This window comes from Pseudomonas sp. Irchel s3h9, from assembly GCF_900187475.1.
Taxonomy (GTDB): Bacteria; Pseudomonadota; Gammaproteobacteria; order Pseudomonadales; family Pseudomonadaceae; genus Aquipseudomonas; species Aquipseudomonas neuropathica.
The window spans coordinates 284,409-326,850 of the sequence record NZ_FYDH01000006.1; the positions used below are offsets into that span (position 1 = coordinate 284,409).

Genomic DNA, 42,442 nt, shown 5'->3' on the forward strand with positions numbered 1-42,442 from the left:
ACCGTCTGCAGGCCAAGCAGCAGCAACGCGCGGCTGAACTCAGCGCTGCGGACGAACTGGCCGACGCTTCAACCGGCAACGATCTGGAACGCAAACTGCGCGACGCCGGCATCACGCCGAACGAAGGCAGCGCCAATGCGATTCTTGAGCGTCTGAAGCAAAAGTCCTCGCAGTAACGCAGGGCAAAAAACCTGTGGGAGCGAGCCTGCTCGCGAAAGCGTCGTATCAGTCGACATCAATATTGACTGGTATGCCCTCTTCGCGAGCAAGCTCGCTCCCACATGGTTTGCGGCGTAAAAATCCTTCTGCTCGTTCACCGGTTCGCCCGGTACACTAGCCACGTTTTTTCGCCGACGAACACCTCCACCCGCTTCAAGGAACGTACCCATGGGATGGTTTAAAGACTTGCTGGGCACCAGCAACTGGCAGACCGCTGCGCCAACACCGACCGTTGCCAGTGGCCCACTCGGCATGGCGCAAGGCAAGGCCGTCAGGTTCGATACAACCCTGGCGCTGTTGCTCGATGGCTCGACCACGGTGCGCGTGCCCTTCGATCAGGCGATCTGGAGCCATGGCTGGGTCGACCTCGGCCAGTCCAACAAACTGCACCGCTATTACATGAACGACGAGGATTTCTGGCTACAGATCCACGTCACCGGTGACGATCAGATCGAATCGGTCACCCTGTTCAATTACCTCAGTTACGTGACGGTCAACAGTGACGCCGAACTGCAGCGTCTGGCCGGCCCCAACAGCCAGATCGGCCTGCCCGCCTACAGCCACGACGGCGTCGAATACACCCGCGAGTGGGGCACCGAACAAGGCCAGACCGAACTCGTACCGATGACCGAACAAGTGGTCAATCCGGATGAGAGCTACACCATCGAACACCACTCCATGCTTTATGCGCGCGAGACCGGCCTGACCGATCGCCGCGAATTGCTGCTGTTCTCCGTCGAACAGGACGAAGAAGGCACCGTCAGCCTGAGCACCTCGCTCGGCATCTCGCTGTATACGACAGATCTGAGCACCATTTAAAAAAGGAAGTTTTTCATGCTGGAAGTGCTGGCCGTTTCCCTGAACAAAACCGCACTGGTCGGTTTCGTCGTCTACCTCATCGGCGCCGTGCTGCTGTTCATGCTGTTTCAATTTGTCTACACGCGCATCACGCCGCACAAGGAGTTCGAGCTGATTCGCTCCGGCAACGTTGCCGCCGCGATCGCCCTGTCCGGCGCGATCATCGGCTTCGCGATTCCGGCCAGTAACGTGATTGCGTTTTCGGTCAATGTCCTCGACTTCGTGCTCTGGGCAGTGATTGCCGCGGTGGTGCAACTGCTGGCATTCCTCGCCACGGGCCTGGTGCTCAAAGGCACATCCCAGCGCATCGCCAACGGCGAAGTGGCTTCCGGTATCTATGTCGCTGCGGTCGCGATCAGCGTCGGCATGCTCAACGCCGCGTGCATGACACCGTCCAACTGATCGGCAGGAAGCCTTAGATGAAACGCAGCAAATACGTTCAGTTGTCCCTCGCCGCCTCGGTGGCGATGGCCATTTCCGGCCAGGCGACAGCCGCAGATCAACCACGCAATTTCCAGAATGTGGAACAGTGTGTCGACGCCGAAGTGGCCGCCGATGTCTGCTCCAACGCCTACGTCGCCGCCCTGACCGAACACCGGCGCATCGCCCCGGCGTACGACAACAAGACCAAGTGCGACGCGGACTTTGCCGCTGACTGGTGCCAGAAGAATTCTGACGGCCGCTTCGTGCCGAGACTCGGCGGCTTCAAAGTGCCGCAGGAAGGTGAGCCGGCGCAGAACCTCGACGCCATCGCCGATGCCCAAATGCCCGCCGGTAATGCAACGGCGCAGAACGTGCAAAGCACTTCGCACGTCTCCAGCGGTGGCGGTGGCGGCAACGGCTGGCTGACCGGTTGGCTGATCGGCAACGCGATGAGCAACAACGCCGAGCGCACGGTTTACCGCGATCGCGAAACGCGCCAGCCGTACAACACCTCGACGCAGTACCGCAGAGCCGAAACCACGACGCGCAGCCAGACGGATTACGAAAGCAGCAAAAGCAAACCGGTCAACGTCGCCTCGTCGACGTCACGCGGCGGCTTCGGCAGCCAGTCCAGTGCCCGTAGCGGTTGGGGTGGCTGGAGCAGCAGTTCTGGTCGTTCGAGCAGCTGACGATGAAGAAGATCCTCTGCGCCGAGCGGCCTGACTGGAAACAGACTGCCGAAAGCCTCGGCTTCATGTTCCACACCATCGACGACGAGCCGTACTGGGACGAAAGCGCCTACTACCAGTTCACGCTCGCGCAGATCGAAAACGATCTTGAGGACCCGACCACCGAACTGCACGAGATGTGCATGGACCTGGTCGATCGCGTGGTACACAGCGAAGAATTGCTGGATCGCCTGAGCATCCCGGCGCCGTACTACGACATGATCCGCACTTCCTGGCTGGAAGGTCATCCGCATCTGTACGGACGCATGGACTTTTCCTACAGCGGCAACGGCCCGGCGAAACTGCTGGAGCTCAACTACGACACGCCGACCAGTCTTTATGAAGCGGCGGCGTTCCAGTGGGGCTGGCTGGAACAATGCATCGAGCGCGGCACGCTGCCGCGTCATGCCGACCAGTTCAACAGCATCGACACCCATCTGCATCAGGCCTTCGCCGAATTACAACTGAAGCGGCCGTTCTACTTTGCCTCGATGAAAGACTCGGTCGAGGACAAGGGCACAACGGATTATCTGCGGCTGATCGCCGAGAAAGTCGGCATCGAGTCGCGGCACATCGATATCGAAGACATTGGTTTGACGGCTGAAGGGCGCTTCGTCGACCTGGAAGATCGCTGGATCCCGCACCTGTTCAAGCTGCATGCCTGGGAGTTCATCTTCCACGAGCCGTTCGGTGCGGCGATTGCCGCGAGCGATACGCAGTTTTTCGAACCGGCGTGGAAGGCGATCCTGTCGAACAAGGGTGCACTGCCGTTGCTGTGGGAGATGCACAAGGGTCATCCAAATCTGCTGGCAGCGCATCTCGACCCGAATCCGGCCAGCACCGTGCCCAAGGGCTGGGTACGCAAGCCGTACTTTTCCCGCGAAGGCGCGAACATTGAGTTGCAAACGGCTGACGGTCTGATCGTCAAAGAGGACGGGCCCTACACCGATGCGCCATTTATCCTGCAGGAGTTTGCGCCGCTGCCGAAGTTTGGCGACAGCTACACGCTGATCGGTTCCTGGGTGATTGGCGATCAGGCTGCGGGGATTGGTGTGCGGGAAGACAACAGTTTGATCACCAAGGATTCGAGCCGGTTCTTGCCGCATCTGATTCTCGACTAAACCACAAATCCCCATGTGGGAGCTGGCCTGCCAGCGATGACGGATTGTGAGTCGACTCATTTGTTGACTGATCCACCGCGATCGCTGGCAAGCCAGCTCCCACAGGGATTTGGGATAACCGCAGACGAAACAAATCCCACAAAAAAGGCCCGTCGTTTAAGCGACGGGCCTTTTTATTTGCAGCGGTTACAGCAGCGAATCAGAACGGAATATCGTCATCAAAGCTGTCGAAATCCGGAGCCGGTTGCGGTGCGGCCTGCTGTGGAGCCGGGGCCGAACGCTGCTGTGGAGCCGACTGCTGCGGGCGCGGAGCCTGCTGGCGAGGAGCCGGAGCCGACTGCTGGTAGTTGTTGCCACCGCCTTGTTGGTCGCCCTGTTGTGGACGGCCGCCGAGCAGTTGCATGGTGCCTTGCATGTCGACCACGATTTCAGTGGTGTAACGCTTGATACCGTCTTTTTCCCACTCACGGGTCTGCAGCTTGCCTTCGATGTAAACCTGCGAACCCTTGCGCAGGTATTCGCCGGCGATTTCCGCAACCTTGCCGAACATCGAAACACGGTGCCACTCGGTCTTCTCGACCTTCTGACCGGTTTGCTTGTCGGTCCATTGTTCGCTGGTGGCCAGACTCAGGTTGGTCACGGCGTTACCGTTAGGCAGGTAGCGAACTTCGGGATCCTGGCCGCAAGTGCCGACCAATATGACTTTGTTAACCCCACGGGCCATAACGTTCTCCTAGGCTTCGCAAGCAGCCCCGGCCGGGTTGTTCACCAGGCGTTCGAGGGTGTCGCGATCCACTAATTCTTTGTCCAGTTTGATGTAAACAGCCGCTTCATCAGCAACTATCACTGCATCGGTTACCCCTACGAGGGCCTTGAGGCGCTCGACCAGACCCGCTTCGCGGATCGCCTCGGGCGACAACGGCAAGCGCAGGCTCGTCACGTAGGGAGGTTCACGCATGGTAACAGCAAAGGCCAACCAAAGTGCAGCCAGCCCCGCGCATCCAAGGAACACAACCGACAGACCGCCATGCTGAAACAGCCAGCCGCCGAGTATCCCGCCGAGTGCTGAACCGAGGAACTGGCTGGTGGAATACACGCCCATGGCCGTGCCCTTCCCGCCCGCCGGTGAAACCTTGCTGATCAGCGACGGCAATGAAGCCTCCAGCAGATTGAACGCGGTGAAGAACACCACCGTACCTATCACCAGAGCCCGCAGGCTGTCGCCGAACTGCCAGAAGAATAGCTCAGTCAGCATCAGCGTCAGGACGGCGCCGAGCAAAACTCGTTTCATTTTGCGTTTCTTCTCGCCGTAGATGATGAACGGGATCATGGCGAAGAACGAAATCAGCAGCGCGGTGAGGTAGACCCACCAGTGCTGCTCCTTGGGCAAACCGGCTTTTTCCACCAGCGCCAACGGCAACGCAACGAAGCTCGACATCAACATGGCATGTAACACAAAGATGCCCAGATCAAGGCGCAGCAGATCCGGATGCTTGAGCGTCGGCATCAAGGCCTGACGCGCCACCCCGGACTCCCGATGCTGCAATGGCCCGGTGGAGCGCGGCACCATGAACATGATGATGGCGATACCGACCAGTGCCATGGCACCGGTGGCGAGGAACAGTCCGGACAGACCGAAAGCGCGGGTCAGCAAAGGCCCGACGACCATGGCCACGGCAAATGACAAACCGATGGTCATGCCGATCATCGCCATTGCCTTGGTGCGGTGCTGTTCGCGGGTCAGGTCGGAGAGTAGCGCCATCACTGCCGCTGAAATCGCCCCGGCGCCCTGCAGGATCCGCCCGGCTATCACGCCCCAGATGGAGTCGGCCTGAGACGCCAGCACGCTGCCGAGGGCAAAAACGATCAGCCCGAGGTAAATCACCGGACGGCGGCCAATGCGGTCGGAAATGATCCCGAACGGAATCTGGAAAATCGCCTGGGTCAGACCGTAAGCGCCAATAGCCAGCCCGATCAGGGCCGGGGTCGCGCCTGCCAGGTCCATGCCGTAGGTCGCCAGTACCGGCAACACCATGAACATGCCAAGCATACGGAAGGCGAACACCAGGGCCAGACCGCTCGCTGCGCGAGTCTCGCTGCCACTCATGCGTTCGCTGTGGGGATCGTGCATGGAAAAACCTCGTGTGAACCGGCGGCGATTCTACCAGTCCCATCGAAAGACGGGGTATATCGCGACGCTATGACGCGTATAGATGAAACTCTCTTCATGTAAGGTAAAAACCCTTCGCTTGATAGTGTGCATCCATCCAGTATTTGCCCGTATACTCCTACGTTTTCGACGCCCGCCGAGCGAGGCCACTTTGGACAAGATCCTGATACGTGGGGCCCGTACCCACAACCTGAAGAACATCGACCTGACCCTGCCACGGGACAAGCTGATCGTCATCACCGGCCTGTCCGGATCCGGCAAGTCGTCCCTGGCCTTCGATACGCTTTACGCCGAAGGCCAGCGCCGCTATGTCGAATCGCTGTCGGCCTACGCCCGACAGTTTCTGTCGATGATGGAAAAACCCGACGTCGACACCATCGAAGGCCTGTCGCCGGCAATCTCCATCGAACAAAAGTCGACCTCGCACAACCCGCGCTCTACGGTCGGCACCATCACCGAAATCTACGACTACCTGCGTCTGCTTTATGCACGCGTCGGGACACCACGCTGCCCGGATCACGATATTCCACTGGAGGCGCAGACCGTCAGCCAGATGGTCGACCTGGTGTTGGCGCAACCGGAAGGCAGCAAACTGATGCTGCTGGCGCCGGTGATTCGCGAGCGTAAAGGTGAACACCTTTCGGTTTTCGAAGAGCTGCGCGCCCAAGGTTTCGTTCGCGCCCGGGTCAACGGCCGCATCTGCGAACTCGATGAACTGCCAAAACTGGATAAACAGAAAAAGCACTCGATCGATGTGATCGTCGACCGCTTCAAGGTTCGCGCCGATCTGCAGCAACGTCTGGCCGAATCTTTCGAGACCGCGTTGAAACTGGCGGATGGCATTGCCCTGGTCGCACCGATGGACGACGAGCCGGGCGAAGAGATGATTTTCTCCGCGCGCTTCGCCTGCCCGATCTGCGGCCACGCGATCAGCGAACTGGAACCGAAGCTGTTCTCCTTCAACAACCCGGCCGGCGCTTGCCCGACCTGTGATGGCCTGGGGGTGAAGCAGTTCTTCGATATCAAGCGGCTGGTCAATGGCGATCTGACCTTGGCCGAAGGTGCGATTCGCGGCTGGGACCGGCGTAACGTCTATTACTTCCAGATGCTCGGTTCACTCGCTTCACACTATGGTTTCAGCCTCGAAGTACCGTTCAACGAACTGCCGGCCGATCAGCAGAAATTCATCCTGCATGGCAGCGGCTCGCAGAACGTCGACTTCAAATACCTGAACGACCGTGGCGATATCGTCAAACGTTCGCACCCGTTCGAAGGCATCGTGCCGAACCTGGAGCGTCGCTACCGCGAGACCGAGTCGGCAAGCGTGCGCGAAGAGCTGGCCAAGTTTCTCAGCACCCAATCGTGCCCGGATTGCCGTGGTACCCGTCTGCGTCGCGAAGCGCGGCATGTGTGGGTTGGCGAGAAAACGCTGCCAGCGGTGACCAACCTGCCGATCGGCGAAGCTTGCGAGTACTTCGGCGAGCTGAAGATGACTGGCCGTCGCGGCGAAATCGCCGACAAGATCCTCAAGGAGATTCGCGAGCGTCTGCAGTTCCTCGTCAACGTCGGTCTCGACTACCTGTCGCTGGACCGCAGTGCCGACACGCTGTCCGGTGGCGAAGCACAACGTATTCGTCTGGCCAGCCAGATCGGCGCCGGTCTCGTCGGTGTTCTGTACATCCTTGACGAACCGTCCATTGGTTTGCACCAGCGTGATAACGACCGCTTGCTCGGCACGCTCAAGCACCTGCGTGATATTGGCAACACTGTGATCGTGGTCGAACACGACGAAGACGCGATTCGTCTGGCCGATTACGTTGTGGATATCGGCCCGGGGGCTGGTGTGCATGGTGGGCAGATCGTGGCTGAGGGCACGCCGGCGGAAGTCATGGCGCACCCGGATTCCCTGACCGGTAAATACCTCTCGGGCCGAGTGAAGATTGAAGTGCCGGCCAAACGCACGCCACGCAATAAAAAGCTCAATCTGTCTCTCAAAGGGGCGCGCGGCAACAACCTGCGCAATGTCGATCTGGACATCCCGATTGGTCTGCTGACGTGCGTGACCGGCGTGTCCGGCTCGGGCAAATCGACGCTGATCAACAATACGCTGTTCCCGCTGAGCGCCACGGCCCTCAACGGTGCAACCACCCTGGAAGCGGCAGCGCACGACAGTATCAAAGGCCTGGAGCATCTCGACAAAGTCGTCGATATCGACCAGAGCCCGATTGGCCGTACTCCGCGCTCCAACCCGGCGACGTATACCGGCCTGTTCACTCCGATACGCGAGCTGTTCGCCGGGGTACCCGAGTCACGCTCCCGTGGTTACGGCCCGGGGCGTTTCTCGTTCAACGTCAAGGGTGGCCGCTGCGAAGCGTGCCAGGGCGACGGCCTGATCAAAGTGGAAATGCACTTCCTGCCAGACATCTACGTGCCATGCGATGTGTGCAAGAGCAAGCGCTACAACCGCGAAACCCTTGAGATCAAATACAAGGGCAAGAGCATCCACGAAACCCTCGAGATGACCATCGAAGAGGCCCGGGAGTTCTTTGACGCGGTGCCGGCACTGGCGCGCAAGCTACAGACATTGATGGATGTCGGCCTGTCGTACATCAAGCTCGGGCAGTCGGCGACCACGTTGTCGGGTGGTGAGGCGCAGCGAGTGAAACTGTCTCGCGAGCTGTCCAAGCGTGACACCGGCAAAACACTGTACATCCTCGATGAGCCGACCACCGGTTTGCACTTCGCGGATATCCAGCAATTGCTCGACGTGCTGCATCGCCTGCGCGACCACGGCAACACGGTGGTAGTAATCGAACACAACCTCGACGTGATCAAGACGGCCGACTGGCTGGTCGATCTCGGGCCGGAGGGCGGCTCCAAAGGTGGGCAGATCATTGCCACCGGCACGCCTGAGGATGTGGCCGAAATGAAGCAATCTCACACCGGCCATTACCTCAAGCCATTGCTGATCCGTGATCGGGCTTAAACGCAGGGCATGAAAAAGCCCCTGTCACTTCATCAGTGACAGGGGCTTTTTTGTATCGTTTTGCAATCAGGAAGTGTGAGATTGCAGGTAATTCTCGAGACCGATCAGCTTGATCAGGCCCAACTGCTTTTCCAGCCAGTAGGTGTGATCTTCTTCGGTGTCGTTCAACTGCACGCGCAGGATCTCGCGGCTGACATAGTCTTTGTGCTGCTCGCACAGCTCAATGCCTTTGCACAGCGCAGCGCGGACTTTGTACTCAAGACGCAGATCGGCTTCGAGCATCTCCGGCACAGTGGTGCCGACATCCAGATCATCCGGACGCATACGCGGCGTGCCTTCGAGCATCAGAATCCGGCGCATCAACGCATCAGCGTGACCGGCTTCTTCTTCCATCTCATGGTTGATTCGCTCGTAGAGCTTGGTGAACCCCCAGTCCTCATACATCCGCGAATGAACGAAATATTGATCACGCGCGGCCAGTTCGCCGGTCAGCAACGTGTTGAGGTAATCGATTACGTCTGGGTGGCCTTGCATCGCCCTACATCTCCCTACTTGAAAGTCTGTAGTTTGAACCAAGCTGACCGGAAGGTCACCCGATTCGCGCAATAAAAGCGAAGATATTCTTAGAAAAGCAGCCTAAATAACGCAAAAACCGCCCGAATGAGGGCGGTTCTGCTTCTCGTTTAGACTTCGTTAAGCTGTACGTTGAGCAGCTTTGCGATTGCTTCTCCATACGCCGGATCGGCCTTGTAGAAGTGCTGCAACTGGCGGTCGACGATATCAGTGGAAACGCCCGCCATGGCACCGGCGATATTGCTGACCAGCAATGCTCTCTGATCGTCGCTCATCAGGCGGAACAGCGCACCTGCGTGGCTGTAGTAATCGGTATCTTCGCGGTGATCGTAGCGATCGGCAGAACCACTCAAGGCCAGCGCTGGTTCAGCGTAATGCGGAGCTTGTTTCGGCGCTTCGGTGTAGCTGTTCGGTTCGTAGTTAGGTGCTGCACCACCGTTGCTGCCGAACGCCATCGAGCCATCGCGCTGGTAAGTGTTCACCGGGCCGCGTGGCGCGTTTACCGGCAGTTGCTGGTGATTGGTACCCACGCGGTAGCGGTGAGCATCAGCGTACGCAAATACGCGCCCCTGCAGCATCCGATCTGGCGACAGACCAACTCCCGGCACCATGTTGCTTGGGCCGAAAGCAGCTTGCTCGACTTCAGCGAAGTAGTTCAGCGGGTTGCGGTTCAGTTCCAGTTCACCAACTTCGATCAGCGGGAATTCTTTTTGCGACCAGGTCTTGGTGACGTCGAACGGGTTTTCGTAATGCGCTGCGGCCTGGGCCTCAGTCATGATCTGGATGCATACGCGCCATTTTGGGAAGTCGCCGCGCTCAATGGCTTCGAACAGGTCGCGCTGGGCGTAATCCGGATCAGTTCCGGCCAGACGTGCTGCATCTGCGGGGGCGAGATTCTTGATGCCCTGTTTGGTTTTGTAGTGCCATTTCACCCAGTGACGCTCGCCTTGGGCGCTAATCAGACTGTAAGTGTGGCTGCCGAAGCCGTGCATGTGACGGTAGCCGTCAGGAATACCGCGATCAGAGAACAGAATGGTGACCTGGTGCAGCGCTTCAGGCGAATGCGACCAGAAGTCCCACATCATCTGCGCGCTTTTCAGGTTGCTTTGCGGCAGGCGTTTCTGGGTGTGGATAAAGTCTGGAAATTTCAGCGGATCACGAATGAAGAACACTGGCGTGTTGTTACCCACGATGTCCCAGTTACCTTCTTCGGTGTAGAACTTCAACGCGAAACCCCGTGGATCGCGCTCGGTGTCGGCAGAACCGCGCTCACCGCCTACCGTCGAGAAACGCAGGAACGTCGGGGTTTGCTTGCCAACAGATTCAAACAGCTTGGCGCTGGTGTATTCCGTGATATCGCGGGTAACGGTGAATGTGCCGTAAGCTCCCGAGCCTTTAGCATGAACGCGACGCTCAGGAATGTTTTCACGGTTGAAGTGGGCGAGCTTCTCGATCAGGTGAAAGTCGTCGAGCAGCAACGGGCCACGTGGGCCGGCGGAGCGAGAATTCTGGTTGTCAGCGACAGGTGCGCCACTGGCGGTCGTAAGCGTTTTGATCTGGCTCATACGGTCTTCTTCCTCTGTCAGTCTTCAAACTGCCGGCTAATCGGCTTGCTGGGAAGTATCGATCATCCATGTGACACCTACAAATTCATTAACTTGCAAGCATCGATAGATAATTACTAATTATGTTTCCCGGCACATAGTGACAACAGAGACATGTCAGAAGCTTGTATGAACAGCGCATTTTCTTGCGGACACAAAAAACCGGGCACTAGGCCCGGTTCTTTGTTTCAGACTGACGTCTTACTCGGCGGATACAGCTTCGCCAGCAGTAGCACGATCAACCAACTCGACGTACGCCATAGGCGCGTTGTCGCCAGCGCGGAAACCGCACTTGAGGATGCGCAGGTAGCCACCCTCACGGGTAGCGTAACGCTTGCCCAGGTCGTTGAAGAGCTTACCAACGATAGCTTTCGAACGAGTACGGTCGAAAGCCAGACGACGGTTAGCCAGGCTGTCTGTCTTGGCCAGAGTGATCAGCGGCTCAGCAACGCGACGCAGTTCTTTGGCTTTTGGCAGAGTAGTTTTGATCAGCTCGTGCTCGAACAGCGACACCGCCATGTTTTGGAACATGGCCTTGCGGTGCGAGCTGGTGCGGCTCAGGTGACGACCACTTTTACGATGACGCATGGTTCATTCCTTACCAAACACTACGTTCGGTGATTACGACGATCAGGCAGTCGCCTTGTCGTCCTTCTTAAGACTTGCAGGCGGCCAGTTGTCGAGGCGCATGCCGAGGGACAGACCGCGGGAGGCCAGAACGTCCTTGATTTCAGTCAAGGATTTCTTGCCCAGGTTCGGAGTCTTCAACAGCTCTACTTCGGTACGCTGAATCAGGTCACCGATGTAGTAGATGTTTTCCGCCTTAAGGCAGTTAGCCGAACGTACAGTCAGTTCCAGATCGTCAACCGGGCGAAGCAGGATCGGATCGATCTCGTCTTCCTGCTCGACAACCACTGGCTCACTGTCACCTTTGAGGTCGACGAACGCAGCCAACTGCTGTTGCAGGATGGTTGCAGCGCGGCGAATAGCCTCTTCAGGATCCAGAGTACCGTTGGTTTCCAGATCAATAACCAGCTTGTCCAGGTTGGTACGCTGCTCGACACGGGCGTTTTCCACCACGTATGCGATACGGCGAACCGGGCTGAACGAAGAGTCAAGCTGCAAGCGACCGATGCTGCGGCTTTCATCTTCATCGCTCTGACGCGAGTCGGCTGGTTCATAACCACGACCACGAGCTACGGTGAGCTTCATGTTCAGGGCGCCGTTAGACGCCAGGTTAGCGATTACGTGATCGGGATTAACGATCTCGACATCATGATCCAGCTGAATATCGGCAGCGGTAACCACCCCCGAACCCTTCTTCGACAAGGTCAGCGTAACTTCGTCACGACCGTGCAGCTTGATGGCCAGACCTTTAAGGTTCAACAGGATTTCAATTACGTCTTCCTGTACACCTTCGATGGCGCTGTACTCGTGGAGCACACCGTCAATCTCGGCCTCGACTACTGCGCAGCCGGGCATTGAGGACAACAGGATGCGTCGCAGCGCGTTGCCCAGGGTGTGGCCAAAACCACGCTCGAGAGGCTCGAGAGTGATCTTGGCGCGGGTTGGACTGACAACCTGCACATCAATGTGGCGGGGTGTCAGGAACTCATTTACCGAAATCTGCATGGATGCACCTATTTTCTAGCCCTTACTTGGAGTAGAGCTCGACAATCAGGCTTTCGTTGATGTCGGCGGACAGATCACTGCGAGCAGGAACGTTCTTGAAAACGCCCGACTTCTTCTCAGTGTCTACTTCTACCCATTCTACGCGGCCACGTTGGGCACACAGATCGAGAGCTTGGACAATGCGAAGTTGGTTTTTTGCTTTCTCGCGAACTGCAACAACGTCACCAGCACGAACCTGATACGACGGAACGTTTACGGTCTGACCGTTAACGCTGATCGACTTGTGCGATACCAGCTGACGGGATTCGGCACGAGTCGAACCAAAGCCCATACGGTATACAACGTTGTCCAGACGGCATTCGAGCAGTTGCAGCAGGTTTTCACCGGTTGCACCTTTCTTGCCAGCAGCTTCTTTGTAGTAGCCGCTGAACTGACGCTCGAGAACGCCGTAGATACGACGGACCTTCTGCTTTTCACGCAGTTGGGTGCCGTAATCGGACTGGCGACCGCGGCGTTGGCCGTGGATACCAGGTGCTGCTTCAATGTTGCACTTCGATTCGATCGCGCGCACGCCGCTCTTCAGGAAGAGATCGGTGCCTTCGCGACGAGCGAGTTTGCATTTTGGACCAATGTAACGAGCCATTCTTTACAATCTCCTGGATTACACGCGGCGCTTCTTCGGCGGACGGCACCCGTTGTGCGGGATTGGCGTCACGTCGGTGATGCTGGCGATCTTGTAGCCACAGCCGTTCAAAGCGCGGACTGCGGATTCACGACCTGGACCTGGGCCCTTGACGTTAACGTCGAGGTTTTTCAGGCCGTATTCCAGCGCAGCTTGACCAGCACGTTCAGCAGCTACTTGAGCAGCAAACGGGGTGGACTTGCGGGAACCGCGGAAACCCGAACCACCGGAGGTAGCCCAGGAAAGAGCGTTACCTTGACGGTCGGTAATGGTCACGATGGTGTTGTTAAAAGATGCATGGATGTGGGCGATGCCATCAACCACTGTCTTTTTAACTTTTTTACGAGGACGAGCAGCAGGTTTTGCCATGATTAAATTCCTGTCGATTCGCTGGGGCGATTACTTGCGGATCGGCTTACGCGGACCTTTACGGGTACGCGCGTTGGTCTTGGTACGCTGACCGCGTACTGGCAGACCACGACGATGACGCAGACCGCGATAGCAACCGAGGTCCATCAAGCGCTTGATTTTCATGTTGATTTCGCGACGCAGGTCACCTTCAGTGGTGAACTTCGCCACTTCGCCACGCAGCTGTTCAATTTGCTCGTCGCTCAGATCTTTGATCTTTGCTGCTGGGTTTACCCCAGTCACTGCACAGATCTTCTGCGCAGTAGTGCGACCAACACCATAGATGTAGGTCAGCGAGATAACAGTATGCTTGTTATCTGGAATGTTAACGCCTGCAATACGGGCCATTCAGTGGGACTCCAATTGACAGCTACCTACGCCCCGGAAGCCAAGAAATAGGGCGCGAGATAATATCGCTGTAATAACAAATAATCAACCCGGTAGCGCACTAGCTACCGGGCTTGAAGCACAATCACACTCAGCCTTGGCGCTGTTTGTGACGCGGTTCCGCGCTGCAAATTACTCGAACAACACCTTCGCGGCGAATAATCTTGCAGTTACGGCACAGCTTTTTCACCGATGCACGAACTTTCATCACCAACTCCTCGAACCTTATGGGTACTCAGCGCAACATGCCGCTGCCGTAACCCTTCAGGTTGGCTTTCTTCATCAGGGATTCGTACTGGTGCGAAACGAGGTGCGATTGTACTTGGGACATGAAGTCCATCACAACCACGACCACGATCAGCAACGAGGTCCCGCCAAGGTAGAACGGAACGTTTGCTGCAACCACCAGGAACTGGGGCAACAGGCACACGGCCGTCATGTAAAGAGCACCGAACATGGTCAAGCGGGTCAGAACGCCATCAATGTAGCGCGCAGACTGCTCACCTGGACGGATGCCCGGAATAAAGGCACCGGACTTCTTCAGGTTTTCCGCTACGTCTTTCGGATTGAACATCAACGCCGTATAGAAGAAGCAGAAGAAAATAATCCCTGCACTAAACAGCAGAATATTCAACGGCTGACCAGGAGCGATCGACTGCGAGATGTCCTGCAACCAGCCCATACCTTCAGACTGACCGAACCAGGCACCCAACGAAGCCGGGAACAGCAAAATGCTGCTCGCGAAAATAGCCGGAATAACACCGGCCATGTTCACCTTCAACGGCAGGTGGCTAGTCTGCGCAGCAAAAACCTTGCGGCCCTGCTGACGCTTGGCGTAGTGAACAGCGATACGACGCTGACCACGCTCAATGAACACCACGAAACCGATAATCGCTACTGCCAGCAAACCGATGGCAACCAAGGCGAAGATGTTGATATCGCCCTGACGCGCAGACTCGAAAGACTGCCCGATTGCTCTCGGAAGACCGGCGACGATACCCGAAAAAATCAACATCGAGATACCGTTACCTACACCACGCTCAGTAATCTGCTCACCCAGCCACATCATGAACATCGCACCAGCCACAAAAGTGGATACCGCGACGAAATGGAAGCCAAAGTCACCAGTGAACGCAACGCCCTGCCCTGCCAGACCAATGGACATGCCAATAGCCTGAACGAGAGCGAGGACGACGGTGCCGTAGCGGGTGTACTGGCTGATCTTGCGACGGCCAGCTTCACCTTCCTTCTTCAACTGCTCCAGCTGCGGACTGACGGCGGTCATCAGTTGCATGATGATCGATGCCGAAATGTACGGCATGATCCCCAATGCAAAGATGCTCATCCGTTCCAGCGCGCCGCCGGAGAACATGTTGAACAAGCTAAGAATGGTCCCCTCATTCTGTCGAAACAGGTCTGCGAGTCGGTCCGGGTTGATACCTGGAACCGGGATGTGTGCGCCTATTCGGTAGACGATAATCGCCAGGAACAGAAAACGCAGACGAGCCCAGAGTTCAGACATACCGCCTTTGCCGAGCGCAGAGAGAGCACCTTGCTTAGCCATTTATTCCTCGAACTTGCCGCCAGCTGCTTCGATAGCCGCACGCGCACCTTTGGTGGCGCCGATTCCCTTGCCGATAGTGACAGCGCGAGTCACTTCACCGGACAGCATGATTTTCACACGCTGTACGTTGACGTTGATCACGTTGGCATCTTTCAGGGACTGCACGGTGACGATGTCGCCTTCCACTTTAGCCAGCTCGGACAGACGCACTTCTGCGCGGTCCATGGCTTTCAGGGAAACGAAACCGAACTTCGGCAGGCGACGATGCAGCGGCTGTTGACCGCCTTCAAAGCCTGGAGCAATGGTGCCACCGGAGCGGGAGGTCTGACCTTTGTGACCACGGCCACCAGTCTTACCCAAACCGCTACCGATACCACGGCCCGGACGATGCTTTTCGCGACGGGAACCCGGCGCTGGACTCAGATCATTGAGTTTCATCGATTAACCCTCGACACGCAGCATGTAGTAAGCCTTGTTGATCATCCCGCGATTCTCGGGAGTATCCTGGACTTCTACAGTGTGACCGATGCGACGCAGACCCAGACCCTTAACGCACAGTTTGTGGTTAGGGATGCGGCCGGTCATGCTTTTGATCAGCGTTACTTTAACGGTAGCCATGATCAGAAGATCTCCTTGACGCTTTTGCCACGCTTGGCGGCAATGGATTCAGGAGACTGCATAGCTTTCAAACCTTTGAAAGTGGCGTGAACCACGTTTACCGGGTTAGTCGAGCCGTAGCACTTGGCCAGAACGTTCTGAACGCCAGCAACTTCGAGGACAGCGCGCATAGCGCCGCCAGCGATGATACCGGTACCTTCAGAAGCAGGCTGCATGTACACCTTCGAAGCGCCGTGAGCGGACTTCATTGCGTACTGCAGAGTGGTGCCGTTCAGATCAACTTGGATCATGTTGCGGCGAGCAGCTTCCATTGCCTTCTGGATCGCAGCAGGCACTTCACGCGACTTGCCACGGCCGAAGCCAACACGCCCTTTACCATCACCAACCACGGTCAACGCGGTGAAAGTGAAGATACGGCCGCCTTTAACGGTTTTGGCTACGCGGTTAACTTGAACCAGCTTCTCAATGTAGCCTTCGTCGCGCTTTTGGTCGTTATTTGACATAACTTAGAACTCCAGCCCAGCTTCACGAGCAGCATCAGCCAGCGCTTTAACGCGGCCGTGGTACTTGAAGCCAGAGCGGTCGAAAGCCACTTGCGAGACGCCAGCGGCCTTAGCACGCGTAGCGACCAGCTGGCCAACCTTTGTGGCCGCGTCGATGTTGCCAGTGGCGCCATCACGCAGTTCTTTATCCAAAGTCGAGGCACTTGCCAGGACTTTGTTGCCGTCGGCCGAGATGACCTGGGCGTAAATGTGCTGCGACGAGCGGAACACGCAGAGACGCACGACTTCGAGTTCGTGCATTTTCAGGCGTGCTTTGCGAGCGCGACGCAGTCGAGTAACTTTTTTGTCGGTCATTTGCTATGCCCTACTTCTTCTTGGCTTCTTTACGACGGACGACTTCGTCCGCGTAGCGCACACCTTTGCCTTTGTACGGCTCTGGTGGACGGAAGTCGCGGATCTCAGCGGCCACTTGACCTACCAGCTGCTTGTCGATGCCCTTGATCAGGATATCGGTCTGGCTAGGAGTCTCAGCGGTGATGCCTTCCGGCAGTTCGTAATCCACTGGGTGCGAGAAGCCAAGGGCCAGGTTCAAAACCGTGCCTTTTGCTTGCGCCTTGTAACCAACACCGACCAGCTGGAGCTTGCGCTCGAAGCCTTGGCTTACGCCTTGGACCATGTTGTTTACCAACGCACGCGTGGTACCGGCCATTGCGCGAGTTTGTTGATCGCCATTGCGAGCAGCGAAACGCAGCTCACCAGCTTCTTCAACGATCTCAACGGACGAATGGATGTTCAGTTCAAGAGTACCCTTGGCACCCTTCACCGAAAGCTGTTGGCCTGCGAATTTTACTTCGACACCGGCTGGCAGCTTAACGGGGTTCTTAGCGACGCGAGACATGCTTATCCCCCCTTAGAACACAGTGCAAAGAACTTCGCCGCCGACACCGGCAGCGCGCGCAGCACGATCCGTCATCACACCTTTGTTGGTGGAGACGATAGACACGCCAAGACCGCCACGAACTTTCGGCAGATCTTCAACGGACTTGTACTGACGCAGGCCTGGACGACTAACGCGCTTCACTTCTTCGATAACCGGACGGCCTTCGAAGTACTTCAGCTCGATGGACAACGACGGCTTAGCGTCGGTGGTGATCTGAAAATCCGCGATGTAACCTTCGTCCTTCAGGACTTTTGCTACAGCCACCTTCAGCGTGGAAGACGGCATGCTTACGACAGACTTTTCAGCCATCTGGGCATTACGGATTCGAGTTAGCATGTCCGCTAACGGGTCCTGCATACTCATGGGCTAGACGCTCCTAATACAGAAAAATTAGCCTTACGGCTACTACTTGTCGCCGAGAACTTCCGGGCATGAAAAACACGGGCTCAGGCGAGCCGGTCATTCTAGACACACCCCAGAAATGAATCAAGCCCCAAAAGGGGCTTGATTCAGATTCAAGGCCACCGATGGTCAGGTTCTTGGGAACCCGAACATCGAGACTTTGACAACAATTACCAGCTGGCTTTAACCAGACCTGGTACGTCACCACGCATTGCAGCTTCACGCAGCTTGTTACGGCCAAGGCCGAACTTGCGGTAAACGCCGTGCGGACGACCAGTCAGGCGGCAACGGTTACGCATGCGCGAAGCGCTTGCGTCACGTGGTTGCTTCTGCAGAGCTACGGTAGCTTCCCAACGCGCTTCTGGACTTGCGTTCAGATCAACGATGATAGCTTTCAGCGCTGCACGCTTGGTGGCGTACTTGGCAACGGTGAGCTGACGCTTCAGCTCACGGTTTTTCATGCTCTTCTTGGCCATTTTCCTACTCCAATCAGTTGCGGAACGGGAATTTGAAAGCACGCAGCAGAGCGCGGCCTTCATCATCGTTCTTGGCAGTGGTGGTCAGGGTAATGTCCAGACCGCGGAGAGCATCGATCTTGTCGTAGTCGATTTCCGGGAAAATGATCTGCTCTTTCACGCCCATGCTGTAGTTGCCACGACCATCGAAGGACTTGGCATTCAGGCCGCGGAAGTCGCGAACCCGAGGCAGGGAGATCGACAGCAGACGATCCAGGAACTCGTACATACGCTCACGGCGCAGAGTCACCTTGACGCCGATCGGCCATCCTTCACGGACTTTAAAGCCAGCGATGGATTTACGAGCGTAGGTCACAACGACTTTTTGGCCGGTGATCTTTTCCAGGTCAGCAACAGCATGCTCGATGACTTTTTTGTCACCAACAGCTTCGCCCAAACCCATGTTCAGGGTGATTTTTGTAACGCGTGGAACTTCCATCACGTTCGAAAGCTTAAGTTCTTCCTTAAGCTTCGGTGCGATTTCCTTCCAGTAAATCTCTTTTAGTCGTGCCATGGTCTTCTACCTAGCAGTGTTCAAGCATCAACCGCTTTTTGGGTCGACTTGAAGACACGAATTTTCTTGCCGTCTTCTACTTTGAAACCAACGCGGTCAGCCTTGTTGGTTTCGCCGTTGAAAATGGCGACGTTAGAAGCGTCCAGTGGAGCTTCTTTTTCGACGATACCGCCTTGCACGCCCGACATCGGGTTAGGCTTGGTATGACGCTTTACCAGGTTCAGACCGCTGATAACCAGACGGTTATTAGCAAGAACCTTGAGCACCTTACCGCGCTTACCTTTGTCTTTGCCGGCGATCACGATGATCTCGTCGTCACGACGAATCTTTTGCATGTCGGATCTCCTTACAGCACTTCTGGGGCGAGCGAGACGATCTTCATGAACTTCTCAGTACGAAGTTCACGGGTCACTGGCCCAAAGATACGGGTGCCGATCGGCTCTTGCTTGTTGTTCAGAAGAACAGCAGCGTTGCCATCAAAGCGGATAATGGAGCCATCAGCACGACGTACGCCGTGACGAGTGCGGACTACAACAGCAGTCATCACTTGGCCTTTTTTCACTTTACCGCGAGGAATTGCTTCCTTCACGGTAACTTTGATGATGTCACCGATACCAGCGTAACGACGATGGGAGCCACCCAGCACCTTGATGCACATAACACGGCGAGCGCCGCTGTTATCGGCCACATCGAGCATGGATTGAGTCTGAATCATATAATTTCTCCGACCCCTAGTCCTTAGACTTCCACAGCGCGTTCGAGAACATCAACCAGCGCCCAAGACTTGGTCTTGGCCATAGGACGAGTTTCACGAATAGTGACTTTGTCGCCGATGTGGCACTGGTTGGTTTCGTCGTGCGCGTGCAGCTTAGTCGAACGCTTAACGTATTTACCGTAGATCGGGTGCTTTACGCGACGCTCGATCAGTACGGTGATGGTTTTGTCCATCTTGTCGCTGACAACACGGCCAGTCAGCGTACGGACAGTTTTTTCGGCTTCAGCCATGATCACTTACCTGCCTGCTGGTTGAGCACAGTCTTCACGCGAGCGATGTCACGTTTAACTTGCGAGAGCAGATGAGACTGCCCCAACTGGCCAGTTGCTTTCTGCATACGCAGATTGAACTGGTCGCGCAGCAAGCCGAGCAGTTGCTCGTTCAGCTGCTGTGCGGATTTTTCACGAAGTTCATTCGCTTTCATCACATCACCGTCCGTTTAACAAAGGCGGTGGCGAGCGGCAGCTTTGCAGCAGCCAGGGCAAAAGCCTCACGCGCCAGCTCTTCAGAAACACCCTCGATTTCATACAGGACTTTGCCTGGCTGAATCTGGGCAACCCAGTACTCCACACTACCCTTACCTTTACCCATACGAACTTCGAGGGGCTTTTTGGAAATAGGCTTGTCCGGGAATACACGGATCCAGATCTTGCCGCCACGTTTAACGTGACGGGTCAGAGCACGACGCGCTGACTCGATCTGACGAGCGGTGAGACGACCACGAGCTACAGACTTCAGCGCGAACTCGCCGAAGCTGACTTTGCTACCGCGCTGAGCCAGACCACGGTTGTGGCCTGTCATCTGCTTGCGGAACTTCGTACGCTTAGGTTGCAACATTTGGCGTACCCCTTACTTAGCAGCTTTTTTACGAGGCGCTGGTGCTTGTGGTTTCAGCTCTTCTTGGCGACCACCAATAACTTCGCCTTTGAAGATCCAAACCTTTACACCGATCACACCGTAAGTGGTGTGAGCTTCGTAGTTGGCATAGTCGATGTCGGCACGCAGGGTGTGCAATGGCACACGACCTTCGCGATACCATTCAGTACGTGCGATTTCAGCACCGCCGAGACGACCGCTCACTTGGATTTTGATGCCCTTGGCACCAATGCGCATGGCGTTCTGTACTGCGCGCTTCATAGCGCGACGGAACATTACACGACGCTCCAGCTGCTGAGCTACGCTCTGCGCAACCAGCATACCGTCGAGCTCCGGCTTGCGGATCTCTTCGATATTGATGTGCACAGGCACACCCATTTGCTTGGTCAGGTCCTGACGCAGTTTCTCAACATCTTCACCTTTCTTCCCGATAACGATACCTGGACGAGCGGTGTGGATGGTGATACGTGCAGTTTGGGCCGGACGATGGATATCGATACGGCTTACGGACGCGCTTTTTAGTTTGTCTTGGAGATACTCACGCACTTTCAGATCTGCGAACAAGTAGTCCGCATAAGTCCGACCGTCTGCGTACCAGACGGAGGTGTGCTCCTTGACGATTCCCAGGCGAATGCCAATGGGATGTACTTTCTGACCCATCTCTTCGACTCCGTTACTTGTCAGCAACCTTGACAGTGATATGGCAAGACCGCTTGACGATGCGATCAGCACGGCCTTTGGCACGTGGCATGATGCGCTTCAGCGAACGCCCTTCGTTGACGAAAACGGTGCTGACCTTCAGGTCATCAACGTCTGCGCCTTCGTTATGCTCGGCGTTGGCTACGGCCGACTCCAGCACTTTCTTCATGATCTCGGCGGCTTTCTTACTGCTGAAAGCCAACAAGTTGAGCGCTTCGCCCACCTTCTTCCCGCGGATCTGGTCGGCGACCAAGCGGGCTTTCTGGGCGGAGATTCGAGCGCCCGACAACTTAGCGGCTACTTCCATTTCCTAACCCCTTAACGCTTGGCTTTCTTGTCAGCCACGTGCCCGCGATAGTTGCGGGTACCGGCGAACTCGCCCAGTTTGTGGCCGACCATGTCTTCGTTAACGAGAACTGGGACGTGCTGACGACCGTTGTGTACTGCGATGGTCAGACCGACCATTTGTGGCAGGATCATCGAACGACGCGACCAAGTCTTAATTGGTTTGCGATCGTTCTTTTCCGCCGCCACTTCGATCTTCTTCAGTAGGTGAAGATCAATAAAAGGACCTTTTTTCAGAGAACGTGGCACTGTCGTATCCCTCTATTTACTTGCGACGACGGACGATCATTTTGTCGGTACGCTTATTACCACGAGTCTTCGCGCCCTTAGTCGGGAAGCCCCATGGCGATACCGGATGACGACCACCAGAGGTACGACCTTCACCACCACCATGTGGGTGGTCAACCGGGTTCATGGCAACACCACGAACGGTTGGGCGAACGCCACGCCAGCGCTTGGCACCAGCTTTACCCAGCGAACGCAGGCTGTGCTCGGAGTTCGAGACTTCGCCCAGGGTCGCACGGCATTCAGCCAGTACTTTACGCATTTCACCGGAACGCAGACGCAGGGTAACGTAAACGCCTTCACGAGCGATCAGCTGAGCCGAAGCACCAGCGGAACGAGCGATCTGTGCGCCTTTACCTGGCTTCAGTTCGATGCCGTGTACGGTAGAACCCACTGGAATGTTGCGCAGTTGCAGAGCGTTGCCTGGCTTGATTGGAGCCAGAGCGCCTGCTATCAGCTGGTCGCCAGCACTCACGCCTTTAGGGGCGATGATGTAGCGGCGCTCGCCGTCTGCGTAGCAGAGCAGTGCGATGTGAGCAGTACGGTTTGGATCGTATTCGATACGCTCGACAGTGGCGACGATGCCATCTTTGTCGTTGCGACGGAAATCGACCATACGATAATGCTGCTTATGACCACCACCGATGTGACGCGTGGTAATACGGCCATTGTTGTTACGACCACCAGTCTTCGATTTTTTCTCGAGCAGCGGTGCGTGAGGAGCGCCTTTATGCAGCTCCTGGTTGACCACCTTGACCACAAAACGGCGGCCAGGGGAAGTCGGTTTGCATTTAACGATTGCCATGATGCACCCCTTCCTTACTCAGCACTGCTGCTGAAATCGAGATCTTGGCCTGGCTGAAGGGAGATAACTGCCTTCTTCCAGTCATTACGCTTGCCCAGACCGCGAGCAGTGCGCTTGCTCTTACCCAGAACATTCAGGGTAGTGACGCGCTCTACTTTCACGCTGAACAGGCTTTCGACGGCCTTCTTGATTTCCAGCTTGGTTGCGTCAGTAGCAACCTTGAAAACGAACTGGCCTTTCTTGTCTGCCAGAACCGTAGCCTTCTCGGAAACGTGCGGGCCAAGCAGAACTTTAAATACGCGTTCCTGGTTCATCCCAGCAGCTCCTCGAATTTCTTCACGGCCGACACGGTGATCAACACCTTGTCGTATGCGATCAGACTAACTGGATCGGAACCTTGAACATCACGTACATCTACGTGCGGCAGGTTGCGAGCAGCCAGGTACAGGTTCTGATCAACAGCGTCCGACACGATCAAAACGTCGGTCAGGCTCATGTTGTTCAGCTTGCCCAGCAGATCTTTGGTTTTCGGAGTTTCAACAGCGAAATCCTGAACCACGACCAGGCGATCAGTACGCACCAGCTCAGCAAGGATGGAACGCATTGCTGCGCGGTACATCTTCTTGTTCAGCTTCTGGGAGTGATCCTGTGGACGTGCTGCAAAAGTGGTACCGCCGCCACGCCAGATTGGGCTACGGATAGTACCGGCACGAGCACGGCCAGTACCTTTCTGACGCCATGGGCGCTTACCGCCACCACGAACGTCGGAACGGGTCTTTTGCTGCTTGGTACCTTGACGGCCGCCGGCCATGTAGGCCACGACTGCTTGGTGAACCAGCGTCTCGTTGAATTCGCCGCCAAATGTCAGTTCGGAAACTTCGATCGCTTGAGCGTCATTTACATTTAATTGCATGTCAGCTTCCCCTTAACCGCGAGCCTTGGCTGCTGGACGTACAACCAGGTTGCCGCCAGTAGCGCCAGGAACAGCACCCTTGACCAACAACAGATTGCGTTCAGCGTCCACGCGCACTACTTCCAGGGACTGCACGGTCACGCGCTCAGCGCCCATATGACCGGACATTTTTTTGCCCTTGAATACACGACCAGGAGTCTGGCACTGGCCGATAGAGCCTGGGACGCGGTGGGATACGGAGTTACCGTGGGTGTTATCTTGCCCGCGGAAATTCCAACGCTTGATCGTACCCTGGAAGCCTTTACCCTTGGACTGACCGGTTACATCAACCAGTTGACCAGCGGCGAAGATTTCAGCGTTGATCAGATCGCCAGCCTGGTACTCGCCTTCTTCAAGACGGAATTCCATGGTAGTGCGACCAGCGGCAACGTTCGCTTTAGCGAAGTGGCCAGCCTGAGCTGCTGTTACACGCGAAGCACGACGCTCGCCGACAGTGACTTGCACTGCACGATAGCCATCGGTCTCTTCAGTTTTGAACTGGGTGACGCGATTCGGCTCGATCTCAATGACCGTGACCGGAATGGAGACACCTTCTTCGGTGAAAATACGGGTCATACCGCATTTACGACCGACTACACCAATAGTCATGTTGTAAACCTCATGAGTGTACGGGGCTTTCACCCGCTATGGCCGCCCATTTCAGAGCGTTACACGACTAAGACCGAGTCTTAGCCGAGGCTGATCTGCACTTCCACACCGGCCGCAAGATCAAGCTTCATAAGAGCATCAACGGTTTTATCCGTTGGCTGGACGATGTCCAGAACGCGCTTATGAGTGCGGATTTCGTACTGGTCGCGCGCGTCTTTGTTGACGTGCGGAGAAACCAGAACGGTGAACCGCTCTTTACGGGTAGGCAGTGGAATTGGACCACGCACTTGAGCACCAGTACGTTTCGCGGTTTCCACGATTTCCTGGGTTGATTGGTCGATCAGGCGATGGTCGAAAGCCTTCAACCTGATACGGATTTGCTGATTTTGCATTGGATTTCAGACTCCGGCTGCTATTCCCACCGAGCGCAATACGCCCGTTAAAAGGAGGCGCAATTCTATAGACGCCCCAGATAGGTGTCAACCCAATAAAAAAGCCCCCGCTGAGCGGGGGCTTTTTCAAAGCATCAAGCAAACTCTAAAAAGAGAATTACTCGATGATTTTAGCTACGACGCCAGCGCCGACGGTACGACCGCCTTCACGGATAGCGAAACGCAGACCATCTTCCATCGCGATGGTTTTGATCAGGGTAACAGTCATCTGAATGTTGTCACCTGGCATTACCATTTCAACGCCTTCTGGCAGCTCGCAGTTACCAGTCACGTCAGTAGTACGGAAGTAGAACTGTGGACGGTAGCCTTTGAAGAACGGAGTGTGACGACCGCCTTCTTCCTTGCTCAGAACGTAAACTTCTGCAGTGAACTTGGTGTGCGGCTTAACCGAACCCGGCTTAACCAGAACCTGACCACGCTCAACGTCGTCACGCTTGGTACCACGCAGCAGAACGCCGCAGTTCTCGCCAGCACGACCTTCGTCGAGCAGCTTGCGGAACATTTCAACACCGGTGCAAGTAGTAACGGTGGTGTCACGCAGACCAACGATTTCCAGCGGATCCTGAACGCGAACGATACCGCGCTCGATACGACCAGTCACAACAGTACCGCGACCCGAGATCGAGAATACGTCTTCGATTGGCATCAGGAATGGCTTGTCGATCATACGAACTGGTTCTGGGATGTAAGCATCCAGAGTCTCAACCAGTTTCTTGACGGCAGTGGTGCCCATCTCGTTGTCGTCTTTGCCTTCCAGAGCCATACGAGCCGAACCGATGATGATTGGAGTGTCATCGCCCGGGAAGTCGTAGGTGGACAGCAGGTCGCGAACTTCCATCTCAACCAGTTCCAGCAGCTCAGCGTCGTCTACCAGGTCAGCCTTGTTCAGGAAAACCACGATGTACGGAACGCCTACCTGACGGGACAGCAGGATGTGCTCACGGGTTTGTGGCATCGGACCATCAGCGGCCGAGCAAACCAGAATAGCGCCGTCCATTTGAGCAGCACCGGTGATCATGTTCTTCACATAGTCAGCGTGACCCGGGCAGTCGACGTGAGCGTAGTGACGGATCTTCGAGTTGTACTCAACGTGTGCGGTGTTGATGGTGATACCGCGAGCTTTTTCTTCTGGTGCGCTGTCGATCTTGTCGAAGTCAACGATTGCGGAACCGAAAACTTCGGAGCAAACGCGAGTCAGAGCAGCAGTCAGAGTGGTTTTACCGTGGTCAACGTGACCGATGGTGCCAACGTTGACGTGCGGTAGGGAACGATCAAATTTTTCTTTAGCCACGACAATTAACTCCTAGCCTAAAGGGGCTGAATCAGCCTTGTTTTTTGGTTACGGATTCGACGATGTGCGACGGAGCCGTATCGTATTTTTTGAATTCCATAGAGTAGCTTGCGCGACCCTGGGACATGGAACGAACGTCGGTCGCATAACCGAACATCTCACCCAGTGGAACCTCGGCACGGATAACCTTGCCGGACACTGTGTCTTCCATACCCTGGATCATGCCACGACGACGGTTAAGGTCGCCCATCACATCACCCATATAGTCTTCAGGCGTAACAACCTCTACAGCCATGATCGGCTCAAGCAACTCACCACCGCCCTTCTGGGCCAGCTGCTTGGTCGCCATGGAGGCAGCCACTTTAAACGCCATCTCGTTGGAGTCGACGTCGTGGTAAGAACCATCGAACACGGTAGCCTTCAGGCCGATCAGCGGATAGCCGGCAACAACGCCGTTCTTCATCTGCTCTTCGATACCCTTCTGGATAGCCGGGATGTATTCCTTAGGAACCACACCACCTACAACTTCGTTCACGAACTGCAGACCTTCCTGACCTTCGTCAGCAGGAGCAAAACGGATCCAGCAATGGCCGAACTGACCACGACCGCCGGACTGACGAACGAACTTGCCTTCGATTTCACAGTTCTTCGTGATGCGCTCACGATACGAAACCTGAGGCTTGCCGATGTTGGCTTCGACGTTGAACTCACGGCGCATCCGGTCAACCAGGATGTCCAGGTGCAGCTCGCCCATGCCGGAGATGATCGTCTGACCAGTCTCTTCATCAGTTTTAACGCGGAAAGACGGGTCTTCCTGAGCAAGCTTGCCCAGAGCGATACCCATTTTTTCCTGGTCATCCTTGGTCTTAGGCTCTACGGCAACCGAAATAACCGGCTCCGGGAAGTCCATGCGAACCAGGATGATTGGCTTGTCAGCGTTGCAGAGGGTTTCACCAGTGGTGACGTCCTTCATGCCGATCAGGGCCGCGATGTCACCAGCGCGTACTTCCTTGATCTCTTCACGGGCGTTTGCGTGCATTTGCACCATACGACCCACGCGCTCTTTTTTACCTTTAACCGAGTTGATCACGCCGTCACCGGAGTTCAACACGCCCGAGTAAACACGGACGAAGGTCAAGGTACCCACGAATGGGTCGGTAGCGATCTTGAACGCCAGAGCCGAGAACGGCTCCGCATCGTCTGCATGACGCTCCAGCTCGATTTCCTCGTTATCAGGGTCAGTACCCTTGATCGCAGGAATGTCGGTCGGTGCAGGCAGGAAGTCGATAACGGCGTCGAGAACCAGGGGAACCCCCTTGTTCTTGAACGAAGAACCGCAAACAGCCAGAACGATTTCGCCGGCGATAGTACGCTGACGCAAAGCAGCTTTGATCTCTTCGATCGACAGCTCTTCGCCTTCCAGGTACTTGTTCATCAGCTCTTCGTTGGCTTCAGCAGCAGCTTCAACCATGTTGTTGCGCCACTCTTCAGCCAGCTCTTGGAGCTCAGCAGGAATGTCCTTGCGAACAGGGACCATACCTTTGTCAGAGTCATTCCAGTAGACAGCTTGCATGTTGATCAGATCGATCTGACCCTGGAAGTTGTCTTCGGAACCGATGGCCAACTGGATCGGCACCGGAGTGTGACCCAGACGCTGCTTGATCTGACCGATCACGCGCAGGAAGTTGGCACCAGCACGGTCCATCTTGTTTACGTAAACAAGACGTGGAACACCGTATTTGTTGGCTTGACGCCATACGGTTTCCGACTGAGGCTCAACACCCGAAGTACCGCAGAACACAACGACAGCGCCGTCGAGTACGCGCAGGGAACGCTCAACTTCAATAGTGAAGTCAACGTGGCCCGGGGTATCGATCACGTTGAAGCGGTGCTCGTCCTTGTACTGCTTCTCGGAACCTTTCCAGAAAGCGGTGATGGCAGCAGAAGTAATGGTAATACCACGCTCCTGCTCCTGCACCATCCAGTCTGTGGTCGCGGCGCCATCATGCACCTCGCCCATTTTGTGACTTTTGCCGGTGTAAAAAAGGACGCGCTCGGTGGTGGTGGTTTTACCAGCATCCACGTGAGCGACGATACCGATGTTACGGTAGCGGCTAATCGGAGTAGTACGAGCCATAAAGCCCTCGCAAAATTAGTGAAGCTAAAATTAGAAGCGGTAGTGCGAGAAAGCTTTGTTGGCTTCAGCCATACGGTGCACGTCTTCACGCTTCTTAACAGCAGCACCTTTACCTTCAGCAGCATCCAGCAGTTCGCCAGCCAAACGCAGAGCCATAGACTTCTCGCCACGCTTACGGGCGAAGTCTACCAACCAGCGCATTGCCAGAGCGTTACGACGGGAAGGACGAACCTCGACCGGAACCTGGTAAGTAGCACCACCAACGCGGCGCGACTTCACTTCGACCAGCGGAGCGATGGCGTCGAGTGCTTTTTCGAAGAGTTCCAGGGGATCGGTGCCAGCCTTACGGGTCGCAACGGTTTCCAGGGCACCATAAACGATACGCTCGGCAACGGCTTTCTTGCCGCTTTCCATAACGTGGTTCATGAATTTGGCGAGGATCTGGCTTCCGTATTTCGGATCGTCCAGAATCTCACGCTTTGCTGCTACGCGACGTCTTGGCATGATAAGCCCTCAAGCGGTCTTCAGGTTAGCTCGGGACAGATCCAATGGATGCGTGCCCGACCTTACTCTTATCGACTCAATAAAATGAAAATCTGCAAAACGGCCGATTACTTCGGACGCTTGGTACCGTACTTCGAACGACCCTGGTTACGGCCTTTAACGCCGGAAGTATCCAAGGAACCGCGAACGGTGTGGTAACGAACACCTGGCAAGTCTTTTACACGACCGCCGCGGATCAGTACCACGCTGTGCTCTTGCAGGTTGTGACCTTCACCACCGATGTACGAGGAAACCTCGAAACCGTTGGTCAGGCGCACACGGCATACTTTACGGAGTGCCGAGTTAGGTTTTTTCGGCGTGGTGGTGTACACACGGGTGCACACGCCACGACGTTGCGGGCAGTTCTGCAGCGCAGGTACGTCGGATTTCTCGACGATACGCTTACGCGGCTGACGTACCAGCTGGTTGATAGTTGCCATCTACTAGCTCCACTGTTGTCTTGCGACGCTATTGTCTTGCAAGAAAAGCAAAATGGCAGGAACGAATTCCCGCCAAATTTAGGGGATCAAGAGTCTAAAGAGGATCTTGTCCCCAGTCAAGGCAAGGCCCCGACCTCCCCGCCCTTCGAACCTCGACAAAATGTCTCGATTCGATGAACGGAGCGATCAGGGCCTTACGCTCATTTACCGCAGAACTCAGTTACCGCTCGAGTTCAGCGCTTCAGTCAGTGCAGCTTCCACTTCACTGGCGCTTACGCGCAACGGCTTGTCAGCATCACGGCGACGCTTGCGCTCGCTGTGATATGCCAGACCGGTACCGGCCGGGATCAGACGACCCACGACTACGTTTTCTTTCAGGCCGCGCAGGTAATCGCGCTTGCCGGTGACTGCCGCTTCGGTCAGTACGCGGGTAGTTTCCTGGAAGGAAGCTGCCGAGATGAACGATTCGGTGGACAACGACGCCTTGGTGATACCCAACAGAACGCGAGTGTACTTGGAGACGAACTTGTCTTCGCCGCCCAAACGCTCGTTTTCTACCAGTACGTGAGTCAGTTCCATCTGGTCGCCCTTGATGAAACTCGAATCGCCGGATTCAGCGATTTCAACTTTACGCAGCATCTGACGCAGGATGGTCTCGATGTGCTTATCGTTGATCTTCACGCCTTGCAGACGGTAAACGTCCTGGATCTCGTTAACGATGTACTTGGCCAGCGCACTCACACCCAGCAGACGCAGGATGTCGTGCGGATCGCTTGGACCGTCGGAGATAACTTCGCCGCGGTTTACCTGTTCGCCTTCGAACACGTTCAGGTGACGCCACTTCGGAATCAGCTCCTCGTACGGATCGCTACCGTCGTTCGGGGTAATAACCAGACGGCGCTTGCCTTTGGTTTCTTTACCGAACGCGATGGTGCCGCTGACCTCAGCCAGAATCGACGCTTCTTTCGGACGACGAGCTTCGAACAAGTCGGCAACACGCGGCAGACCACCGGTGATGTCACGGGTCTTCGAAGTTTCTTGCGGGATACGAGCGATAACATCACCGATCGCAATCTTCGCACCGTCAGCCACACCGACCAGGGCGTTGGCTGGCAGGAAGTACTGAGCGATAACGTCAGTGCCTGGCAGCAACAGATCCTTGCCGTTGTCGTCGACCATCTTCACTGCTGGACGGATTTCTTTGCCCGCAGCTGGACGATCTTTCGCGTCGAGTACTTCAATGTTGGTCATACCGGTCAATTCGTCAGTCTGACGCTTGATCGTGATGCCTTCTTCCATGCCCACGTACGTCACGGTACCTTTCATTTCGGTAACGATCGGGTGAGTGTGCGGATCCCACTTGGCCACGATTGCGCCAGCGTCGACCTTGTCACCTTCTTTAACCGAAATCACAGCACCGTACGGCAGCTTGTAACGCTCACGCTCACGACCGAAGTCATCAGCGATCGCCAGCTCACCGGAACGGGACACAGCAACCAGGTGACCATCCACTCGCTCAACATGCTTCAGGTTGTGCAGACGGACGGTACCGCCATTCTTCACCTGAACGCTGTCAGCTGCGGAAGTACGGCTAGCCGCACCACCGATGTGGAACGTACGCATCGTCAGCTGGGTACCCGGCTCACCGATGGACTGGGCAGCGATAACGCCGACCGCTTCACCGATGTTTACCTGGTGACCACGAGCCAGATCACGGCCGTAGCACTTGGCGCAAATGCCATAGCGGGTTTCGCAGCTGATCGGCGAACGCACGATCACTTCGTCGATGCTGTTCAGCTCGATGAACTCAACCCACTTCTCGTCTACCAGAGTGCCGGCAGGAACGATAACGTCCTCGGTACCTGGCTTGAATACGTCACGGGCAATAACACGACCCAATACGCGCTCACCCAACGGCTCTACAACGTCACCGCCTTCAATGTGCGGAGTCATCAGCAGACCGTGTTCGGTGCCGCAATCGATCTCGGTTACAACCAGATCCTGCGCCACGTCTACCAGACGACGAGTCAGGTAACCGGAGTTCGCAGTTTTCAACGCGGTATCCGCCAGACCCTTACGAGCACCGTGAGTAGAGATGAAGTACTGAAGTACGCTCAAACCTTCACGGAAGTTCGCAGTAATCGGCGTTTCGATGATGGAACCGTCCGGCTTGGCCATCAGACCACGCATACCGGCCAGCTGACGAATCTGTGCTGCGGAACCCCGCGCACCCGAGTCGGCCATCATGTACATCGAGTTGAAAGACTCTTGATCGACTTCAACGCCGTGACGGTCGATAACCTTCTCTTTCGAGAGGTTGGCCATCATTGCCTTGGAAACTTCGTCGTTCGCTTTCGACCAAAGGTCGATCACTTTGTTGTACTTCTCGCCCTGGGTTACCAGGCCGGAGGCGTACTGGCTCTCGATCTCTTTCACTTCGTCGGTGGCAGCACCGATGATGCGGGCTTTCTCGTCAGGGATAACGAAGTCGTTAACACCGATGGAAACGCCGGAGATGGTCGAGTAAGCGAAACCGGTGTACATCAACTGGTCAGCGAAGATCACGGTCTCTTTCAGACCAACCACGCGGTAGCACTGGTTGATCAGCTTGGAGATCGCCTTTTTCTTCATCGGCAGGTTGACGACGTCGTACGACAGACCTTTTGGCACAACCTGGAACAGCAGCGCACGGCCGACAGTGGTGTCGACGATACGGGTGCCGCTTACGCTGTTGCCGTCACGGTCGTTGACGGTTTCGTTGATACGAACCTTAACCTTGGCGTGCAGTGCGGCTTCGCCGGCACGGAACACACGGTCAACTTCCTGCAGATCCGCAAATACACGACCTTCACCTTTGGCGTTGATCGCTTCACGAGTCATGTAGTACAGACCCAATACAACGTCCTGCGACGGAACGATGATTGGCTCACCGTTGGCTGGCGACAGAATGTTGTTGGTCGACATCATCAACGCACGCGCTTCGAGCTGGGCTTCCAGCGTCAGCGGTACGTGCACGGCCATTTGGTCGCCGTCGAAGTCGGCGTTGTACGCGGCGCAGACCAGAGGGTGCAGCTGGATAGCCTTACCTTCGATCAGTACCGGTTCAAACGCCTGGATACCCAGACGGTGAAGGGTCGGTGCACGGTTGAGAAGAACCGGGTGTTCGCGAATCACTTCAGCGAGAACGTCCCAAACCTCTGGCAGCTCGCGCTCGACCATTTTCTTGGCTGCTTTGATGGTGGTCGCGAGACCACGCATTTCCAGCTTGCCGAAAATGAACGGCTTGAACAGCTCGAGAGCCATCTTCTTCGGCAGACCGCACTGGTGCAGACGCAGGGTCGGGCCTACGGTAATTACCGAACGACCGGAGTAGTCAACACGCTTACCGAGCAAGTTCTGACGGAAACGACCCTGCTTACCCTTGATCATGTCAGCCAGGGATTTCAGAGGACGCTTGTTCGAACCGGTGATAGCACGGCCACGACGACCGTTGTCGAGCAGAGCATCGACAGCTTCCTGCAACATACGCTTTTCGTTGCGCACGATGATGTCCGGAGCGGACAGATCCAGCAGGCGCTTCAAACGGTTGTTACGGTTGATCACTCGACGATACAGATCGTTGAGGTCGGAAGTCGCGAAGCGACCGCCATCCAGCGGGACCAGTGGACGCAGATCTGGCGGCAGAACCGGCAGAACGGTCAGCACCATCCACTCTGGCAGGTTGCCGGAACCCTGGAAGGCTTCCATCAACTTCAGACGCTTGGACAGCTTCTTGATCTTGGTTTCGGAGTTGGTTTGCGGAATTTCTTCACGCAGACGGCCAATCTCGTGTTCCAGGTCGATAGCGTGCAACAGTTCACGGACAGCTTCAGCACCCATGCGGGCGTCGAAGTCATCACCGAACTCTTCCAGCGCTTCGAAGTACTGCTCGTCGTTCAGCAGCTGACCTTTTTCAAGAGTGGTCATGCCTGGATCGATAACGACATAGCTCTCGAAGTAGAGAACGCGTTCGATATCACGCAGGGTCATGTCCATCAGCAGGCCGATACGGGACGGCAGCGATTTCAGGAACCAGATGTGGGCAACCGGCGAAGCCAGTTCGATGTGCGCCATGCGCTCACGACGAACCTTGGCCAGTGCAACTTCAACGCCGCACTTCTCGCAGATCACACCACGGTGCTTCAAGCGCTTGTACTTACCGCACAGGCACTCGTAATCCTTTACCGGGCCAAAGATCTTGGCGCAGAACAGGCCGTCACGCTCAGGTTTGAACGTACGGTAGTTGATGGTTTCCGGCTTTTTAACTTCACCGAACGACCATGAGCGGATCATCTCAGGCGAGGCCAATCCGATACGGATGGCGTCGAACTCTTCGACTTGACCCTGGTTTTTCAGCAAATTCAGTAGGTCTTTCAAGGCCTTTCCTCCTGGCGGAGCAGAGAGCGGGCAATCCTGCCCCGCTCTCGATTCGCGTCACGTGTTATTCGGTTTCCAGATCGATATCGATGCCGAGGGAACGAATTTCCTTGATCAACACGTTGAAGGACTCGGGCATGCCCGGCTCCATACGGTGATCGCCATCCACGATGTTTTTGTACATCTTGGTACGGCCGTTCACATCGTCCGACTTCACTGTGAGCATTTCTTGCAGAGTGTAAGCAGCACCGTATGCTTCCAGTGCCCAGACCTCCATCTCCCCGAAACGCTGACCACCGAACTGCGCCTTACCACCCAGCGGCTGCTGGGTAACCAGGCTGTACGAACCGGTAGAACGCGCGTGCATCTTGTCGTCTACCAAGTGGTTCAGCTTCAGCATGTACATGTAGCCAACGGTAACTGGACGCTCGAACTTGTTGCCGGTACGGCCGTCAGTCAGCTGCATCTGGCCGCTTTCCGGCAGGTCTGCCAGTTTCAGCATGGCCTTGATTTCGCTTTCCTTGGCGCCGTCGAACACTGGAGTGGCCATTGGAACACCGCCACGCAGGTTCTTCGCCAGATCTAGGATTTCCTGATCAGAGAAGCTGTCCAGATCCTCGTTACGACCGCCGATCTGGTTGTAGATCTCGTCCAGGAAGGTGCGCAGTTCAGCGACTTTACGCTGCTCTTCGACCATCCGGTTGATCTTCTCACCCAGACCTTTGGCCGCGAGGCCCAAGTGGGTTTCAAGGATCTGACCAACGTTCATACGCGAAGGTACGCCCAGTGGGTTGAGGACCACGTCGACCGGGGTGCCATTGGCATCGTGCGGCATGTCTTCAACCGGCATGATCACGGAGACCACACCTTTGTTACCGTGACGACCGGCCATCTTGTCGCCCGGCTGGATGCGACGACGGATTGCCAGGTAAACCTTGACGATTTTCAACACGCCTGGAGCCAGGTCATCGCCCTGCTGCAGTTTGCGCTTCTTGTCTTCGAACTTGTCGTCCAGCAGACGGCGGCGATCAACGATGTAGGCCTGAGCCTTCTCGAGCTGCTCGTTCAGAGCATCTTCAGCCATGCGCAGTTTGAACCACTGACCATGCTCAAGACCGTCGAGAACTTCGTCGGTGATGTCCTGACCTTTCTTCAGACCTGCGCCGCCTTCAGCCTTGTGGCCTACCAGAGCGGAACGCAGACGTTCGAACGTCGCGCCTTCAACGATACGGAATTCTTCGTTCAGATCCTTGCGGATCTCGTCCAGCTGGGACTTCTCGATCGACAGTGCACGAGCATCACGCTCAACGCCGTCGCGGGTGAAGACCTGTACGTCGATGACAGTACCTTTGGTACCGGTAGGTACACGCAGGGAGGTGTCTTTAACGTCGCTGGCTTTTTCACCGAAGATTGCACGCAGCAGTTTTTCTTCCGGAGTCAGTTGGGTCTCGCCTTTCGGAGTGACCTTACCTACCAGAATGTCGCCTGCGCCAACTTCAGCACCTACGTAAACGATACCGGCTTCGTCCAGCTTGTTCAGCGCAGCTTCACCCACGTTAGGGATGTCCGCAGTGATTTCCTCTGGGCCAAGCTTGGTGTCACGGGCCACACAGGTGAGTTCCTGAATGTGGATCGTGGTGAAACGGTCTTCCTGAACCACACGCTCGGACAGGCAGATGGAGTCTTCGAAGTTGAAGCCGTTCCATGCCATGAACGCGATGCGCATGTTCTGACCCAGCGCCAGTTCACCCATGTCGGTGGACGGGCCGTCGGCCATGATGTCGCTACGCTGAACGCGATCACCCTTGCTCACCAGCGGACGCTGGTTGATGCAGGTGTTCTGGTTCGAGCGGGTGTATTTGGTCAGGTTGTAGATGTCGACACCAGCTTCGCCGGTTTCAACTTCGTCATCAGCAACACGAACCACGATACGGCTGGCGTCGACGGAATCGATCACGCCGCCACGACGAGCCACGACGCAAACGCCGGAGTCACGGGCTACGTTACGCTCCATGCCGGTACCTACCAGCGGCTTGTCAGCGCGCAGGGTTGGTACAGCTTGACGCTGCATGTTCGAACCCATCAACGCACGGTTGGCGTCGTCGTGCTCGAGGAACGGGATCAGCGACGCTGCAACCGAAACTACCTGCTTCGGCGAAACGTCCATCAAGGTGACTTCTTCAGGCGCCTTGACGGTGAATTCGTTCAGGTGACGTACGGCTACCAGCTCGTCGATCAGGACTTTCTGGTCGTTCATGGTCGCCGAAGCCTGCGCGATCACGTGATCGGCTTCTTCAATAGCGGACAGGAACACGATCTCGTCGGTGACCACACCCTCTTTCACCACGCGGTACGGGCTTTCGAGGAAGCCGTACTGGTTGGTGCGAGCGTAAGCAGCCAAGGAGTTGATCAGACCGATGTTCGGACCTTCCGGCGTTTCGATCGGGCATACACGACCGTAGTGAGTCGGGTGCACGTCACGGACTTCAAAGCCTGCGCGCTCACGAGTCAGACCGCCAGGGCCGAGTGCGGAGACACGACGCTTGTGGGTGATCTCGGACAGCGGGTTGTTCTGGTCCATGAACTGCGAGAGCTGGCTGGAACCGAAGAACTCTTTCACCGCCGCAGCCACTGGCTTGGCGTTGATCAGGTCTTGCGGCATCAGGCCTTCGCTTTCAGCCATCGACAGACGCTCTTTGACCGCACGCTCAACACGTACCAGGCCAACGCGGAACTGGTTCTCGGCCATTTCGCCTACGCAGCGAACACGACGGTTACCCAGGTGGTCGATGTCATCGACGATGCCTTTACCGTTACGGATGTCGACCAGAGTCTTCAGTACCGCGACGATGTCTTCCTTGCACAGCACGCCCGAACCTTCGATCTCGGTACGACCGATACGACGGTTGAACTTCATCCGGCCGACCGCAGACAGGTCATAGCGCTCAGGGCTGAAGAACAGGTTGTTGAACAGGGTTTCGGCAGCGTCTTTGGTTGGCGGCTCGCCTGGACGCATCATGCGATAGATCTCGACCAGCGCTTCCAATTGGTTGCTGGTGGAGTCGATCTTCAGCGTGTCGGAGACGAACGGACCGCAGTCGATATCGTTGGTGTACAGCGTTTCGATGCGAACAACACCAGCCTTGGCAATTTTTGCCAGGACTTCAGTGTTCAGCTCGGTGTTGCACTCTGCCAGGATTTCGCCGGTAGCCGGGTGCACGATGACCTTGGCGGTAGTACGGCCCAGGACGTAGTCCAGAGGTACTTCCAGAGTCTTGATGCCGGCTTTTTCGATCTGGTTGATGTGGCGCGCGGTAATACGGCGGCCCGCTTCAACAATGACCTTGCCCTTCTCGTCCTGAATGTCCAGAACCGCAATTTCACCACGCAGACGCGAAGCAATCAGTTCCAGGCTGAGGGTTTCGCCGCTCAGCTTGAAGACGTTGGTGGTGTAGAACGCGTCCAGCACTTCTTCAGTGGTGTAACCGAGCGCGCGCAGCAGTACCGATGCCGGCAGCTTGCGACGACGGTCGATACGCACGAACACGCAGTCTTTCGGGTCGAACTCGAAGTCCAGCCACGAACCGCGGTAAGGAATGATGCGCGCGGAGTACAGCAGTTTGCCGGAGCTATGCGTCTTGCCGCGGTCGTGGTCGAAGAACACGCCCGGGGAACGGTGCAGCTGGGAAACGATTACACGCTCGGTACCGTTGATTACGAAGGTACCGTTCTCAGTCATCAGGGGGATTTCACCCATGTAGACTTCTTGCTCTTTGATGTCCTTGATCGCTTTGTTCGACGATTCTTTGTCGAAAATGATCAGGCGCACTTTTACCCGCAAAGGTACGGCGAAAGTTACACCGCGCAATACGCATTCTTTGACATCAAATGCCGGTTCGCCCAGGCGATAACCGACGTACTCCAGCGCAGCATTGCCGGAGTAGCTGATGATCGGGAAAACGGATTTGAAGGCCGCATGCAGGCCCACGTCGCGGAACTGATCTTTAGTCGCTCCCGCTTGCAAGAATTCACGATACGAATCCAGCTGGATGGCCAGGAGGTAAGGCACATCCATGACGTCCGGCAACTTGCTAAAGTCCTTGCGGATACGTTTTTTCTCAGTATATGAGTAAGCCATCAGCGTTCCCCAGCTTGGTCACCTGCTTGTTTGGCCCCTCCCGACGGGAGCAGCCAGAAAATCGTGCAAACCCCATGGTTTGCTCCACCGCATCGGGTGGTTACAGCGCCCTTATCAGCACCGACCCAGTCGGCTGCCAATAACGGAAAAAGGCCGGTGGCAAGAGCCACCAGCCATCAGCCTGTCGCTTGACGCTCGGGCTGGAGGAGCAAAGTCGATACTTATTTCAGTTCGACTTTAGCGCCTGCTTCTTCCAGCTTCTTCTTGGCGTCTTCAGCAGCTTCTTTCGAAACGCCTTCAGCTACAACCTGAGGAGCGCCGTCTACTTTCTCTTTGGCTTCTTTCAGGCCCAGACCGGTCAGTTCACGAACTGCCTTGATCACGTTAACCTTCTTCTCGCCAGCTTCCAGCAGAACAACGTTGAACTCGGTTTGCTCTTCAACAACAGCGGCAGCAGCAGCTGGACCAGCCGAAGCAGCAGCAGCGGTAACACCGAAGGTTTCTTCCATCGCTTTGATCAGCTCAACGATTTCCACTACGGATTTCTGGCCGATTGCTTCGATGATTTGTTCGTTAGTCAGAGACATGACTCAATTCCTGAATTGGGGGACGGCCTACGCGACCATCGAAATAAACAAAAAACGCGAGAAGTTGACGAGCCTTAGGCTGCGGCAGCTTCTTTCTGGTCGCGAATTGCCGCCAGAGTACGAGCCAATTTGCTGGTAGCGCCTTGAATCACGCTCATCAGCTGAGAAATTGCTTCGTCACGGGTCGGCAGAGTTGCCAGTACGTCGATCTGATTAGCTGCGAGGAACTTGCCCTCGAACGCAGCTGCCTTGATCTCGAACTTGTCCTGACCCTTGGCAAACTCTTTGAAGATACGGGCAGCAGCACCCGGATGTTCGTTCGAGAATGCAATCAGGGTCGGGCCGGTGAACACGTCGTTGAGGACACTGTATTGAGTGTCAGCAACAGCGCGCTTGAGCAGGGTGTTACGTACAACACGTACGTAAACGCCAGCTTCACGAGCCTCTTTACGGAGTCCGGTCATTGCGCCTACTGTTACGCCACGTGCATCAACCACGACAGCGGACAGAGCGACTTTGGCAGCCTCGTTGACTTCAGCGACGATGGCCTTCTTGTCTTCGAGATTAATTGCCACGGGTTTAACTCCTGCTTGTTACCGTTTCATTCGATCGGAACCGAATGTCGTTTTGGTGTCTGATTCGGTAAGGAACCGGGAGCACCATCTGCGTAGGCTTATGGTTTAAGACTTGCGTCGCCTACGGTCTTGGATAGCCCCCGCCAGGCAGGGACCCCAATCTTTCAATTGGCACGAACCATCGCGCCAACCTTTGTCTTACGCGTCGAGCGAGCTCTGGTCGATGACCAGACCTGGGCCCATAGTGGTGCTCAGGGTAACGCGCTTGACGTAGATACCTTTCGAAGAAGCTGGCTTGATACGCTTCAGATCAGCGATCAGGGCTTCAACGTTTTCCTTCAGCTTGACGGCGTCGAAGCCCATCTTGCCAACGGAAGTGTGAATGATGCCGTTTTTGTCGGTGCGATAACGAACCTGACCAGCTTTAGCGTTTTTAACCGCAGTAGCTACGTCTGGAGTTACAGTACCAACCTTAGGGTTAGGCATCAGACCACGTGGACCGAGGATCTGACCCAGTTGACCTACAACGCGCATGGCATCCGGGGATGCAATCACTACGTCATAGTTCAGGTCGCCGCCTTTCATTTCGGCAGCCAGGTCGTCCATACCTACACGGTCAGCGCCGGCAGCCAGAGCGGCTTCAGCAGCTGGACCTTGGGTGAACACAGCAACGCGAACGGTCTTGCCAGTGCCGTGTGGCAGCACAGTAGCGCTACGGACAACCTGGTCGGATTTACGCGGGTCAACACCCAGGTTTACAGCAACGTCGAACGACTCGCTGAACTTGACAGTCGACAGCTCAGCCAGCAGAGCAGCAGCGTCTACAATGTTGTAGGCCTTGCCTGCTTCGATTTTGCCGGCGATAGCCTTTTGACGCTTGGTCAGCTTAGCCATTACACACCCTCCACGTTAAGGCCCATGCTACGAGCAGAACCGGCGATAGTACGCACGGCTGCATCCATATCAGCTGCAGTCAGATCCGCGTTTTTGGTTTTCGCGATTTCTTCCAGCTGAGCACGGGTAACAGTGCCAACCTTAACGGTGTTCGGACGAGCGGAACCGCTGGTCAGACCGGCCGCCTTCTTCAGCAGAACCGAAGCAGGGGTGGATTTGGTTTCGAAAGTGAAACTACGGTCGCTGTAGACAGTGATGATCACTGGAGTCGGCAGACCTGCTTCAAGACCCTGAGTACGGGCGTTGAAAGCCTTGCAGAATTCCATGATGTTCACGCCGTGCTGACCCAGAGCAGGACCAACAGGTGGGCTTGGGTTAGCCTGAGCGGCCTTCACTTGCAGCTTGATGTAAGCGGTAATTTTCTTGGCCATGAGGCACTCCAATTACGGGTTCGAACGCCTCGGAAGGCTCCCCGGTTACTTGCGCGTTTATCCCAGTGACGACAAAACCCCACAGCCTAGGGCTGCGGGGTTGGGATGCTTGTCCAGTTAGACCTTTTCGACCTGACTGAACTCCAACTCTACCGGAGTAGAGCGACCGAAAATGAGCACTGCCACTTGGATCCGGCTCTTTTCGTAGTTAACTTCTTCAACAACGCCATTGAAATCAGCGAATGGACCGTCGTTGACTCGCACCGTCTCACCTGGCTCGAAGAGAGTCTTCGGCTTAGGCTTGTCACTACCATCAGCAACGCGACGCAGAATTGCTTCCGCCTCTTTATCGGTGATCGGCGCAGGCTTATCAGCGGTACCGCCAATGAAACCCATCACCCGAGGAGTATCCTTGACCAAGTGCCAAGTACCCTCGTTCATATCCATCTGAACCAGCACATAGCCTGGAAAGAATTTGCGCTCGCTTTTGCGCTTCTGGCCATTACGCATTTCAACCACTTCTTCAGTGGGAACCAGAATCTCGCCGAAGCCATCTTCCATGCCAGCCAGCTTTACGCGCTCGATCAGCGAGCGCATCACATGCTTCTCGTAACCCGAGTAAGCATGCACAACATACCAACGCTTAGCCACGGGACACCCTTAGCCGACAATCAAGGAAACAAGCCAGCCGAGCAGGGAATCAAGCCCCCACAACAGCAACGCCATAACCAGAACAACAGCCACCACAATAAGGGTGGTCTGCGTGGTTTCTTGGCGAGTTGGCCACACGACTTTACGAATCTCGGCGCGAGCTTCCTTAACCAGTACAAAGAAAGACTTGCCCTTAGCAGTCTGCAGGCCTACAAAGGCAGCTACAGCAGCAATTGCAAGTAAAGCGAGCACACGGTACAGGATCGGCGAAGCAGAGTAATACTGATTGCCAACAACGCCAACAACCACCAAAGCGACAACTACAAGCCACTTGAGCAGATCGAAGCGAGAGCCTTGAGCTTCAGCTTTAGGAGTCATCTATGAAGATCCTGTGAAAAGAAAGCCAGACACACCGAGTGAATCTGGCAGGTCAGGAGGGAATCGAACCCCCAACCTACGGTTTTGGAGACCGTCGCTCTGCCAATTGAGCTACTGACCTAAAACAAAATCAGGCCGACCATTATGCCGGCCCGAAAAATACATTACAACCACTTACTCGATGATTTTAGCTACGACGCCAGCGCCGACGGTACGACCGCCTTCACGGATAGCGAAACGCAGACCATCTTCCATCGCGATGGTTTTGATCAGGGTAACAGTCATCTGAATGTTGTCACCTGGCATTACCATTTCAACGCCTTCTGGCAGCTCGCAGTTACCAGTCACGTCAGTAGTACGGAAGTAGAACTGTGGACGGTAGCCTTTGAAGAACGGAGTGTGACGACCGCCTTCTTCCTTGCTCAGAACGTAAACTTCTGCAGTGAACTTGGTGTGCGGCTTAACCGAACCCGGCTTAACCAGAACCTGACCACGCTCAACGTCGTCACGCTTGGTACCACGCAGCAGAACGCCGCAGTTCTCGCCAGCACGACCTTCGTCGAGCAGCTTGCGGAACATTTCAACACCGGTGCAAGTAGTAACGGTGGTGTCACGCAGACCAACGATTTCCAGCGGATCCTGAACGCGAACGATACCGCGCTCGATACGACCAGTCACAACAGTACCGCGACCCGAGATCGAGAATACGTCTTCGATTGGCATCAGGAATGGCTTGTCGATCATACGAACTGGTTCTGGAATGTAAGCATCCAGAGTCTCAACCAGCTTCTTGACGGCAGTGGTGCCCATCTCGTTGTCGTCTTTGCCTTCCAGAGCCATACGAGCCGAACCGATGATGATTGGAGTGTCATCGCCCGGGAAGTCGTAGGTGGACAGCAGGTCGCGAACTTCCATCTCAACCAGTTCCAGCAGCTCAGCGTCATCTACCAGGTCAGCCTTGTTCAGGAAAACCACGATGTACGGAACGCCTACCTGACGGGACAGCAGGATGTGCTCACGAGTTTGTGGCATCGGACCATCAGCGGCCGAGCAAACCAGAATAGCGCCGTCCATTTGAGCAGCACCGGTGATCATGTTCTTCACATAGTCAGCGTGACCTGGGCAGTCGACGTGAGCGTAGTGACGGATCTTCGAGTTGTACTCAACGTGTGCGGTGTTGATGGTGATACCGCGAGCTTTTTCTTCTGGTGCGCTGTCGATCTTGTCGAAGTCAACGATTGCGGAACCGAAAACTTCGGAGCAAACGCGAGTCAGAGCAGCAGTCAGAGTGGTTTTACCGTGGTCAACGTGACCAA

Annotated in this window: 51 protein-coding genes and 1 tRNA gene (1 of these 52 running past the window's edge); 6 read left to right on the forward strand and 46 right to left on the reverse strand. The window is 55.8% G+C overall.

Going from position 1 to position 42,442, the window contains the following annotated elements; translation table 11 throughout:
• The 5 genes from CKW26_RS12690 to CKW26_RS12710 all read left to right on the forward strand — a co-directional run.
• Positions 1 to 176 carry the 3' end of a PspA/IM30 family protein gene (locus tag CKW26_RS12690; protein WP_016983574.1) on the forward strand. It extends 523 nt beyond the left edge of the window, so the window shows 176 of its 699 coding nt (coding positions 524–699); the start codon falls outside the window, past its left edge; the stop codon is at positions 174 to 176.
• A gap of 211 nt (positions 177 to 387) precedes the next feature.
• Positions 388 to 1,038: a DUF2491 family protein gene (locus CKW26_RS12695; RefSeq protein ID WP_095048833.1), complete on the forward strand. Its 651-nt coding sequence runs from the start codon at positions 388 to 390 to the stop codon at positions 1,036 to 1,038.
• 15 nt (positions 1,039 to 1,053) lie between these two features.
• Complete coding sequence (locus tag CKW26_RS12700) at positions 1,054 to 1,479, forward strand: DUF350 domain-containing protein (RefSeq protein ID WP_007917221.1); 426 nt, start codon at positions 1,054 to 1,056, stop codon at positions 1,477 to 1,479.
• Between the two features lie 17 nt (positions 1,480 to 1,496).
• On the forward strand, positions 1,497 to 2,189 hold the full coding sequence (locus CKW26_RS12705) for a DUF1190 domain-containing protein (protein WP_095048834.1): 693 nt from the start codon (positions 1,497 to 1,499) through the stop codon (positions 2,187 to 2,189).
• A 2-nt stretch (positions 2,190 to 2,191) separates the two neighbouring features.
• The gene (locus tag CKW26_RS12710) at positions 2,192 to 3,349 is read left to right on the forward strand and encodes a glutathionylspermidine synthase family protein (protein WP_095048835.1); all 1,158 of its coding nucleotides are present in this window, start codon (positions 2,192 to 2,194) and stop codon (positions 3,347 to 3,349) included.
• 199 nt (positions 3,350 to 3,548) lie between these two features.
• On the opposite strand, the gene CKW26_RS12715 is transcribed toward CKW26_RS12710, so the two are convergent.
• Together CKW26_RS12715 and CKW26_RS12720 are read right to left on the reverse strand one after the other, a co-directional pair.
• The gene (locus CKW26_RS12715) at positions 3,549 to 4,073 is read right to left on the reverse strand and encodes a single-stranded DNA-binding protein (RefSeq protein WP_008081898.1); all 525 of its coding nucleotides are present in this window, start codon (positions 4,071 to 4,073) and stop codon (positions 3,549 to 3,551) included.
• 9 nt (positions 4,074 to 4,082) lie between these two features.
• On the reverse strand, positions 4,083 to 5,480 hold the full coding sequence (locus CKW26_RS12720) for an MFS transporter (RefSeq protein ID WP_007950096.1): 1,398 nt from the start codon (positions 5,478 to 5,480) through the stop codon (positions 4,083 to 4,085).
• A gap of 190 nt (positions 5,481 to 5,670) precedes the next feature.
• Here CKW26_RS12720 and uvrA point away from each other — a divergent pair, with 190 nt between their 5' ends.
• Positions 5,671 to 8,505 (forward strand): excinuclease ABC subunit UvrA, encoded by a 2,835-nt coding sequence (gene uvrA, locus CKW26_RS12725; RefSeq protein ID WP_095048836.1) that lies wholly within the window; start codon positions 5,671 to 5,673, stop codon positions 8,503 to 8,505.
• A gap of 66 nt (positions 8,506 to 8,571) precedes the next feature.
• On the opposite strand, the gene bfr is transcribed toward uvrA, so the two are convergent.
• From bfr to tuf (CKW26_RS12945), 44 genes are all read right to left on the reverse strand, one after another.
• Positions 8,572 to 9,039, reverse strand: a complete 468-nt coding sequence (bfr, locus tag CKW26_RS12730; RefSeq protein ID WP_007918444.1) for a bacterioferritin — start codon at positions 9,037 to 9,039, stop codon at positions 8,572 to 8,574.
• A gap of 149 nt (positions 9,040 to 9,188) precedes the next feature.
• A complete protein-coding gene (locus CKW26_RS12735) occupies positions 9,189 to 10,643 on the reverse strand; it encodes a catalase (protein ID WP_095048837.1) in 1,455 nt (484 codons plus the stop codon).
• A gap of 240 nt (positions 10,644 to 10,883) precedes the next feature.
• Complete coding sequence (gene rplQ / locus CKW26_RS12740; RefSeq protein ID WP_003176402.1) at positions 10,884 to 11,270, reverse strand: 50S ribosomal protein L17; 387 nt, start codon at positions 11,268 to 11,270, stop codon at positions 10,884 to 10,886.
• Between the two features lie 42 nt (positions 11,271 to 11,312).
• The gene (rpoA, locus tag CKW26_RS12745; RefSeq protein WP_003186012.1) at positions 11,313 to 12,314 is read right to left on the reverse strand and encodes a DNA-directed RNA polymerase subunit alpha; all 1,002 of its coding nucleotides are present in this window, start codon (positions 12,312 to 12,314) and stop codon (positions 11,313 to 11,315) included.
• 22 nt (positions 12,315 to 12,336) lie between these two features.
• Complete coding sequence (gene rpsD / locus CKW26_RS12750; protein ID WP_003176404.1) at positions 12,337 to 12,957, reverse strand: 30S ribosomal protein S4; 621 nt, start codon at positions 12,955 to 12,957, stop codon at positions 12,337 to 12,339.
• Positions 12,958 to 12,975: 18 nt separating this feature from the next.
• Complete coding sequence (gene rpsK, locus CKW26_RS12755; protein ID WP_002555466.1) at positions 12,976 to 13,365, reverse strand: 30S ribosomal protein S11; 390 nt, start codon at positions 13,363 to 13,365, stop codon at positions 12,976 to 12,978.
• 30 nt (positions 13,366 to 13,395) lie between these two features.
• Positions 13,396 to 13,752 carry a 30S ribosomal protein S13 gene (gene rpsM, locus CKW26_RS12760; RefSeq protein ID WP_003186020.1) on the reverse strand — a complete coding sequence of 119 codons (357 nt, stop codon included), beginning with the start codon at positions 13,750 to 13,752 and terminating at the stop codon, positions 13,396 to 13,398.
• Between the two features lie 130 nt (positions 13,753 to 13,882).
• The gene (gene rpmJ / locus CKW26_RS12765; RefSeq protein ID WP_002555468.1) at positions 13,883 to 13,999 is read right to left on the reverse strand and encodes a 50S ribosomal protein L36; all 117 of its coding nucleotides are present in this window, start codon (positions 13,997 to 13,999) and stop codon (positions 13,883 to 13,885) included.
• 27 nt (positions 14,000 to 14,026) lie between these two features.
• Complete coding sequence (gene secY / locus CKW26_RS12770; RefSeq protein WP_003228718.1) at positions 14,027 to 15,355, reverse strand: preprotein translocase subunit SecY; 1,329 nt, start codon at positions 15,353 to 15,355, stop codon at positions 14,027 to 14,029.
• Complete coding sequence (rplO, locus tag CKW26_RS12775; RefSeq protein ID WP_003228720.1) at positions 15,356 to 15,793, reverse strand: 50S ribosomal protein L15; 438 nt, start codon at positions 15,791 to 15,793, stop codon at positions 15,356 to 15,358.
• Positions 15,794 to 15,796: 3 nt separating this feature from the next.
• Positions 15,797 to 15,973, reverse strand: coding sequence for a 50S ribosomal protein L30 (gene rpmD / locus CKW26_RS12780; RefSeq protein WP_003176408.1), 177 nt, complete (start codon positions 15,971 to 15,973; stop codon positions 15,797 to 15,799).
• 2 nt (positions 15,974 to 15,975) lie between these two features.
• Positions 15,976 to 16,476, reverse strand: a complete 501-nt coding sequence (gene rpsE, locus CKW26_RS12785; protein WP_003186035.1) for a 30S ribosomal protein S5 — start codon at positions 16,474 to 16,476, stop codon at positions 15,976 to 15,978.
• A gap of 3 nt (positions 16,477 to 16,479) precedes the next feature.
• Entirely contained in the window at positions 16,480 to 16,830 is a 351-nt protein-coding gene (gene rplR / locus CKW26_RS12790) for a 50S ribosomal protein L18 (protein ID WP_003186037.1), read from the reverse strand.
• A 10-nt stretch (positions 16,831 to 16,840) separates the two neighbouring features.
• Positions 16,841 to 17,374: a 50S ribosomal protein L6 gene (gene rplF, locus CKW26_RS12795; RefSeq protein WP_003176412.1), complete on the reverse strand. Its 534-nt coding sequence runs from the start codon at positions 17,372 to 17,374 to the stop codon at positions 16,841 to 16,843.
• A gap of 12 nt (positions 17,375 to 17,386) precedes the next feature.
• The gene (gene rpsH, locus CKW26_RS12800; RefSeq protein ID WP_007918458.1) at positions 17,387 to 17,779 is read right to left on the reverse strand and encodes a 30S ribosomal protein S8; all 393 of its coding nucleotides are present in this window, start codon (positions 17,777 to 17,779) and stop codon (positions 17,387 to 17,389) included.
• A gap of 209 nt (positions 17,780 to 17,988) precedes the next feature.
• Entirely contained in the window at positions 17,989 to 18,294 is a 306-nt protein-coding gene (rpsN, locus tag CKW26_RS12805; RefSeq protein WP_003228726.1) for a 30S ribosomal protein S14, read from the reverse strand.
• 13 nt (positions 18,295 to 18,307) lie between these two features.
• Positions 18,308 to 18,847 (reverse strand): 50S ribosomal protein L5, encoded by a 540-nt coding sequence (rplE, locus tag CKW26_RS12810; RefSeq protein ID WP_003176415.1) that lies wholly within the window; start codon positions 18,845 to 18,847, stop codon positions 18,308 to 18,310.
• 20 nt (positions 18,848 to 18,867) lie between these two features.
• A complete protein-coding gene (gene rplX, locus CKW26_RS12815) occupies positions 18,868 to 19,182 on the reverse strand; it encodes a 50S ribosomal protein L24 (protein WP_008081905.1) in 315 nt (104 codons plus the stop codon).
• An 11-nt stretch (positions 19,183 to 19,193) separates the two neighbouring features.
• Entirely contained in the window at positions 19,194 to 19,562 is a 369-nt protein-coding gene (rplN, locus tag CKW26_RS12820; RefSeq protein ID WP_002555479.1) for a 50S ribosomal protein L14, read from the reverse strand.
• A 23-nt stretch (positions 19,563 to 19,585) separates the two neighbouring features.
• Complete coding sequence (rpsQ, locus tag CKW26_RS12825; RefSeq protein WP_003194644.1) at positions 19,586 to 19,852, reverse strand: 30S ribosomal protein S17; 267 nt, start codon at positions 19,850 to 19,852, stop codon at positions 19,586 to 19,588.
• Positions 19,853 to 19,854: 2 nt separating this feature from the next.
• Entirely contained in the window at positions 19,855 to 20,046 is a 192-nt protein-coding gene (gene rpmC, locus CKW26_RS12830; protein ID WP_002555481.1) for a 50S ribosomal protein L29, read from the reverse strand.
• A complete protein-coding gene (gene rplP / locus CKW26_RS12835; protein WP_007896757.1) occupies positions 20,046 to 20,459 on the reverse strand; it encodes a 50S ribosomal protein L16 in 414 nt (137 codons plus the stop codon). The genes rpmC and rplP overlap by 1 nt, the downstream gene beginning before the upstream one ends.
• A 12-nt stretch (positions 20,460 to 20,471) precedes the next feature.
• The gene (gene rpsC, locus CKW26_RS12840; RefSeq protein WP_003176422.1) at positions 20,472 to 21,158 is read right to left on the reverse strand and encodes a 30S ribosomal protein S3; all 687 of its coding nucleotides are present in this window, start codon (positions 21,156 to 21,158) and stop codon (positions 20,472 to 20,474) included.
• Between the two features lie 13 nt (positions 21,159 to 21,171).
• Positions 21,172 to 21,504 carry a 50S ribosomal protein L22 gene (rplV, locus tag CKW26_RS12845; RefSeq protein ID WP_003103908.1) on the reverse strand — a complete coding sequence of 111 codons (333 nt, stop codon included), beginning with the start codon at positions 21,502 to 21,504 and terminating at the stop codon, positions 21,172 to 21,174.
• 11 nt (positions 21,505 to 21,515) lie between these two features.
• Positions 21,516 to 21,791 carry a 30S ribosomal protein S19 gene (gene rpsS / locus CKW26_RS12850; protein WP_011336172.1) on the reverse strand — a complete coding sequence of 92 codons (276 nt, stop codon included), beginning with the start codon at positions 21,789 to 21,791 and terminating at the stop codon, positions 21,516 to 21,518.
• Between the two features lie 16 nt (positions 21,792 to 21,807).
• Positions 21,808 to 22,632 carry a 50S ribosomal protein L2 gene (gene rplB, locus CKW26_RS12855; RefSeq protein WP_003228734.1) on the reverse strand — a complete coding sequence of 275 codons (825 nt, stop codon included), beginning with the start codon at positions 22,630 to 22,632 and terminating at the stop codon, positions 21,808 to 21,810.
• 14 nt (positions 22,633 to 22,646) lie between these two features.
• Positions 22,647 to 22,946 (reverse strand): 50S ribosomal protein L23, encoded by a 300-nt coding sequence (gene rplW / locus CKW26_RS12860; protein ID WP_002555488.1) that lies wholly within the window; start codon positions 22,944 to 22,946, stop codon positions 22,647 to 22,649.
• On the reverse strand, positions 22,943 to 23,545 hold the full coding sequence (gene rplD / locus CKW26_RS12865; protein ID WP_007918468.1) for a 50S ribosomal protein L4: 603 nt from the start codon (positions 23,543 to 23,545) through the stop codon (positions 22,943 to 22,945). The genes rplW and rplD overlap by 4 nt, the downstream gene beginning before the upstream one ends.
• A gap of 12 nt (positions 23,546 to 23,557) precedes the next feature.
• Positions 23,558 to 24,193 carry a 50S ribosomal protein L3 gene (gene rplC / locus CKW26_RS12870; protein ID WP_003228738.1) on the reverse strand — a complete coding sequence of 212 codons (636 nt, stop codon included), beginning with the start codon at positions 24,191 to 24,193 and terminating at the stop codon, positions 23,558 to 23,560.
• A gap of 80 nt (positions 24,194 to 24,273) precedes the next feature.
• On the reverse strand, positions 24,274 to 24,585 hold the full coding sequence (gene rpsJ / locus CKW26_RS12875; protein WP_003186070.1) for a 30S ribosomal protein S10: 312 nt from the start codon (positions 24,583 to 24,585) through the stop codon (positions 24,274 to 24,276).
• A gap of 157 nt (positions 24,586 to 24,742) precedes the next feature.
• Positions 24,743 to 25,936, reverse strand: coding sequence for an elongation factor Tu (gene tuf / locus CKW26_RS12880; RefSeq protein WP_064361246.1), 1,194 nt, complete (start codon positions 25,934 to 25,936; stop codon positions 24,743 to 24,745).
• A 31-nt stretch (positions 25,937 to 25,967) separates the two neighbouring features.
• A complete protein-coding gene (gene fusA, locus CKW26_RS12885; RefSeq protein ID WP_016984188.1) occupies positions 25,968 to 28,073 on the reverse strand; it encodes an elongation factor G in 2,106 nt (701 codons plus the stop codon).
• Between the two features lie 30 nt (positions 28,074 to 28,103).
• Positions 28,104 to 28,577 carry a 30S ribosomal protein S7 gene (rpsG, locus tag CKW26_RS12890; RefSeq protein ID WP_007916467.1) on the reverse strand — a complete coding sequence of 158 codons (474 nt, stop codon included), beginning with the start codon at positions 28,575 to 28,577 and terminating at the stop codon, positions 28,104 to 28,106.
• 107 nt (positions 28,578 to 28,684) lie between these two features.
• Positions 28,685 to 29,056 carry a 30S ribosomal protein S12 gene (gene rpsL / locus CKW26_RS12895; protein WP_003186084.1) on the reverse strand — a complete coding sequence of 124 codons (372 nt, stop codon included), beginning with the start codon at positions 29,054 to 29,056 and terminating at the stop codon, positions 28,685 to 28,687.
• A 216-nt stretch (positions 29,057 to 29,272) separates the two neighbouring features.
• Positions 29,273 to 33,472: a DNA-directed RNA polymerase subunit beta' gene (gene rpoC / locus CKW26_RS12900; RefSeq protein WP_034156498.1), complete on the reverse strand. Its 4,200-nt coding sequence runs from the start codon at positions 33,470 to 33,472 to the stop codon at positions 29,273 to 29,275.
• A gap of 64 nt (positions 33,473 to 33,536) precedes the next feature.
• Positions 33,537 to 37,610 (reverse strand): DNA-directed RNA polymerase subunit beta, encoded by a 4,074-nt coding sequence (gene rpoB, locus CKW26_RS12905; RefSeq protein ID WP_064121019.1) that lies wholly within the window; start codon positions 37,608 to 37,610, stop codon positions 33,537 to 33,539.
• Between the two features lie 221 nt (positions 37,611 to 37,831).
• A complete protein-coding gene (rplL, locus tag CKW26_RS12910) occupies positions 37,832 to 38,197 on the reverse strand; it encodes a 50S ribosomal protein L7/L12 (protein WP_003228750.1) in 366 nt (121 codons plus the stop codon).
• A 74-nt stretch (positions 38,198 to 38,271) separates the two neighbouring features.
• Positions 38,272 to 38,772: a 50S ribosomal protein L10 gene (rplJ, locus tag CKW26_RS12915; RefSeq protein ID WP_008081912.1), complete on the reverse strand. Its 501-nt coding sequence runs from the start codon at positions 38,770 to 38,772 to the stop codon at positions 38,272 to 38,274.
• 198 nt (positions 38,773 to 38,970) lie between these two features.
• Positions 38,971 to 39,666, reverse strand: a complete 696-nt coding sequence (gene rplA, locus CKW26_RS12920; protein WP_007916481.1) for a 50S ribosomal protein L1 — start codon at positions 39,664 to 39,666, stop codon at positions 38,971 to 38,973.
• On the reverse strand, positions 39,666 to 40,097 hold the full coding sequence (gene rplK, locus CKW26_RS12925; RefSeq protein WP_003228756.1) for a 50S ribosomal protein L11: 432 nt from the start codon (positions 40,095 to 40,097) through the stop codon (positions 39,666 to 39,668). The genes rplA and rplK overlap by 1 nt, the downstream gene beginning before the upstream one ends.
• A 117-nt stretch (positions 40,098 to 40,214) precedes the next feature.
• Positions 40,215 to 40,748 (reverse strand): transcription termination/antitermination protein NusG, encoded by a 534-nt coding sequence (gene nusG / locus CKW26_RS12930; RefSeq protein WP_007957598.1) that lies wholly within the window; start codon positions 40,746 to 40,748, stop codon positions 40,215 to 40,217.
• A 9-nt stretch (positions 40,749 to 40,757) separates the two neighbouring features.
• A complete protein-coding gene (gene secE, locus CKW26_RS12935) occupies positions 40,758 to 41,126 on the reverse strand; it encodes a preprotein translocase subunit SecE (RefSeq protein ID WP_095048838.1) in 369 nt (122 codons plus the stop codon).
• Between the two features lie 45 nt (positions 41,127 to 41,171).
• Positions 41,172 to 41,247: transfer RNA gene (locus tag CKW26_RS12940), tRNA-Trp, on the reverse strand.
• A gap of 53 nt (positions 41,248 to 41,300) precedes the next feature.
• Positions 41,301 to 42,442 (reverse strand): elongation factor Tu (gene tuf, locus CKW26_RS12945; RefSeq protein ID WP_095048839.1); only part of this gene is annotated, 1,142 nt, incomplete at its 5' end.

Coding starts and splice junctions, on each gene's coding strand:
- rpsN (WP_003228726.1), bottom strand. CDS start 18,294: ATGGCCAAGAAGAGCATGAAAAACCGTGAGCTGAAGCGTCAGCTCACC.
- rplV (WP_003103908.1), bottom strand. CDS start 21,504: ATGGAAGTAGCCGCTAAGTTGTCGGGCGCTCGAATCTCCGCCCAGAAA.
- rplN (WP_002555479.1), bottom strand. CDS start 19,562: ATGATTCAGACTCAATCCATGCTCGATGTGGCCGATAACAGCGGCGCT.
- CKW26_RS12710 (WP_095048835.1), top strand. CDS start 2,192: ATGAAGAAGATCCTCTGCGCCGAGCGGCCTGACTGGAAACAGACTGCC.
- rpsD (WP_003176404.1), bottom strand. CDS start 12,957: ATGGCTCGTTACATTGGTCCAAAATGCAAACTCGCTCGTCGCGAAGGC.
- rplQ (WP_003176402.1), bottom strand. CDS start 11,270: ATGCGTCATCGTAAAAGTGGTCGTCACCTGAGCCGCACCAGCTCGCAC.
- rpoB (WP_064121019.1), bottom strand. CDS start 37,610: ATGGCTTACTCATATACTGAGAAAAAACGTATCCGCAAGGACTTTAGC.
- rpsE (WP_003186035.1), bottom strand. CDS start 16,476: ATGTCAAATAACGACCAAAAGCGCGACGAAGGCTACATTGAGAAGCTG.
- rpsM (WP_003186020.1), bottom strand. CDS start 13,752: ATGGCCCGTATTGCAGGCGTTAACATTCCAGATAACAAGCATACTGTT.
- rplF (WP_003176412.1), bottom strand. CDS start 17,374: ATGTCTCGCGTCGCTAAGAACCCCGTTAAGCTGCCAGCCGGTGTCGAA.
- rpsK (WP_002555466.1), bottom strand. CDS start 13,365: ATGGCAAAACCTGCTGCTCGTCCTCGTAAAAAAGTTAAAAAGACAGTG.
- rpsL (WP_003186084.1), bottom strand. CDS start 29,056: ATGGCAACTATCAACCAGCTGGTACGTCAGCCGCGTAAGCGTATCGTC.
- CKW26_RS12700 (WP_007917221.1), top strand. CDS start 1,054: ATGCTGGAAGTGCTGGCCGTTTCCCTGAACAAAACCGCACTGGTCGGT.
- rplK (WP_003228756.1), bottom strand. CDS start 40,097: ATGGCCAAGAAAATTACCGCTTACATCAAGCTGCAAGTGAAGGCCGCT.
- secY (WP_003228718.1), bottom strand. CDS start 15,355: ATGGCTAAGCAAGGTGCTCTCTCTGCGCTCGGCAAAGGCGGTATGTCT.
- rplO (WP_003228720.1), bottom strand. CDS start 15,793: ATGAAACTCAATGATCTGAGTCCAGCGCCGGGTTCCCGTCGCGAAAAG.
- rpmJ (WP_002555468.1), bottom strand. CDS start 13,999: ATGAAAGTTCGTGCATCGGTGAAAAAGCTGTGCCGTAACTGCAAGATT.
- rpmD (WP_003176408.1), bottom strand. CDS start 15,973: ATGGCTACCGTTAAAGTAACGCTGATCAAAAGCATGACCGGCCGCATC.
- rplC (WP_003228738.1), bottom strand. CDS start 24,193: ATGACTATTGGTGTAGTCGGTCGTAAATGCGGTATGACCCGTATTTTC.
- fusA (WP_016984188.1), bottom strand. CDS start 28,073: ATGGCTCGTACTACTCCGATTAGCCGCTACCGTAACATCGGTATCGTC.
- rpsJ (WP_003186070.1), bottom strand. CDS start 24,585: ATGCAAAATCAGCAAATCCGTATCAGGTTGAAGGCTTTCGACCATCGC.
- rpoA (WP_003186012.1), bottom strand. CDS start 12,314: ATGCAGATTTCGGTAAATGAGTTCCTGACACCCCGCCACATTGATGTG.
- rpmC (WP_002555481.1), bottom strand. CDS start 20,046: ATGAAAGCGAATGAACTTCGTGAAAAATCCGCACAGCAGCTGAACGAG.
- rplR (WP_003186037.1), bottom strand. CDS start 16,830: ATGACCGACAAAAAAGTTACTCGACTGCGTCGCGCTCGCAAAGCACGC.
- rpsC (WP_003176422.1), bottom strand. CDS start 21,158: ATGGGTCAGAAAGTACATCCCATTGGCATTCGCCTGGGAATCGTCAAG.
- rplB (WP_003228734.1), bottom strand. CDS start 22,632: ATGGCAATCGTTAAATGCAAACCGACTTCCCCTGGCCGCCGTTTTGTG.
- rplW (WP_002555488.1), bottom strand. CDS start 22,946: ATGAACCAGGAACGCGTATTTAAAGTTCTGCTTGGCCCGCACGTTTCC.
- bfr (WP_007918444.1), bottom strand. CDS start 9,039: ATGCAAGGCCACCCAGACGTAATCGATTACCTCAACACGTTGCTGACC.
- secE (WP_095048838.1), bottom strand. CDS start 41,126: ATGACTCCTAAAGCTGAAGCTCAAGGCTCTCGCTTCGATCTGCTCAAG.
- rpsG (WP_007916467.1), bottom strand. CDS start 28,577: ATGCCAAGACGTCGCGTAGCAGCAAAGCGTGAGATTCTGGACGATCCG.
- CKW26_RS12695 (WP_095048833.1), top strand. CDS start 388: ATGGGATGGTTTAAAGACTTGCTGGGCACCAGCAACTGGCAGACCGCT.
- rpsQ (WP_003194644.1), bottom strand. CDS start 19,852: ATGGCTGAAGCCGAAAAAACTGTCCGTACGCTGACTGGCCGTGTTGTC.
- rplE (WP_003176415.1), bottom strand. CDS start 18,847: ATGGCACGACTAAAAGAGATTTACTGGAAGGAAATCGCACCGAAGCTT.
- CKW26_RS12715 (WP_008081898.1), bottom strand. CDS start 4,073: ATGGCCCGTGGGGTTAACAAAGTCATATTGGTCGGCACTTGCGGCCAG.
- rplA (WP_007916481.1), bottom strand. CDS start 39,666: ATGGCTAAGCTGACCAAGCGTCAAAAGGCTATCGCCGGCAAAATCGAA.
- rplL (WP_003228750.1), bottom strand. CDS start 38,197: ATGTCTCTGACTAACGAACAAATCATCGAAGCAATCGGCCAGAAATCC.
- rplX (WP_008081905.1), bottom strand. CDS start 19,182: ATGCAAAAGATTCGTCGTGACGACGAGATCATCGTGATCGCCGGCAAA.
- CKW26_RS12735 (WP_095048837.1), bottom strand. CDS start 10,643: ATGAGCCAGATCAAAACGCTTACGACCGCCAGTGGCGCACCTGTCGCT.
- rpsH (WP_007918458.1), bottom strand. CDS start 17,779: ATGAGTATGCAGGACCCGTTAGCGGACATGCTAACTCGAATCCGTAAT.
- CKW26_RS12705 (WP_095048834.1), top strand. CDS start 1,497: ATGAAACGCAGCAAATACGTTCAGTTGTCCCTCGCCGCCTCGGTGGCG.
- rplD (WP_007918468.1), bottom strand. CDS start 23,545: ATGCAATTAAATGTAAATGACGCTCAAGCGATCGAAGTTTCCGAACTG.
- CKW26_RS12720 (WP_007950096.1), bottom strand. CDS start 5,480: ATGCACGATCCCCACAGCGAACGCATGAGTGGCAGCGAGACTCGCGCA.
- rplP (WP_007896757.1), bottom strand. CDS start 20,459: ATGTTGCAACCTAAGCGTACGAAGTTCCGCAAGCAGATGACAGGCCAC.